Below are 57,671 nucleotides of genomic sequence, written 5' to 3' on the forward strand. Positions count from 1 at the left end.
GATCAGACGTCCGCACTGGCCCTGCTCGGTCTGACGCTCCCCAACGCCTTTTCCAGCGCCGTGGAGAAGGTCTCCGGTTCGCCCTGGATCTCGACCACCACCCTCAACTTCGACACGATGATGTACGGCACGACCTATATCGGCGTGCACTTCGGCAACATTCCCAATCCGTCGGGCAAGGGTCAGCCGCTCGCCAACAACATCACCGCATTCTATAAGTTCGATGCTGGCACCGACGGCATCGACCTGCTGAATCTCCAGTTCGCCAGCGGCTCGAACGCGACCATCTACAAGACGGGCGCAGCGCCGGTCCCGGCTCCCGTGCCGGAGCCCGCCACCTGGGCACTGATGGTCGCCGGTCTCGGCCTGGCAGGCATGCTGATGCGCCGCCGCGCCGCGAAGGTTCAGTTCGCCTGATCAACCTGACCGCCAGAATTGCATAAGGACAGGGCGTCGGGTTTCCGGCGCCCTTTCTTTTACCTCAAGGCGCAGGGCGTCCGCAGCGCACCAGACCACTCCCGACCTGGCGCACGGTACAGGCAGGGCGCCCCTCCACCACCGCGCTGCCGGTTCCCACCAGCATCACTTTGGCGGTTCGCTCGGCAAAGGTCTCGGCCGTCGCGGCGCCATCCACCGCAAGATCGAGGTCCACGACCCGCAGGTCGCTCGCATCGAGCGTGCCGCTGCCGGAGAGGCCGATCTGCACCTTGCGCGCTCGCCCGGACAGGAGCGTGCTGCCCGCCCCGCCTTGCACGAGCTTGAGATCGTCGATCTCGATTCCCCTCACCTCGATGCGACCGCTGCCGACGAGATTCACATCGGCAGTCGCCTTGTTGAGGCCCTTCACGCGCAGCAGACCGGAGCCCACAAGTTGCACCCGGCGCAAGCTCGGCACTGTGAGAGCGAGGCGCGCCGTGCCCCGCGCGCCCTGCGCCCCGGCAGCGCCGGCCACGGGCGCGCGGAGGCGCACCGTCAGCGTGCGCGCAGACACCGTCAGTTGCAGAGCATCCAGCGTGGCACGATCTCCCTCGCCCCGCGCGGACGCCCCGCGCCCGGTTTCAAGGGAGACTTCCAATGGTCCCTCGACACGGATGCTATCAAAGTCGGTCACGATATAGGTGCGGTTCGCTGCATGGGCCGCTGACAGTCCGCCAGCGGCAGCCACGAGCATCAGCAGCCGGATCGTCCGGCGCGCGGCACCTGATGTCATGACGGTCATCCCCCGAAGCAGTTCATGAGCGCGAGCATAGCAGATGTGTCGCCCCAAGTCGCCAACACGAGCCCCCATCGTGACGAGGTGACTATGGACGATGCCCCTGGCGTGGACGCGCCCCAACAAAAAACGGCGCCCGTAAGGGGCGCCGTCTCTTGGTCTCTAAGGAAGAAGCCTCGATTACTCGACGCGTTCCTTGGCATATTTCGGGGCAGCCTCGTTGAGGATCTGGAGGATCTTCTTGAGAGCCGTCGCCTCGTCCACCTCTTCCATCGCCGCGAGTTCACGCGCCAGACGGCTGGAGGCGGCTTCGAAGATCTGACGCTCGGAATAGCTCTGCTCGGGCTGATCGTCCGCCCGGAACAGGTCACGGGTCACTTCCGCGATCGACACCAGATCGCCGGAATTGATCTTGGCTTCATATTCCTGCGCGCGGCGCGACCACATCGTCCGCTTCACCTTCGGCTTGCCCTTGAGGGTTTCGAGTGCCTCGCCCAGTGTCTTGTCCGAGGAGAGCTTGCGCATCCCCACGCTTTCGGCCTTGTTCGTCGGGACGCGGAGGGTCATCCGCTCCTTCTCGAAACGCAGCACATAAAGCTCGAGGTCGATCCCGGCGATCTTCTGGCTTTGCAGCTCGATCACCCGGCCGACGCCGTGCTTCGGATAGACAACATAGTCGCCGACATCAAAAGACAGCGCTTTTGCAGCCATTCTTGCGAACCTTTCTTCTATCTGTTTGTATTCTTGGCTGAGTTACGCGGCACGTTGAGAATGCAGATGTGCGAGAATGCAGATGTGCAGGTGCCAGCCACAGGCCATGCGCGAATACTCCTGAGTGACGAGGGGTGTCACTTCCCGGCGGGTTTAACAGATTCGCAACAAAATTACCAGCCTAACCGGAGGTGATCTGATATTTTGCGGCATATCGCACGCCGACACACTATGGATGGCGTGTCGCGCTGGTCTGGAGAGTTCATCTGGCCCAACCGTAGCGGGCTCGTTCCGAACCCGCCCTTAGTCCTTCGCGAGCCACTAGGTCGGCATCGCGAGGGACCGCATCCGCCCGCAATTGCAGGCGAATACAGTCAGTTGTGCGTAAGGCTCAGCCGCCTTCGCCCGGCTCAGGCGAGAAATATTTGTCGAACTTGCCGTCCTCACCCTTATGCTCTTCAGCATCCGCGGGGGGTTCGCGCTTGGTCGTGATATTCGGCCACTCGGCGGAATATTTGGTGTTCACCTCAAGCCACTGCTCGAGACCGCTCTCGGTATCGGGCAGGATCGCCTCAGCCGGGCATTCCGGCTCGCACACGCCGCAGTCGATGCACTCGTTGGGATTGATCACGAGCATGTTCTCGCCCTCGTAGAAGCAATCCACCGGGCATACTTCCACGCAGTCCATATATTTGCAGCGAATGCACGCGTCGGTCACGACATAGGTCATGGCTGGCTTTCCTAGCTTGGTTTTCGCTGATCGCGATATGCGCGCGCCGCCACAGGGTCAACAGGCAAGGGCAAGGATTGCGCGTAGCTTAACTTTATCGGGGCATCACCGTCGTATCCGGGTCGGCGCCGGGCGTGATCGCACTGTAGCAAAGCTGGGCCTCGGGGGCCGGGCCACGCCGCTCCGGCAGATGTTCCACGCGGATCACGCGAATGACATTGCCCTGCGGCAAGGTGAGCAGGTCACCCACACGCACCGGCGCGTGCGCCCGCTCGATCCGGCGGCCATTGATGCGCACGATGCCGCGCTCTGCCAGCGCCTGCGCATTGGAACGACTGGGAGACAGGCGCACAAACCAGAGGAATTTGTCGAGGCGCAGGCTCGGTCCGTGCCCGGTCGATGCACCCTCATCCCGCTGCCTCGCCAGAAAGTCAGTCCTCTCGGCCAAACAGGGCGCCAAGACCCGCCAACGCCTTGCCCGTGGCGACAATCGGCCGCTCGCGACCTCCGCCATCACGGTCCGGTCGCGGACCACGATCCGGCCGTTGGCCGCGATCGGAACGATTGTCGCGATCCGGGCGCTTGTCCCGTTCACGACGCGGGCCACCCTCGGCCGCCTTACCGCGCCGATCCGGGCGGTTGCGCGGGCCATCGCCGGCCGCTTGAGCCTGGCCATCCTGATCCTGCCGCCCCTGCTGGGCCGGACGACGATTGCCGCCGCGATTGCGCGGCCCCTCGAATTTCGGACGCGGCTTGGGCCGGCCACGGAACTGCCAGTTGGGCGCGCCTTCCGCCGCATCGGGCACCGGGCGGAAACCCGCCTGCCGCATCAGTTCCAGGAAGCTCGCTTCATTCAGGCCAATGGAGACGATCGTTGGATCATCAGCGCCATAAGGCTTACCGGCTGCAATCGCCTCATGCGCCCCGCGCGCCAGCCGTTCGGCCATATCGATGCGCAGCCAGGCCTCGCCCAGCTTGCGGAACCCGGCAATGCGCGCGCCAATCTCGTCGATCGGCACGACAGGCTTGGCGACCTTGGCAGGTGCGGGCGCCTCAGCAACTGCCGGCGTTTCGGATGCCGGAGCCTCAACCGGCGCCGGAGCCTCCGCGGATGCTTCGGTTTCGGCCTCAGCCGGCGCTGCAACGTCGCTGGATTCCACCGGCTCGCTCGGCGCACTCGCCTTGCGCTCTTCGCCGCCACCGCTCTGCAGCAGCACCGCGCCCGGCGCGGGCAGTGCCACCAGCGGCTTGCCGGATTTCAGCGAGAGCAGCACCATGCGCCATTGCGCCGCCGCCGGCTTCATCAGGCCCGGATGATACAAATCCATGACGCCGATCACCACGCCGGCCTTGCGCAAATGGGTGCGGTCTTCCTTGGCGACCTGCCCGAGCGCCTCATCCAGCGTGTTGCGCGGCACGATACCGCCGGCATCCGCCAGTTGCGCGAGCACCGCGCGCACGGTCGCCGGCAGTTCGGCGTCCGTGGAGCCGGCCTCCATCTTCAGCAGCGCCGGAATGTGGCGCTCGAATTGATTCTTGAGCCAGAGCGCGAGCCGATCGCGCACGCCCTGCTGAATTTCCGGGACGAGGCTGGAGAGCCCCGCATCCAGCGTCATTTCAGGCGCGAGCAGACGCTGCCCTGCCTTCAACGTCGCGACCGGGTGCCCGTTCCAGATGATCTGCGCATCACCGCCGGGAGGGCTGGCGAGAGTGAACGCTTTATCGTCCACCGCCAGCAATGCCTGAGCCATCTCGTTCAAATGCGCACCCAGTCTCCGTTCGGCAGCGGCCAGCAGCAGCCGCTTCTCATTCGCTCTCGCCAAGGGATCGACGATGAAGCGGAAGCCCCGCATCGTGCCGATCCTGTGACCATCGACTGTTACATTGCCTGCGCCATCGACGTCCACTGACAAAAACGCCTTGGCATCACCGCCGCGCCGAAGCAAGGCGGAGGCGCGCCGATCGACGAAACGCTGCTTCAATGCGCCGTGCAAGGCGTCGGAAAGCCGCTCTTCCAGCGCCCGCGCGCGCGCCGCCATCTCGACAGGCTGGGCCAGCCAATCGTCGCGCTGCGCGACATAAGCCCAGATTCGCACGGCACCGATCCGCCCGGCCAGCGCATCGACATCGCCCTGCACATTGTCCAGCCGGGCGAGTTGGGCTGCGAACCAGTCTTGCGGAATATGGCCGCTGCCCTGGCTCAGCCACGTCCACAGGCGGTGGACGGTGCGCGCATGATGCTCGATGCCGAGCTTCTGGAAATCCGGCACGGAACAGGCCGCCCAGAGCCGCGCGACCTGCCCCCGGCCCCGCGCCCGTGCGCGCACGTCCGGCAGGTCGGCGAGATATTGCAGCACCGCCAGGTCAATCGCTTCGGGCGCCGCGCGCAACCCCGCACGCTCCGGCCGATCCAGCAGCGCCTCGATCAGCGTGTCGATGTCGTCCATCGGCAGGTCCGCTTCCCGCCAGAAAATCTGCTCGATGGGGTCGAAGCGATGCTCCTCGATCCGCTCCACCTCCTCGGCAGAAAAGGCCGGCTCGCCATCCGCCGCGCCGACATCGCCGAATGTCCCGTCCCGCTGGTGGCGCCCGGCGCGCCCGGCAATCTGCGCCATTTCGGAGACGGTCAGGCGGCGTGTCCGCCGCCCATCGAACTTGCGGAGCGACGCGAAGGCGACGTGATCGACGTTAAGATTAAGCCCCATGCCGATGGCATCGGTGGCCACCAGATAATCGACCTCTCCGGCCTCGAACATCGCGACCTGCGCATTGCGCGTCGCGGGGCTGAGCGCGCCCATGACGATCGCCGCGCCCCCGCGATGCCGGCGCAACATTTCGGCGACGCGGTACACCTCCTCGACGGAGAAGGCGACGACAGCGCAGCGGCGCGGCAGGCGTGAGAGCTTCTGCGGGCCGCTGTAGCGCAGGGTCGAGAAGCGCGGCCGCGTCACGATTTCCGCCTTGGGCAGCAGCGTGCGCACCAACGGCGCCATGCTCGCCGAGCCGAGCAGCATTGTCTCCTCGCGCCCACGGGCATTCAGCATCCGGTCGGTGAAGATGTGGCCGCGCTCAGGGTCGGCGGCGAGCTGGATCTCATCCACCGCCACGAACGCGAAGTCTGAGAAGGCGCCGAAGCCGCCGCGAACCGGCATTGCCTCGGCAGTCGCCAGCACATAACGGGCGCCGGGCGGCGCGATTCGTTCCTCGCCGGTCAGCAGCGCGACCTGATCGGCGCCCTTGATTCGCACCACGCGCTCGTAAACCTCACGCGCCAGCAAGCGGAGCGGAAACCCCATGAGCCCGCTCGAATGGCCGCACATCCGCTCAATCGCCAGATGGGTCTTGCCCGTGTTGGTCGGTCCCAGGACCGCCTTGAGAGCTGCAGGCTCGTAGCTCGACATGATTGTCTGACACATGGAGCGCGGCGTGCCTCACGGCAAGGCTCAATCCAGACGGCACAAGAATTAGGGATGGTTCCGCAACCAGCCGACGATTGCGCACAACTCGCCGCAAGCCGCAGGTCGATATTGTGTCTTTATTTGACTTTAACCCCCTGCCTTTACAAACAAAGCGCGACGTTTGGCAGTCGCGACAGCGTGGCAGAAGCCGTCAGGGGCGCATCAATTCGTGTTTCAGAAGATCGAGCTTAGCCCCACGCAGGGCGCCGGCACCGGTACGCTTTGGCTCAACAGCCCGGCGAAGGTGCTCGCACCGCTCCGTTCTGGCGACTGGCGCGAGCGAGTGCAGGACTGGGCGCATCGTGTCGATCTCGCGCCCGATCTTGGCCAGAACATCGGCAGCCGGACCTGGTGGCGCGGTCTCATCACCTGCTTTTCGCTCTGCGGTATCATGGTCATGTCCGCGCCCGGCGTTCTGACCGTCCCCGGCGCACAACCCGCGCCGCTCTCGACCGAGCAGCTGGACCAGTATCGCTCGCAGATGATCAGCGCCTCGGCGCTCGGGGCCGATACAGGCAAGCGCATGGGGCCGACCGATCTGGTCGCGCCGCTGCGCGAGACGCCCGAGCGCCCGCAGATCGAGCTGGATGCCGCCGTCGGCACTGGCGACAGCTTTGCTCACACCCTCGCGCGCGCTGGCATCAGCAGCAATGACGCCAGCGCGGCGATGGCGCTGATCCGGCAGGCTGTCGATCCTGCCACGATCGCGCCCGGCACCCGCGTGCGCATCGTGCTCGGGCGGCGCGCCAATCGCAATGTCGCACGCCCGCTGGATCATCTGTCCCTCCGCGCGAAGCTCGAGCTGGCTCTGGAAATCACCCGGCAGGATGGCGCGCTGACGCTGCGCCGCATTCCCATCATTGTGGACAACACGCCAATGCGCATTCGCGGCCAGGTGGGTGACAGCCTCTACCGCTCTGCCCGCGCAGCCGGCGCCGATCCGTCGACGATCCAGGCCTATCTCAAGGTGCTGTCGGCGCAGGTCAATGTCGGCAACGGCCTGCGGGCTGGCGATACGTTCGATATCATCGTCGCCCATCGCCGCGCCGCGACCGGTGAAAGCGAGACCGGAGAGCTGCTGTTTGCAGGGCTGCAGCGGCAGCGCGGCAAGGACATCAATCTGCTGCGCTGGACGCAGGCCGGCCGCGCGCAGTGGTTCGAAGCATCCGGCGTCGGTGAGCGGCGCGGTGTTCTCGCCCGTCCGGTAAGCGGGCGGCAGAGTTCCGGCTATGGCATGCGCAGGCACCCGATCCTCGGCTATAGCCGGATGCACGCCGGCCTCGACTTCGCCGCCAGCACCGGCACACCCATTTATGCGGTGAGCGACGGCCGGGTGACCTATTCCGGTTGGCACGGCGGCCATGGCAAGTACGTCAAGATTGAGCATGGTGGCAGCCTTGGTTCTGGCTACGGCCATATGAGCCGCATCGCCGTCGCCGCTGGTCAGCGCGTCAAGCGCGGGCAGGTCATCGGTTATGTCGGCTCGACCGGCCTCTCCACCGGGCCGCACCTGCACTACGAACTCTATCGCAATGGCCGCACCATCAATCCGGCGAGCGTGAAGTTCACCGAGACAGCGCAACTGGCCGGCGCCGAACTGCGCGCCTTCAAGGGCCGCCTTGCCGAACTCAAGCGCCTGCGCGCCGGCCTTCCTGAGCCTGCGAAGACGGAGCCGACGGAAATGGCAGCGAGCAATGCCTCAAGCGTTGCTGCGTCCGCTCAGTCGGCAGGCGGCGGGTCCAGCCGCACGCGGTAAGAGCGATCCGCTCGGTCACGAGCGACGTCGTTCCTCTCGGATGCCACGCCTTCGGCGCGCCTGACGCGCGCCGCCCCGCTGCCGCGTCAAAATTCGCACGAAGCGACGCCGAACGATATTTCGCTTGCGCAGCATTTTTCCACTCGTTACGTTATATCATATGAAAAGCAATTTCCGTCCGCGCCTCGCGCATACCGCCGCCCTCTCCGCCCTTCTCTCCAGCGCCGCGCTGTTCGCAGCCCCTGCTCTGGCGCAGCGTCAGCCGCCGCCGGATACCGGCGAAGCGCATGGCCATGACGATCGGCCGGAAAACATCGTCGTCACCGCGATCATCCCGCGCTCGCATATCGATGTGCTTGGTGGCACATCCGTCCTCACCGGCGAGGAACTGGCCCGCGACATCCGCCCGAGCCTGGGCGAGACGCTGGCCCGGCAGCCGGGCGTTTCTTCCACGTCCTTCGGCCCCGGCGCCTCCCGCCCGATCCTGCGCGGCTTCTCGGGCGACCGCATCCGTTTGCTCACTGATGGGATCGGCAGCTTCGACGCGTCCGCCACCTCGGCGGATCATGCCGTCGCAATCAATCCGCTGCTCGCCGACCGGATCGAGGTGCTGCACGGCCCTGCGGCGTTGCTCTATGGTTCGTCCGCGGTCGGCGGCGTCGTCAACGTCATCGACACGCGCATTCCTACGCATCTGCCCGAGGGCGGCTTCGATCTGGCCGCCACCGGTACCTTCGGCAGCGCCGCCCGCGAGAAATCGCTCGCCGGCAAGACCGACATTGCACTGGGGGGTGGCTTTGTGTTCCATGCCGATGGCAGCTGGATCGAAACCGACGATCTGCGCAGCGGCGGCTATGTGCTTGGCGCCGAGCCGCGCGCCGAAGCGCTGGAAAGCGACGAAGCCGAGATCCGCGACCTCGCCGGGCTGCGCGGGCGCATCCCCAATTCCGCCATCGAAGGCTGGAGCTACACCGGCGGCCTCAACTACATCGATTCCGGCGGGTCCATCGGCTTCTCGGTCGGCCGCTCGCAATTCACCTATGGTCTGCCGATCCGCTACGTGACCCACGAGGACCATGAGGACGAAGGCGCGATCGAGGGCGAAGAAGGCGAGCACGAGCACGGCGCCGAGGAAGTCAAAATCCAGATGAAACAGACCCGTGCCGATCTGCGCGCGCAAGTGAATGTGGGCGGCGGATTGCTCGACCAGATCCGCCTGCGCGCCGGCTGGGCCGATTACGAGCACGCCGAGATGTCGCTCGACGGGCAGGACATTCACACCCGCTTCTTCACGCAAGGCCTCGAAACCCGGCTCGATCTCGTACAGGCGCGGCGCGGCGGATGGGAAGGCGCGATCGGCGGCCAGATGCTGCTGCGCAAGAGCCACATCGAAGGCGAGGAGAAGTTCCTGCCGGCTATCGACAGCGAGACCTGGGGCCTGTTCACCCTGCAGGCGCTCGATCTCGGCAAGGTGCGGCTGGAGGCCGGCGCGCGGTTCGAGCACAACCGCATCGAGGCGGCGCAGGACAGCGACCTCGGCTCGCCGGACTATCGCCGCAACTTCGACACGGTGTCGGGATCGCTCGGCGCGAGCTATGCCATCGCGACAGACTGGCGGGTCGGCGTCAACCTCTCGCGGGTCGAGCGCGCACCCACGGCAGACGAACTCTTCGCGCGCGGCAACCATGCCGGCACGCAGGCTTTTGAGCTGGGCAACCCCAACTTCGGCACCGAACGCGGCTGGGGCGTCGAGGGCACACTGCACGGGCGGGGCCAGGACTTCCACTTCACCATCTCGGGCTTCTACAACAAGTTCGATCGGTTCATTTATGATTCCATCGTCGATGACAGCGTCTGTCTGGCGGCCAGCGGCGCGACCTCGCTGGAATTCCCCTGCTTTGCCTATCTGCAATCCGGCGCGGAATATTATGGCGCGGAGATTCAGGCGGACTGGACCGCGGCGCGCTTCGGGCGCACCGAACTGCGCCTGGATGGTCTCGCCGACTTCACGCGCGCGACTCTTAACAGCGGGGAGCCCGTCCCGCGCATCCCGCCGCTGCGGCTGCTTGGCGGTGCCACGCTCGATGCGGGCGAATGGTCTGCGCGCGGCGAGATTGAGCATGCCTTCAACCAGGATCGGGTAAGCGCGCGCGAGACTGTCACGCCGGCCTACACCTTCGTCAACGCCGGGCTGACCTGGAAACCCGCCATCGCGAACCAGCAGGTTTCCTTCTCCCTGCAAGCCAACAACATCTTCGATGTCGAGGCGCGGCGCCATGCCAGCCTGCTCAAGGATTACGCCCCGCTCGCCGGGCGCGACATACGCCTCACGGTCTCCCTCGCCCTGTGAGTGCGGGGCGGGGCGCCCCTCTCCGCGCCCCGCCCTTTTTTCTCAGTCACTTGACAGCTCAGCCGCATCCGGTGTCTGGTCGCCCGCGCAATAGCCGGGGGACCATTGCCAATGAACGACCAGACCGACCGTGCATTCGGTTTTGAAGGAAGCTGGCGGGAATACGCCCCGATTGCCTTCACCAATCTGCTGCTGACCATCGTGACACTGGGCGTGTATCGCTTCTGGGCAACGACGCGGACGCGCCGTTATCTATGGAGCCGCACCCGCTTCATCGACGAGCGGCTGGAATGGACCGGCACCGGCGTTGAGCTGCTCATCGGCTTCCTCATCGTGCTGGTGCTTTTCGGCATCCCCTTTCTGTTTCTCAACTTCGGCATGCAGGCGATGGTGTTGCGCGGACAGGCACCGCTCGCCGGCGTGCTGGGCCTCGCGTCGTTCATGGTGATCTTCTATCTCGCCGGCGTCGCGCGCATGCGGATGCTGCGCTATCGCCTCAGCCGCACCTGGTGGCACGGCATTCGCGGTGGCAGCAATGATAAGGGTTGGGCCTATGGCTGGTCCTATGTCTGGCGCAACATCGTCGCGTGGATGGTGATCGGCCTGCTCATTCCCTGGTCGATGACCTCGCTGTGGAACGATCGCTGGAACGCGATGAGCTTTGGCCCCCATCCCTTCCGCGCGGCGGCAATGCCCGGACAAATCTTCCGCCGGTTCCTGCTATTCTACCTGCTGCCGTTCATCATCTTTGCCGTCATGGCCGTACTCATCTTTGCAGGTGGCGGCGCTGCGATGCTTGGCGGTTTCGATCCCGAGACGCAGGCCCAACCCGGCCTCGCCTTCGTGCTGGCGATGATCCTGATGGTGCTGCTGATCTATACGATCATCGGCTTTGTGGCGCTGGCCTATTACGCCAAATTCTTCCGCGTGGCGGTGAGCAGCCTGTCACTTTCGACGCTCGATTTCCACTTTTCGGCCCGCACCAAGGACTGGTTCAAGCTCATCCTCGGCGACATCGCGCTGGTGGTGCTGACGCTCGGCATCGGCCTCGTCTTCCTCTCCTATCGGCACTGGAAGTTCTTCATCGTCCATCTCGATGCCAGCGGCGAGATCAGCCTCTCATCTCTCACCCAGTCGAGCACGAATGCGCCGGGTCAGGGCGAGGGCCTTGCCGATGCGTTCGACATCGGCGCTATCTAGCTCCATAGCGCGCGCATGACCCAGGCCGGCCCGGACGAGACCATCTGGCATTATGATGGCACCAGCGCGACGCGCCATCATCCGGTTCTGGAATGGACAGCGCAGACGTTCACGCTCCGCTGGGGTCTGAACAAAAGCGGCCCGCACCGCTGGGGCGATCTGGTGCCGGTCGATGGCAGCGGCGGGCGCTCCATTTATGGCCTGCGCGGGCAGCATGGCTGGCGGCTCGGCTTCACCGGCGCGCCACCGCAGGACTTCGCGATCCACCTGCCCCTCCCCGCACGTTATGGCCGCTGGATCGACCGTGTCGGCCTGTGGCGGGCACTGGCGCTCTTCGCCGTGATCGCGGCGGGCGTCGTCTACGCCGTCCTCCGCGCGCCCGACTGGATCGCGCCGCATGTTCCGCTCAGCTGGGAGCAACGGCTCGGCGATGCCATGATCGGCGATTTCGGCGGTCGCCTGTGCCAGACGCCCCAAAGCCGCGCCGCGCTCGACAAGCTCCAGCGCAAGCTCGGTGAGGATGTACCAATCCGCCGCATCGGCATCGCCAATGTAAAGATGGTCAATGCGGTCGCCTTGCCCGGCGGCCACATCCTGCTGTTTGACCAGCTCATTCAGGATGCCCAGTCGCCCGATGAAGTGGCTGGCATCCTCGCCCATGAGATCGGCCATGTCCGCAACCGCGACACGATGACCGCGCTGATCCGCCAGTTTGGCCTCAGCATCGTGCTGGGCGGGTTCGGCGGTGACCTCGGCAACACCGCCAACGGCCTGCTGTCCCTGAGCTATGGTCGCGATGCCGAGCGGGCGGCGGACAGCTACTCCATCGGCGCCTTGCAAAAGGCCGACATATCGCCCCTGCCCACCGCCGCCTTCTTTAAACGCCTCGGCGGTGGTGAGGGCGGGGAGCAGATCGAGCGCGCCGCCAATCTCATGGCGTCGCACCCCATTTCGGCCGAACGGCGCAAGGCGTTCGAGGCCTCTGCGCGCAAGGGCCACCGCTATGAGGCCGCACTGACTCCGGCGGAATGGCGCGCCCTCGTGAATGCCTGCAAGGATGACAAGGACGTCGCACCTGCCAGCCGCTTCCCTTTCTGATAAGGGCAGCGTCATGACTGACGACACCACCAGCGCACCGCCCGCCTTCCTGCCCAACGCCGCAGGCCTGCGCCTCGCCTATCGCCACCGGTCCGGCACAGGGCCGACCATCGTCTTCCTCCCCGGCTACATGTCGGACATGATGGGCAGCAAGGCGCTCGCGCTGGACGACTGGGCCGCCGCCCAAGGCCGCGCCATGCTCCGTTTGGACTATGCGGGCTGCGGCGAAAGTGCAGGCCGGTTCGAGGACGGCACACTCGCCAGCTGGCGCGACGATGCCCGCGCCGTGATCGATCATTGCGTCCCCGCCGGGCCGATCATCCTCGTCGGCTCCTCCATGGGCGGCTGGCTGGCCCTGCTACTCGCCCGCGATTTGGGCGCGCGCGTCGCCGGCCTCGTCGGCATCGCCGCCGCGCCGGATTTTACCAATTGGGGCTTTGATGCTGCGCAAAAAGCGATCTTGCAGCGCGAGGGCAAGTTGGTCGAGCCTACGCCTTATGGCGACCAGCCCTATGTCACCACACGCGCCTTCTGGGAATCGGGCGAGGCGCTGCGGCTGCTCGATGGCGAAATCGCGATCGAGTGCCCCATCCGCCTGCTGCAAGGACAGGCCGATGCCGACGTCCCCTGGCAGATCGCCGTGCGGATCGCGCAGCAGGTTCGTTCAGCCGATGTGCAGACGCTGCTCGTCAAGGATGGCGATCATCGCCTCTCGCGCCCGCAGGACATCGCCCTGCTGATCGCGACTGTCGCGCGCCTCGTGGAGTCCTGACCCTGCCTATGCTCGTTGCCGCCGCGCTTTCCCTCGCCCAGCTCGCTCAGGCGAGCGTGCCCCAGCATGATCCCGAAATCGAGGCCCTGCTGCGGCGACGAGACGAGATGCGCCGCGCCGAGGCCGAGCAGAGAGAGCAGCGCCCCTGGATCGAGCAGGTTCCGGGGGAACGCGCCGGCAATGACAGCACGGAACTGGCCGCCGTCGTCCCGCCCGCCATTGCGCCCCGCCTCGCCACCTGTCTGGAGCGCGCCAACGCAAACCCCTCCGAGGGCATTGCCGATGCGGAGACCTGGGCAAAGACCGATGGCGGCGCTTATGCCGCGCAATGCCGGGGCTATGCGCTCGGCCAGGCCGGGCGCTGGAGTGATGCGGCAAAGGCTTTCGAGGATGGCGCGGCCTTCAAGGGCCTCGACGCGGTAACGCAGGCGCGATTGTGGTCGCAGGCCGGCAACGCGGCACTGATCGCGGGGGAAACGCCACGCGCACTGCGAGCGCTGGACGCGGCGCTCTCCCGGCCCCTGCCCAAGACGCTCGCGACCGGAGAAATCTATCTGGATCGCGCCCGCGCCCGCGTGGCTGCCAAGGATCTGCCCGGCGCCCGGGCCGATCTCGATCAGGCGATCGTGCTGGCCGCCGCCGATCCGCTCGCATGGCTGCTCTCGGCCACGCTGGCCCGGCGCATGGACGACCTGCCCTTGGCTCGCCTGCATATCGAGGAAGCCGCCAGCCGCGCCCGCAACGATGCCGCCATTGCGCTGGAACAGGGCATCATTCTGGCGCTCTCAGGCAATGATGCCGGCGCCCGCGCTGCCTTCAGCCGCAGCAAGGAACTGGCTGCGCGCGATAGCGATATTGCCCGGCAGGCCACCGATTATCTCGCCCAGCTGAACGGCGATCCGGCCCCCGCCGCTGCTCCGACAGGGACCGAAACCGGGCGGTGAAGCATCACGCGGCCGGCTGAGTCCGGCCGACCTCAATCGAGGTAGAAGTCCACCGTCGTCACGACCCGCACCTTCTTGAACGGCGTGTCAGCCGCGCCATAACCGCCGGACGTCTCGCCATCACGCGGCTCGATGGAGAAATAGCCCTGTGTCGCGCTCTTGATGCCACCCACGCCAGTGCCGCTATCCTTGGCGAACTGTTCTGCGGAGGAGCGCGCATCCTTGGTCGCGGCGGCGACCATCTCCGGCTTGATATCGTTGAGCCTGGTGAAGCTGTAGCTCATCGCCGAGCCTTCCTGCAGCGTGACGCCGCGCCGGACGAGATCGAACTGGTTGGCCACTGCCTTTTGCGCCCGCTCGATATCGGTCGTGCGCAACTGCATCCGCTGGGTGATCGTGATGTTAGGCACGCCATTGTTGATGAACTGATTGACCCCGGCACCGGTCGCGGTCAGCGCAGTGTCCGGGAAGCCGAGGCTCTTGAAGTAGCCGCGCAGTTCAGCCGTATTGCCCTCGATATCGGCCCGCACGCTGGCAAGGTCGGTGCCGGTCGCGGAATAGGCGATGGTCCAGGTCGCAAGATCGGCGGTCACATTCCGCTCGGCAAGGCCCCGCACCGTGACAGACCGGTCGGCCGCGTGAGCACGCCGCAGGCCATCCCCAAGCAGGTAGCCACCGGTGATCATGCCGCCCGCGAGTACCACCGCACCTGCCAAAGCGACCTTGTTCATGTCCTGCAGCCAAACCATTGTGCGCATTCCTCTCTTTTCCCGCGACCGCGAGACGCCTATTTGAGAGGTGACCAATCTCACTCTTGTGCTGAACCGTTGCTGACGCGGGACCAAAGGAAAGAGCTGCACCATGCCCAAATATCTCCACACCATGATCCGCGTGACCGACATCGACGCAACCTTGCGCTTTTTCGAATTGCTCGGCCTTAAGGAAGTCCGTCGCTTCGATAATGAGAAGGGTCGTTTCACGCTCGTTTTCGTCGCCGCGCCGGGCGATGAGGATGCGCAGGTGGAACTGACCTACAACTGGCCGCCGGAAGACGGCAGCGCCGGCGAAAGCTATGGCGGCGGGCGCAATTTCGGCCACCTCGCCTATCGGGTCGAGAATATCTACGAGACCTGCCAGCGCCTCATGGACAATGGCGTGACCATCAACCGCCCGCCCCGGGACGGCCATATGGCATTTGTCCGCACGCCCGATGGCATTTCCATTGAGCTGCTGCAGGATGGCCACCTCGACCCGGCCGAACCCTGGGCGTCGATGCCGAACACGGGTGAATGGTGAGCACGCTCGAAATCCTGCGTGTTCCGGTTCTGTCGGACAATTACATCTGGCTGGTCCATGACAAGCCGAGCGGGGAGACGCTGGTCGTCGACCCCTCGGTGGCCGAGCCGGTGCTGGCCGCCGCGCAGGCGCGCGGCTGGTCCATCACCCAGATCTGGAATACGCACTGGCATGGCGATCATATCGGCGGGAATGCGGGCATCGTGGTCGCGACCGGCGCCACCGTCACGGCGCCCGCCGCCGAACTGGCGAGAATCCCCCATGTCGACAGCCCGGCCCGCGAAGGCGACCGGGTACGGCTGGGCGACCATGAAGCGGTGGTGATGGAAGTGCCGGCCCACACCGCCGGCCACATCGCTTATCACTTTGCTGACGATGTCATGATCTTCGTGGGGGATACGATGTTCGCCATGGGCTGCGGCCGGCTGTTCGAGGGTACGCCCGCGCAGATGTACGCCAATATGCGTCGCTTCGAGGCTTTGCCCGACGACACACAGGTCTATTGCGCGCACGAATATACGCTCTCCAACGGCAAGTTCGCCCTTCAGGCCGAACCGCAGAATGCGGCCATCGCGGATCGCCTCGCGCAGGTCGAAGCTGCGCGCGCGCGCGACGAGGCCACCGTTCCCACAACGATCGCGCTGGAACGCGCCACCAACCCCTTCATGCGCGCCCAAAGCGTGGAGGAACTGGCCAGCCGGCGCGCGGCCAAGGACAGGGGGTAGGCAATAGAGGCCACGGCGCTCTGTCCTGGCCTGCGCAACCAAGGGCCCGCACATTCGTATCCGTCATACAAGATGCGAGACAGCCGGAAATCTGCTAGTTTCGCGAGACAGACGGACGCGAGAGGAGCGGAGATGATGAACAGATTGTGTCTCTCATTGGCGGTCCTGCCGCTAGCCGCCTGCGCGACGGCGGGTCCCGCCCCCGAACCAAGGCTCAGCGAACGCGAAACGCAGGAGCTGGAGCGCCTGCTGGAGGGCAAGACGGCGGGCGAGCCCGTCTCCTGCGTGACCTCGTTCGATAGCAGCCGCCTGCGGTCCATCGGCGATAACACGCTGGTCTATGTGGTCAGCAAGGATCAGGTCTATCTCAACCGCCTGCAGGGGAGTTGCAACGGCATCTCGCGCGGCGACACGCTGGTGATGAACCGCATGAGTTCATCGCAATATTGCCGGGGCGACATCGCCCGCGTGGTGAACCTGCCCTCGGGCGCGATGACGGGCAGCTGCGCGCTGGGCGATTTCATTCCCTACCGCACGCCCGGCAAGTAACACGCCGGCCAGCCGTCACGCCTTGTAAAGCGCGTCCAGCCGCGCCTGATAGCGTGCGCGGATCACGTGGCGGCGGATCGACTGCTTGGGCGTCAGCATCTCATTGTCGATCGTGAACGGCTCGTCCGCCAACGCAAAGCGCCGCACCTTCTCGATCACGGACAGGTCGATATTGACGCGATCGACCGCGGCCCTGATCGCCCCGTGCAACGCAGGGTCCTCACGCAAGGCCTCAAGATCGGCCGGCTTGCCCTGCGTCTGCGCCCATGCCTTGAGCCAGTCCGGATCGGGCACGATCAGCGCCACGATGTGCGGGCGCCGGTCGCCATGCACCATCACCTGCCCTATTTCCGGCTGCAGGGTCAGCATTCCCTCCAGCTTGGCCGGTGCGACATTGTCGCCCTTGTCATTGACGATCAGGTCCTTCTTGCGGTCCGTGATCATCAACCGCCCGACATCGTCGAACCGGCCGATATCACCGGTGTGCAGCCAGCCATCCTGGATGGCCCGCGCGGTTTCCGCCGGGTTGTTCCAATAGCCCTTCATCACCAGCTCGCCGCGCACGAGGATTTCGCCATCCTCGGCAATGCGCACCTCCACATGCTTGAGCGGCGGCCCCACCGTGTCCATCCGCAGCCCGACCGAGGGACGATTGCAGCTCACGACCGGTCCTGACTCCGTCTGGCCATAGCCTTGCAGCAAGGTGAGGCCGAACGACTGGAAAAAGGTCCCCACCTCCGGATTGAGCGGCGCACCGCCGGAGACCAGTGCCTTCATGCGGCCGCCGAACCGGGCCTGGATTTTGGGATTGATCGTCCGGTTGAGCACGGCCTCGAGCGGCTTGTCCCACAAGGCCAGCGTGCCGCCCCTTTCCGCCCGCTTGGCGCCCAGCCGCAGCGTCTGCTCCAGCAGCATGGAAGGAAATTTGCCCTGTTTCTCCACCGCCTTGGTGACGCGGGTTTTCAGCAGCTCGAACAAGCGCGGCACGACCACCATGATGGTCGGTCGGGTTTCGGCAATATTGCTGGCCAGCTTTTCCAGGCTCTCGGCATAATAGATCTGCCCGCCCAGCCCGATCGGCAGGAACTGCCCGCCCGAATGCTCATAGGCATGGCTGATCGGCAGGAAGGAGAGGAACACCTCGTCGTCCCAGCCGAAATCACCGGCAATGATGTCGACACAGCCCTCCACATTGCAAAGGATCGCGCCGTGATGCTGGATCACCCCGCGCGGTGCCCCGCCGGTTCCGCTGGTGTAGATCAGGCAGGCAATGTCATCGCGCGTGGCCGTCTGCTCGGCGGCGCAGGCGACAGGGTCGGCCGGATGCTCGGCGATGAGCGTCGCCCAGTCGCAGATCTGCACAGCCGAGTTCTGCATCGACTTGATCGGCTCGATGCTGATCGCGAACTCGATCCGCGAGCGCACGACGGCGGGCAGCAGGGCAGAGCCGATCTTCGCGGTCGAGAAGATCACCGCCCGCGCGCCGCTATTGCCGATGATATGCTCATGATCGCGCGTGGTGTTGGTGGTGTAGGTCGGCACGGTGATGGCGCCCGCCGCCATGATCGCCAAATCGGCAATGCAGAATTCCGGCCGGTTCTCACAGACCAGCATCACCCGGTCGCCCGGCGCGACGCCCAGCGCCTTGAGCGCCTTTGCCATTGAGGCGACCCGGCGGGCGGTCTCCATCCAGCTGATTGGCTGCCATTGCTCGCCCTGCTTGGCCCACAGGAACGGCCGCTCGCCGCGCTCCATGGCGCGGGTGAAAAACATGGCGGTCAGGCTTGGAAAATATTCGAGGGCCTGCAAGCAACGCTCTCCTTGAACCGGCTGCTCCGACAGCGAGCGCCTTTACATCCCATATAGCGCGCCGTTCCGCGAGGGCCACCCTGCCCGCGCGCCCGATCGGGCATGGGCGGCAGCGCCGGCAAGATACGCACATCATCCCCTTGCTTCGGGATCGTGCGCGCCCCACTGTGCCGCGACTGCAGCGCAGCGTCGTCGATCACAACCAAGCGGGCTTGCCATATGTTCCATTTCCGTGTCGCCATCGGCTTCCTTTCCGCGCTGGCCCTGGCAGCCTGCGCGACAACCACGCCGCCGCGCTGGAGCACAGCGCCGCGTTCTGCATCGCCGGTAGCCCAGAATTTCGTCGTGGCCTCCAACCCGCTGGCAGCGGAAGCCGGCATGAAGATCCTGCGCCAGGGCGGCAGCGCAGTCGATGCGGCCATTGCCGTGCAGGCGATGCTCTCGCTTGTCGAACCCCAGAGCTCGGGCATGGGCGGCGGCGCATTCATGACCTTCTTCGATGGCGGCACGGGCAAGGTGGTCGTCTATGACGGTCGGGAAACCGCACCCGCCGGTGCCGCGCCGGACATGTTCCTCGGCGCCGACGGCAAGCCCATCCCCTTTCGCGACGCGCTGGTGAGCGGCCGGGCCACCGGCGTGCCGGGTGCGGTGCGGATGCTGGCCCTGGCTCATGACGAGCATGGCAGCCTGCCCTGGAAATCTCTCTTCGGCGACGCGGAGCGGACGGCACGCACCGGCTTCACTATCACGCCGCGCCTGGCCAAGTTCCTGGAAGGGAATTTTCCCCAGATGCAGGTCGCCGACGCGCGGCGTTATTTTTCTGCCCCGGACGGATCGATCAAGAAGGCCGGCGATCAGCTCGCCAATCCCGCTTATGCCGATTTTCTGCAGCGTCTCGCGGCGCAGGGGCCATCCGCGCTCTATGCCGGCGATACCGCGCAACGGATCGTGACGCGCGTCGCCGCCGGGCCGCTGGGCAGCAGCATGACGCTGGCTGATCTGGCGGCCTACCGCCCGCTCAAGCGCGAAGCCGTGTGCAATCCGTACCGGGTCTACGTCGTGTGCGTACCGCCGCCGCCGTCAAGCGGTGTCGCCTTCCTGCAATTGCTCTCCCTGTTGGAACGGACCGACATCGACAAGCGCGGACCGGCGGACCCGCAGGCATGGTTCCTGTTCGCCGAGGCGAGCCGGCTGATGTACGCCGATCGCGACCGTTATGTCGGCGATCCGGCGTTCACTGCCGTTCCCGTCGCCGGGCTCCTCGATAGCGCCTATGTCGACAGCCGGGCAAAGCTGATCGGCGCTACCGCGGGGCCGCCGCCCTCGGCCGGCGTGCCGCCCGGCGCGCAGATCGCTGGCATCGACGATACCCATGAGCCCGGCGGCACCTCTCATTTCATCGTGGGCGATGCGCGCGGCAATGTCGTCTCGATCACGACCACCGTCGAATCCATCTTCGGCACGGGCCGCATGGTCGATGGCTTCTTTCTCAATAATCAGCTGACCGATTTTTCCTTCACGCCGCAGGATGCGGGCGGAAGGCCGGCAGCCAACGCCGTCGCACCCGGCAAGCGCCCGCGCTCCTCGATGATCCCGCTGGTGATGGTTGATCGCGCGGGCCACTTCGCAGGCGCCATCGGTTCAGCTGGCGGCAACGCCATTCTCGCTTATGTCGGCAAGTCGCTGGTCGCTGCAGTGGATTGGGGTCTCCCCATGCAGGAAGCCCTCGCCCTCCCCAACCTCATCGCGCGCGGCTCTGCCTTTCAGGGTGAAGTGAGCAAGTTCTCTCCGGAGACGCTGGCAGGCCTGAAGGCCCGCGGCATCGACCTGCGACCCGGACAAGGCGAAGACAGCGGTGTTCACGCCGTCATCATCCGCAATGGCGTGGTGGACGGCGGTTATGACCCACGCAGAGAGGGGCGGGTTCTCGTTGAGGCCGCGACTCCGCAAGTTGACCGATAAAGTTATCCGTCAGACAAAAGAACGGGCCGCGCTCAGCGCGACCCGTCCCATCCAATCTATCCTGATCAGCGTGTGATGTAGGACTGGCGGAACAGCTCTACGGCTCTTTCCTTATTCGCCTCACTCAAAGGCTGACCCACATAATCCCGCTGGCCCCAGCTCCCCCATTGGCTGCCGCCTCCATAATCCGCGAACATCACCATGAGGTCTCCGACCTCGTCACGCCATTTGGTGAGATAGGTCGTGTAGAGCTTGGTCATCCGCGCGTCCCGTTGCAGGGCGATCATTTTGTCCAGCGGCGCCGATCCCAGCACGTGCTGGCCCGCCTCATAAGTGATCGTTCGCAAACCGAATTTGGTCGCGACATCCTTGACCTTCTTGGATTCGGCGATGCGGTCGTTCACGTCATTGGACAGACCGGCAAAGGCAGCATCGACACCTGCCGAGGTATCAAGCGCATTCGCAGATAGGTTCGCTGCAAAATAAGGCGCGATGGCAACAGCATCCACCTTCTTTGCAGTGTCGCCAAAACTTAGAACAAAGTCCGCATTCCAGGCGCCCGTCTGAACTGCCGCAACACGAACGATCCGTTGCATCTGGCCGGCAAAAACGGAGGACCAGATGTCCATCACTTGTCCAGTCTTCTGCGAATAACGAGACAGCATTGCCATATGGTCGTTCGAGGAGAGACCGGCCGCCTTACCTTCTTTCAAAGCCTGCGTCGTCACGGGATAAACGTAATTCCAAACCTCGTTAGATACCTCAACATAGGCTTTGAGAGACGGGTCCAGCCGTGTGCGCACGAGCTCCGCGAACTTGCGCACATACTCGTCGTCGGCATTCCAGGGAACGCAGAACCACGGATCGGCCTTTAATTCATTGGCCAACTGGATCATATATTCCAGCGCCACGCCGTCCGAACCGGCCACGATTTCGTCGCCCAGCTTTGTTCGGGCCTCCCAACGCACGGGAAGATTACCCTCGACGCCCCCGTAAGACCATTTCATGAACCGCAAGACGCCGTAGCGCTTCACCTCGGCAAGATAAGTCGGGTCGAACGTCGCATTCGGATCGGCGTCAACTTCACGACAGTCTGCGTTCCGAACAGGATCCGACGGGCTTGTACTTGCGATCCGAAGCCAGGGTGAAGCCCCCCCCTGAGGGACAAATGTGAATGTCAAGGTTTTCCCGGATACACGGACATTCTTTGCAGGCGTACCACCGACGCTGACGCTTCCCGTACCTTGCCACCGACAGATGATATCGACACTCTCACCCCGCAGGGTGCGCGTAGGCAGAGCCATTTGGCGAATACCCGATTCACCCGATCGCAGATCGACAAGCCGTTTGTTGGCGTCCAGACGGTCCTCGGGCATGTCAGACCATCCGCCCTGTGCATTGCTGAGGCGCCAGCCGCTCAGGAGGTTCAGGAAAGACCTGTTTCCAATCCACGTGGCGGGAGCAGTCAAGTTCAATCCGAGCTTCATGGCCGGTACGCCGGTCGCTGCCGACCCGCTTCCCACAGTGGTCGCAGAACCCGGTGTAGAAATCGTCGTCGTGGAAGAGCCCGACGGCTTTGTGCCCGATGACGTCGACGGGAGTGACGCAAGGGTCAGAACCGAGAGAACATCGGCCCATTTCACCAGATTGAGGCCTTTCAGCTTGATTGACGCCGTATAGAGAAGAAACGCGCTGGCCGTGCTGGCAGCCACTGCCGCCGTGCCCATCATCACTGTCGAACTCAGTGCCATCGCACCGATCAACCTGAGTTTCGTTTTACGCACCCGGTTCATACGCTTCAACTTCCTGCCAACCCCGTAGGGATTCATTGCGTCCCGAAGCGAACCTAGGAGAGAGCCAAAAAGCTTCGATTGCCAAGTGTGGTTAAATTCCTGCTTACCACCCCACTGAACGCATCGCGTTACCGATCCGCTCTATTGCTCTGTAGATTATCTGCAGCCCGCCGTTCTAAGCCGGTTGACCGATCTTTCGGTTTTGCCAAGAGCAAAGCTACCAACAGGTTTCCATCTGCGGCGATCAGCGGCTCGCCATGCTGCTAGGCGCGCGCCAACGCCTTTGATAGCGGGTGGATGTCACGGGACGGCCCATCCACCGGCTGGGCATCGCGCTGGCCTCTCCGGAGCCTCGTGTCCAGGCGCAGTCCGGCAATCGCTCCCGCGACGAGCCATGTAATCGGCTGGATGGACGAATTTGGGATCAAGTCGAGCACATTATACATGTGGACCGCCACCAGTGCGAGGCTGGCTGTCGGTACCGCGCTGCGGCGCAACCGGAAAGCGCGCCAGAAGGGATAGGACAGCAAACCGAAGAATACCACATAGCCGACCCAGCCCAGCATACCGATGACGATGATCCATGTGCCATCGGTTACCGCGACATCGAGTGTGCCGCCCCAATTCGCGACCACAATCACGCGATTCCGGCCAAATGTTCCCCAGCCGAACAAGGGCCGTTGCTCCGCTCTGTCGAGCAGCAATTCCTCATTCCTCAGCCGGAAATCGAAGGATTCCGCCCGCTCAGCGCTCAACGAGGCAGTGGCCTGCGCGATCCCCTGCAACGGCAGCAGATTGGCGCCGCGCAGGGCAGGATATGTGACGACCATCATGGCCAAGCCGGCGATTGCGATCAGGAACATGCGCCGCTTGAGCAGCAACAACATCGGCGCCAGCAGCGCGACCAGGACAACTGCGCCGACGGATTTGTTCAGGATCAGGATGCCCGCCAGATAAGCCGCGATGAGAGCCATCGGGAGTCCGAACAACTTCATTCGCATCTTCATCAGGCCGAGCGCGGCCAGAAGTGCCATACCGAGCAGCGTAGATACCAGCAGCCCATGGCCGAGGAACACCATCGAACGGAAGCCGCCGAACCGCATCTGTTGCAGGAAATACTCGCCGTCGGAAATACCGTAGACCCACTGCTGAAAAAACGGGCTGAGCCTGACTTCGAGCATGATTGGGATGGAATAGGCTAGCGCGCCGATCACCAGCGCGAGCAGGATCTGCCGATGGCCGCGCTCATTGCCCAGCAGACCGGCGCCGAGCACGAACGGCGCCAGCGTGATCATATGGCCGACCGACATGGACAGCCCTTCTCTGAAACCAAGCGCCGGGAAGGCCATGCTCCCGATCATGTAAAAATCGCGGTTGGTCAAAGCCGTGGCAAAGGGCGTGAGGACGAAGCCCAGCATCAGCAGGTTCAGCGCCTTGCTGCGCGGCCATTTGAACTCACCCCGCCGCGAGGTGGCCAGCGCAAGCACGAACGCTGCGAGGCTTGGGACGGTGGACTTGTCGAAGGCCGGGATGCCCGGAAGGTCGAACGCAACCCCGCGCGGCAGCAGCAGATAGCCTGCGAGCAACGTCCAGATCGTCGCCCGTCCGGCCGACATGGTCATGTAAAGGACCAGAGCCACCAGCGGCCAGAGGATGAGAACGCCCTGAGCGATCAACGCCTGCATCGCTTCATCCCCTCCGCGCGATGCAGTTGAGCGCGCTCATCAACGCGCCGGCCATGGCAGCCCGCTCGCACGACCCTTCACGCTGGCGGACAGCCTCAGTAGGCATGCTTGTCCCAGATCAGGCGCACGACAGTCTCGAGGATGATCCGCAGATCAAGCAAGGGCGACCAGTTCTCGATATAATAGATGTCATATTCGACACGTTTCTTGGCTCTCTCGATCGTATCGATCTCCCCGCGCAAGCCCCTCACCTGCGCCAGGCCCGTGATCCCGGGCTTCACGCGATGCCGCGCAGCATATCCCCGAACCGCGTCGTGATAATAGGCATCGCCGACGCGCATCGCCAAGGCGTGGGGCCGAGGCCCGACCAGAGACATCTCACCCCGGAGCACATTCCACAGCTGCGGCAGTTCGTCGATGCTGGTGCGACGAATGATGCGGCCCACCCGGGTGATCCGCGGGTCGCCCTTGCGGGTCCGTTCGCCACCACTGACATCCTGACGATCGGTATACATCGACCGGAACTTGAGAACCTCGATTTCCAGATTGTTGAAGCCGAGGCGCTTCTGGCGGAACAGGATCGGCCCCTTGCTCTCCAGCCGGATGGCGAGCGCGGTGAGGATGAGCAGCGGCGCCAGCACGATCACGCCGATGAGCGCAAGAAGGCGATCCTGGATCTCCTTCAGAACACCGTCGAAGTCTCGCATCGGCAGTTGCCACACGCTGAGCACCGGCAGGGAGCCGATATAATTGACGCTGTACCGGTCGCGCAGCACCAGGAACTCGCGCGGCATGATGCAAATGTCGATCGCGCCGGCACTGAGCTGCTCGATGATCTGGTTGAGGCGCTCCTGTCGCACCAGAGGCAGCGCCACGATCACCTGGTCCAGCATCCCCTGCTGCGCGAGGCCCAGCATCTCGTCGAACCCGCCGAGATACGGAAATCGCCCGATCATGCCCGTCTCGACCCGAGAGCGCCGGTCGTCTGCAAAACCCACGATGTTGATATGGGGCAGCCGCTCGATTTCCAGCAGTTCCAGCAGCCGGCTCGTTACCTCCCGGTCCGCGCCATAGATCGCCACGCGCTGTCCGATAATCTTGTGCTTCATCGCCACGCGAACGAGTTGCCGGAACAGCAGGCGCGAAAACACCAGAAAGATCAGGCAGACCAGCGAGAAGACGAGCGCGAAGCGGAGCGACAGATCGCCGCCTTTGCCAAACTGGACGAGGATGAATCCGGTCAGCGTCAAAGCCACGAGGAAGTCGAGGAATGTGCTGCCGCCAAGATCATCGCCCTGCCCCCGGAAGCCGGAATAGGCGTCCCGGGAAATCCGGATCAGGAAAAAGTTGATCGCCATGACGACCACGACGGTCGAATGCAGGCGCGCGTCCAGATAATAGCCCAGGAAACTGCGGTAAAAGGCGACCGTGATCAGATAGGACAGCAGGAAGCACAGGCTGTCATTGATGATACCGCCCGAGCGCAACACGTTGGACGTGAAGCGGACATATTTGTTACGCGCAGGACGCTGAAAGCTGATCATGGTTCGCCGAATTACAAAACGGTGTCAAAAGCGACCAAACAGGCCGCGATCGGCCGGTTTGCCTGGGGGATCATCCACGAGATAGGCTGTCCGGGCATTGTCCAATCCATTCTGAGCCACGCTCGCGCAGGTCCCATCTTGTATGGCCGCGCATTGCGCCACGAGCAGGCTCCACGCCTTTTCCGACGACGGCAAAGCCCGGGCAAAATTGCGCGCGACCGACATACTCCGCGCCCTATCCCCCGAGTCATGAAGATATTGCATATAAGATTGCACCAGAGGAAAATTCTGGGGAATCTGCTTCAATCCCTCTTCGTAGATCTGGCGGGCACGCCAGTTCTCGCCGCGCGCCCGATAAAGCTGCGCCACGGCCTGATAGGCGTCGGGATTGCGCGGATCGTTCGCCAGCGCCAGCTGCGCCGCTTCCAGCGCAGCGCGTGCGTCGCCCCTTTTCGCCGCATAGTGCGCGCGCAACAGCAGCGCGTCGACATTCTCGGGATCCTGCTTGAGCAGCGATTCGACCTGGCCCTCGACTCCTTGATCCTTGCCGGTTTCCATGAGCAGCCGCAGCTTGAGCGGCGCGATCAAATCCTTGGCCCGCCCGTCTGGCACGGAATTCAAAAGCAGACTGGCCGTCTCGCGATTTCCGCGCGCGAGCAGATAGCGCGAAACCGTCAGGACGGCGAGCGGGTCGCGCCAATCCGTCGGCCCGCGCGCGACCTCGGGCGACAGCGGCGTGGGGTCGAACTCCCACCAGATGCGGGTGAGCACCTCATAATCCGACGGCTCTCGCAGACCCTCGCGGAGCAGCGCCAGACTGGCCTCGCGGGCCTGCGGCAGCCGGCCCATCTTGTAGAGCAGGTTGATGCGGTCCAGCTTCATGGCCGTCCCGGCATTGCCGGTCGCGACCAGCCGGCCCAGCGCCTCCGCCATCGGCTCGGGCTTGCCCAGATAGCGGTAGAGATTGACCTTATTGGTCAGCAGCGCCGAGGAATCGCCGGAGACACGCAACGCGTTGTCGATCAGGGCGATGGCCTCTTCCGCCTGCCCGCGCCGCGCCAGCACTCGCGCCTTCACGATAACACCGGCTTCGTCCGTCGACGAGCGCGCCAGAATCCGGTCCGCATAGGACATCGCATCGTCCAGCTGCTCGCGGGCCAGGGCGATCATGCCTTTCGTCTGCAGCGCGGGCATGGCATCGGGTTCCAGTGTCAACAATCGGTCCGCTGCCGCTTCGGCATCCGCAATCTGCCCCAGCTGAACACCGAGATTCGCCACATAAGCGAGGGCCAGGCGGTTCGTGGCATCGAACTCCAGCGCTCTCTGGAACGCCCGATAGGCCCCCGCAGGATCGCCCGACTGCAAGGCAATCATGCCCGCCAATTGCTGGAAATTGGGTCCATCTTCCCGCAGACGGATCGCCTCGCCAATCGCCCGCTGGGCGCCGGCGAGGTCACCCGCCTGCAGCATCGCTTCCGCCGCCTGCGCCCGCTCGGCGGCCTGCTCACTCGGGCTCTTGCAGCCGCCCAAGGCCGCGAGGATCAGCAAAGCTGCCAAAGCGTTCGATGATGGGCCTCGGCCCGAGGCCTTCGGCATTCTACTGCCGAAACGGGCAGCGCTGCCATGAGCGAAAGTCAGCCTGCCAAACCCGGTCATATCGCCCTGTCGTGAATATCGCCCAACCCGCGTCGCGTTACAGGGCTTAACCCCAGCAAGCAACGAAAGTAACCATTGCCCCCACATCATTAACCCAGCTTTTACGTAGTGACGGCATAGGGTTTTGGTATATGAAGCCTGCATTCCCGGCCAAGTAGAAGGATCCTCAACCGTGCGGTTTCCCGTAATTTCATGGTCCATGGCGGGCCTTCTTGCCGCCGTCGCAACGCTGCCAGCGATGGCGCAGCAGAACGCCGCTGCGGCAGGCGGTGCATCCAATCAGGTCGCCCGGCCCTATACAATTAACCCCGGCGACCAGATCGAGGTTTATGTGTGGGGCGAGGAGCGTCTGCAGCGCTCGATCCGCGTGCTGCCGGATGGCAGCTTCTCCTTCCCGCTGGTCGGCCGCATCGTCGCGCAGGGCATGCTGCCGGAGCAGGTCCAGACTGCGATCTCGAACGGACTGGCCAGCCAGTATCGCGGCGAGCCCCCGCAGGTGACCGTCTCGGTCGAAACGCCCTCGGGCTTCACCTTCTCGGTGGTGGGCCGGGTCCGCGGCCCCAGCTCGTTCACCCCGGGTCGCTATGTGAACCTGGTCGAGGCCATCGCCATGGCCGGTGGACCGGACGAGTTCGCCAATCTCGATAACGTCACCATCATCCGCAAGAACGGCAATGAGCTGTCGGCGCTGCGCTTCCGGCTCGGCGGCGCGATGAAGGGCAATCTTTCCGAAGAGGCCGCCCGCGCCATTCCCCAGATCCAGACCGGCGACACGGTGATCGTTCCATGAATAAGACGAAGCTGATCGGCTCGGCAGCCATGGCAGCTCTCATGCTCGGCAGCGCCGCGCAGGCTGACACCCGCATTGGCGCGGATCTCGGCGTCACCGGCGGTGTCGCCAGCAATCCCTACGGCACGGTGGGCGGCGATAGCGCGGCTGCCACGCTGGCCGGCAGCTTCGCCCCCACCGTCACGATCAATTCGCCGACGGGCACGACCCAGTTGCGCGGATCGGTGACGCATACGGAATATTCGCGGCTCTACGACGGCACCACCGACTACGGTCTTTCCGGCAACATCAGCCGCCAGATCAGTCCGCTAACCTCGCTGACTGCAGGTCTCTCCTACAGCAGCTACGTGCGCAACGGCCTGTATCCGGTCTACGATCCGATCGTGGGCGGCCCGGTCGATCCTGGCTCCCCGATCATCGTCGATCCGAGCGGCAGCGTGAACTATCGCCAGCGGTCCGACGTGTTCTCCGGCCAGCTTGGCCTTGGCTTCACCCTCTCGCCCCGCGACACGCTCAACGTGTCAGCCAACGGCACGCGCGTGCGGTTCCCGGACAATATGGGCCTCTCCAAGGAATATGACACCTACGGCGGCGGCCTGACCTATATGCGCGCAATCGGTGCAAACACCTCGGTGGGTGTCGGCTTCAATGCGGCTCGCAGCGACTATCTAGATCCCGCCTTCGGCAAGACCACCCAATATACGCCGACCGCACAGCTCAATACGCGGCTGGCGCCCCGGTTGAGCCTGAAACTCGCGGCGGGCTTGACCTTCAGCGAAACGCAATTCCCCGCCGTGTCGATCAACAATACGTCCTTCTACGCCTCGGCAGATCTCTGCCGTGAAGGGGATCGCACGAGCTTCTGCCTCACGGGCTCGCATGGGGTTTCCCCCTCGTCGATCGCCGGCTCCTCGCGAGTCACGGCCATCGGCGCGCTGTACAATTACAAGATCGATCAGCGTAGCAGCTTCAACGCCAGCGCCTCTTATTCCCGGTCGAGCAGCCTTGTGGGAACCGGCGGCAATGACAGCGATTATGCGCGGGCGAGCGTCGGTTACGAGCGTTTGCTACGTCCTCGGCTGTCTGCTGTCATTTCGGTAACCTATAGTGACACATATAGCTCGCTCGTCTCACGCAACGCAAACATCCACGGACTCGTTGGATTGCGGTACAGGCTCGGTCAGAACTGATGAACAACGTCCACGCCAATTACGACACGGCTGAGGAGTCCGGCGGGGCATCGTTCCTGCCGCATATCCCGACGATCCTCATGCAGCGCAAATGGCTGGTCATCGTGCCCGCCCTTCTGCTGCTCCTGGCCGGCATCGCTACGGCGTTCCTTCTGCCGGTGCAGTACCAGTCCAAGGCGGTTCTGCTGGTCGAGGCCTCGCTTCTTCCCGAGGATGTGGCGGGCGATCCCCGCAGCGCAGACGGCACGAGCGTCGTCGACCAGCGCATGGCGCGCATTCGCCAGCAGGTCCTCAGCCGTCCGCAGCTGGTGGAACTCATCCAGAGGAACGGGCTGTACCAGACCGAATTGCGGACCCAGTCGCTCTCCGAAGTCATCACCACGATGCGCGAAGCGATTGCCATCGAGCCTGTCACAGCGGACATCCAGGCCGCCAATGGCGGGCGGCGCAGCACCATCGCCTTCTCGATGAGCTTCAACTATTCCGACCCGGTGAAGGCCCAGGCCGTCGCCCAGGCGCTGACCGACCAGGTGCTGCAGCTGGACGCCAGCACCTCGGCCGCGCAGTCGGTGAACACCATTCAGTTCCTCACCGACCAGCAGGCCGATCTGCAGACGCAGATCGCAGCGCTGGACAAGCAGATCGCCGACATCCAGCTGAAGAACGGCCTCACGCTGGCCAGCAGCACCATGGCGACGACCGGCGGCGGCACCATCGGCATCGACAGCCGCATCGCCGCGCTCCAGTCCGCCAATGCGCAGTTGCAGGCGCAGCGTGAACTGACGCAAAGCGCGGCCGACCGCGATCCGGTGATCGCCGAAGCGGAAGCCGCTGTGGCCACCGCCCGGGCGCGTTACACCGAGCAGCATCCGGACGTGGTTCTGGCCAAGCAGCGGCTCGCCGAGGCGCGGGAGCTGGCGAAATCCAATCAGTCGCGCATCCCGACGTCCGCTATTTCCGCGCAGATCGCCGCCAATAATCGCGAGATTTCCCGCCTTGAATCGGCGCGTGCCGCCGAAGAAGGCCGCAGCGCCTCCATTCTGAGCGCCCAGATCCGCGCGCCGGTGGTGCAGCAGGAACTGGCGCAGCTGCAGCAGCGCATGACGGGCCTCAACGAGCAATATCAGAAGGTGTCCAACCAGCTGATGAACGCCAAGGCGGGCAAGCGTGCCGAGGACGAGCAGCAGGGCGAGCGTCTTTCCGTGATCGACCCGCCGGTGGTGCCGGACGACCCCTATTCGCCCAATCGCCCGAAGATCATCCTGCTCGGCGCCTTCGCAGGCCTGGGTCTCGGCTTTGGCCTGATCTTCCTGATCGAGATGCTCACGCGGCCGATCCGTGGCGCTGACGCCGTACTGCAAGCGACCGGTGCGTTGCCGCTGGTGGTCATTCCCACGATCATGTCGCGGGCCGAGCAGCAGCAGCGCGGTTTGAAGCGCCTGTGGCCCTTTGGCGGGCGCAAGGGCCGCACGAAGCCCGATGACGATGATGACGACGACTGATCCGCGCGCACTGTATCCAAGGAGTTTGAGCATTGTCTGATCAGCTTGCGCCATCGGCCCTGCAGGGCGCGCCTTTCCGCATTCCCGCGCCCAATGAAACGGCGCTGTTCACACCCGACCCGAAGCTTCTCGAAGCCCAGCATGTCGTGGCGTTCAGCAACCGGCACCTTGCCTCCCGCCCGTTCAGCCTGCTGCGTTCGCAGGTGGTCAAGCGGATGGTAGCGGGCGGGCACCGGATCATCGGGGTCACCTCCCCGGCTCCCGGTGCCGGCAAGTCGTTCCTGACCGCCAATCTTGCCGCCACGCTGAGCCGCCTGCCCGGCAAGCAGGTCCTCGTGTTCGACCTCGACATTCGCCGGGCCTCGCTCGCGCAGAATTTCGGCTTGGTGGGCGAAGTCGGCCTGGAGCGCTTTCTCGCGGGTGAAACCGACGATCTGCGCAAGATTGGCCGCCATGTCGAAGGCACCAACCTCACGCTCTACCCCTGCTATTCGAACGATCTCGACAGTATGCCGCTACTCGCCGGCGACCGCTTCGACCGGTTCGTCAAAGCCCTGCGCACGCTGGATGACGATACGATCATCCTCTTCGACATGCCGCCCGTGTTCGCCAATGACGACGCCATGGTGATCGCTGGCCATGTCGATGCCTATCTGATGGTGATCGAACAGGGCCGGACCAACCAGAAGCAGGTCACCGATTCGATCCGCCTGCTCGACCCCGCCGAATGCCTCGGTTCCGTCCTCAACCGCTACGATGGCGGCGTGACCGACCCCTATGGCTATTCCTACGGCGGTTACGGCAAATATACGGACTACTTCAGCAAGGAAGACTGAGCGACGGGGCAAGTTCACGCGTCCCGCGCCGCCTGAGTGGTCGCACCGCAAGGACTGTCCTCGCTAAAGGGGCTAGAGTGCCCCAGTTCCCCACCGTCACCCCGGGCTTGACCCGGGGTCCAGCTTCCTAATGCTCAATTACATTCCGGCGCTCGAATGCACGGTTTGGTTGCAACTCCCTCGTTTGCAAGAAGGCTGGCGGAACCCCGGGGTGACGAGGGTTGTGGGCCGGCTCGTCGGACGTCAGACCGATGTCATGAGTTCAATCTAGGCCGCGATGGCTTAGCATTCCAAACCCTCTCCCCTTGAGGGAGAGGGATGCGCAGACTTGGCAGCCTGCTGCCTAGTCGAAGTGGGAGAGGGGTCAGCGACCCGAAGGATAGCGCGGATCAGAGATCCGCCTCCCCCCATCACCGGCCAGTGGCGGCCTTCTCAAGCAACGGCAGCCACCACTGCTCATTCTTCAGATACCAGTCCAGCGTCTGCGCGAAGCCTTCGCTAAAGGTGCGGCGTGGCGCATAGCCAAGTTCCGAGCGCGCCTTGGTTTCGTCGATCGCGTAGCGCCGGTCGTGCCCGGCGCGATCGGTGACGAAGGTCTTCAGCGTGTCCGATGCCTGCCCCCGTGCGGCAGGCGCGTCGGGGAAGCGCTGGGCAAGCTTCGGATCGGCGGCGAAGGCGCGATCGACCGTCGCGCAAATCTCCTCGATAACGGTGAGATTGGGCAATTCCTGGCCGCCGCCGATATTGTAGGTCTCGCCCGGTCGCCCGACCTGAAGAACCTTCTCGATGCCGTGGCAATGGTCCTCGACATGCAACCAGTCGCGCACATTCATGCCGTCGCCGTAGATCGGAAGATTACGGCCATAGAGGCAGTTGAGCAGGAACAGCGGGATCAGTTTCTCGGGAAACTGATAAGGGCCGTAATTATTCGAGCAATTGCTCGTCGTGACCTCAAGGCCATAAGTGTGGTGATACGCGCGCACCAGATGATCCGAACCCGCCTTGCTGGCCGAATAGGGCGAGTTGGGCGCATAAGCGGTGGTCTCGCTGAACGCCGGATCGTTCGGCCCCAGCGAGCCATACACCTCATCGGTCGAGACATGATGGAAGCGGTGCGGACGGCCCGTGCCGGTGTCGAGCCACAGCTTGCGCGCGGCCTTGAGCAGGCTGTGCGTGCCGATGACATTGGTCGTCACGAAGGCGTCCGGCCCGGTGATCGAGCGATCGACATGGCTCTCAGCGGCGAAGTGGACGATGGTGTCGATCTGCTTGCGGGCCAGCAGATCCTCGACGAGCGGCGTATCACAGATATCGCCCACCACCAGTTCGACATCGCTCAGGCCATCGAGATTGGCTGGATTGCCCGCATAAGTGAGCGCATCCAGAACCGTGACAACGTCGCTGGCATGATGGGTGCGCCAATAATGCACGAAGTTCGCGCCGATGAAGCCGGCACCGCCGGTGACGAGCAGATTAGCCATTCGCCTTGATCACTCCGAGCATGTCACGAAGATGGACGCGCCAGTGCGGCGCGGGTGCGCCGATGTGCGCAACGGTGCTGCTCTTGTCCAGAACCGAATAAGAGGGTCTTTGCGCCGGCGTAGGATAATCGCGGGTGCTGATCGGCACGATCGGAACGGCCCGGTTCAGCAGGCCAAGCGCAACGGCCTCCTCCTGAATCGCCACGGCAAAATCATACCAACTCGCCGCGCCACTGTCGGTCCAGTGATGGAGGCCGCTTGCCCCTGCGGTTTGCAACCGCCAGAGGACGTCGGCCAGCCCGGCGGCATAAGTCGGCGTGCCGATCTGGTCGGCGACCACCCGGACCTCGTCCCGCTCCGCCATCAGGCGCAGCATCGTCCGCACGAAATTATGGCCGGTGTCGCCATAGACCCAGGCCGTCCGCACGATGAGGGCTTGCGGAGACGCCGCAAGCACCGCCTCCTCCCCTGCCCGTTTGCTGGCGCCATAGACACCCAGCGGTGCAACGGGGCTGTCCGGCCGATAGGGCGTGCCAGACGTGCCATCGAACACGAAATCGGTCGAGACATGCACAAGGGCCGCGCCGTTTGACGCTGCCGCACGGGCCAGATTCCCCGACCCGTCGGCGTTAATGCGCCAGGCAAGATCGCGTTCGCTCTCTGCCTTGTCCACGGCGGTATAAGCGGCCGCGTTGAGAATAAGCGCGGGTTGGACCTCGGCAACGCACGCCGCAACAGCCGCCGCGTCCCCGATATCGAGCGCGGCCCGGTCCAGCGCGACAATGTCCGCATCCTCAGGCGCGCATCGTTGCAGCGCCTGGCCAAGCTGACCGCCTGCCCCTGTGATGATGACCTTCACGGGAAGGTCACCGCATCCGCCAGCGGCTTGCCAGCCATGTCCTTGGCGGAAAGCTGCGGCACGATGTCGCCGAGCGGCCAGTCGATGCCGAGCGCAGGGTCGTTCCAGAGCAGGCTGTGCTCATGGCCCGGATCATAAAAGCCGCGGCATTTGTAGAGAAAGTCCGTGCCATCCTCCAGGCAGAGGAACCCGTGCGCCATGCCCTCGGGCACCCAGAGCATCCGCTTGTTGGCCGCGCTCAATTCGACGCCCACCGATTTGCCGAAGGTCGGCGAGGACCGGCGCATATCCACAGCGACATCGAACACCGCGCCGGCCGTAACCCGCACCAGCTTCCCTTGCGGGCCAGGCTGCTGATAGTGCAGCCCGCGCAGTACCCCGCGCGAGGAGCGGCTGTGATTGTCCTGCACGAAGTCGATATCGAGCCCGGCATCCTTGAACGCCCGCGCGTTCCAACTTTCCAGAAAGAAGCCGCGCTCGTCGCCGAAAACCTTCGGCTCGATGATGAAGACGCCATTAATGGCCGTTTCTATGAGGTTCATCAGGCTTTGCCGTCCAGCAGCTTGAGGAGATACTCGCCATAGCCGGACTTGCGCAGCGGCTCGGCGATCTCAAGCAGTTGCGCATCATCGATAAAGCCCATGCGCCAGCACAGTTCTTCCGGGCAGCAGATTTTAAGGCCCTGACGCTCCTCGGTAATCCGCACATAATTGGCCGCGTCGATCAGCGAGCCATGCGTGCCGGTGTCGAGCCAGGCATAGCCGCGCCCCATCAGCTCGACATTCAGCTCGCCGGCTTCCAGATAGACGCGATTGAGATCGGTGATCTCCAGCTCGCCCCGAGCGGACGGCGCCAGCCCGGACGCGCGCTCCACCGCCTGCCCGTCGTAGAAATAAAGGCCGGTGACGGCATAATTGGATTTGGGCTGCGCGGGCTTTTCCTCGATCGTCTGCGCCTTCCCGTCGGCATCGAAGGAGACGACGCCATAGGCTGTGGGGTCGCTGACATTATAGCCGAACACCGTCGCGCCCTGATCGCGCGCATTGGCGGCCTGCAATAGCTCGGTGAGCCCGTGGCCATAGAAGATGTTGTCGCCGAGGATCAGCGCGGAGGGGTCCGTGCCGACGAAATCCGCACCGATATGATAAGCCTGCGCCAGACCACGGGGCTCCGGCTGCACGGCATAATGCAGGTCGAGACCCAGCGCCCTTCCATCGCCCAGCAAGGCCTGGAACGCCGCCTGATCATGCGGCGTGGTGATGATCATGATCTCCCGAATGCCCGCCATGATCAGCACCGAGAGCGGATAATAGATCATCGGCTTGTCGTAGACCGGCATGAGCTGCTTGGAGACGGCCTTGGTCAGCGGATAGAGCCTCGTCCCCGATCCGCCTGCCAGAATGATTCCCTTACGCAATAGCAACACTCCATGCCTGTGCCCGGACGGGCGCTCCGAGGTAACGCATCATCTTCACAATGCAAGGCGACCATTTTCAGCCGGTCCCGAGCCTGAACCATTTTGGCATGGGGGGATTATGCAGCGATACGACGAAAAGATCGTGAATCGCTTTGCGTTTTCATTTCAGAAAAATTAGCGGTTTCGAACCGATCGATCCTGCGATCAAAATTGTGCCGCCTGACGGGAGAAGACTGCATGGAAACAGTTTATGACTGGCTCTCTCTGGCGATATTTGCTGGCATCATCGTGCTGTTCCTCCAGCGCTCGTCGATGGAAAATCCGCCGGACCGGATGATCGACTATCTGCCGCCGGCGCTTGGCTGCGCCATTGCTAACCAGGCCGGCAATTATGCGATCGAGCATGACAGCATGGTCATGCATGCCGCCGGGATTTTGCTGCTGGTCGGCGTGGTGGCCTATGTTTGGCTGGTGTTGAAGCCCAGTTTTAAATAGGCCTTGCGCCTGTTGGCGGCGTCGGGCTGCCGGCGCATCCACCGTGATTACGGCAAAAAGGGCGTGTTCCTGTGAGAATTACAATGATCGGCTCGGGGTATGTGGGCCTCGTCTCTGGCGCGTGCTTCGCGGATTTCGGCCATGACGTCATCTGTTTCGACAAGGACGAGGCGAAGATCACCGCCCTTCAGGAAGGTCGCATCCCCATCTTCGAACCCGGCCTCGATCATCTCGTCGCCAGCAATGTCGCGGCCGGCCGGCTGTCCTTCACGACGCAAGCGGCAGACGCCCTCGCCGACCCCGATGCGATCTTCATCGCCGTCGGCACGCCCTCGCGGCGCGGCGATGGCCATGCGGACCTGAGCTATGTGTACGGCGCGGCCGCGGAAATCGCGCCGTTCCTCAAGCGCTTCACCGTGGTGGTCGATAAGTCCACCGTGCCTGTCGGCACCGGCGACGAGGTCGAGCGGATCATTCGGGAGACCAACCCCGACGCCGATTTTGCCGTAATCTCCAACCCGGAATTCCTGCGCGAAGGCGCGGCAATCGATGACTTCAAGCGCCCCGACCGCGTCGTGATCGGCGGCGATGATCGCCGGGCGCTGGACGTGATGCGGCAGATCTATCGCCCGCTCGTCATCGGCCGCTCGCCGGTGATCGAAATGAGCCGGCGCGGTGCCGAGCTGACCAAATATGCCGGCAACGCGTTTCTTGCGACCAAGATCACCTTCATCAACGAGATCGCCGATCTGTGTGAGAAGGTGGGCGCGGACGTGCATGAAGTCGCGCGGGGCATTGGCCTGGATAATCGCATCGGTGCCAAGTTCCTGCACCCCGGCCCCGGCTTTGGCGGCTCCTGCTTCCCCAAGGACACGCTCGCCTTGTTGAAGACCGCACAGGATTATGAGGCGCCGCAGCGGATCGTCGAAACGGTCGTCGCCGTGAATGATTCGCGCAAGCGCGCCATGGGGCGAAAGGTCATTCAAGCGATGGGCGGGGAAGTGCGTGGCAAGACCATCGCCGTGCTCGGCCTCACCTTCAAGCAGAATACGGACGACATGCGCGATTCGCCCGCCATCGCGATCATCGAGACGCTGCAGGACGCGGGCGCCGAGATCCACGCCCATGATCCCGAGGGCATGGAGCAGGCCAAGCTGGTGCTGCGCGACGTCACCTATTTCGGCAATGCCTATGACACGATGGCCGGCGCCGATGCGCTGGTGTTCATCACTGAGTGGGACGCCTTCCGCGCGCTCGATCTCGCACGCATCAAGTCGCTGCTGAAGACGCCGGTGATGATCGATTTGCGCAACCTCTACCCGCGCGATCTGGTCGAAGACGCCGGCTTCTCCTACACGGCCGTCGGTCGGTAATTCGGCGGAACCGAGTTTCGCACCGACCGTTCTGACCTCGGCCTGGATGGATGCCACCACAAAGCGGGGCTCTTCATCCGGCCTTTGGGGCGGCCAATCGAACAATATGCGGTATCTTTACCTTAATGCTCGATAGGCACGTCCACGACTGACAGAGCAATCAGGGGGTTCATTTGACGATACGCAAAGCTGTCTTCCCGGTCGCCGGGCTTGGCACCCGCTTCCTGCCCGCCACCAAGGCGGTGCCGAAGGAAATGCTTCCCGTCGTCGATCGCCCGCTGATCCAATATGCCGTCGATGAAGCGCTGCAAGCCGGCATCGAGACGATGATATTCGTCACCGGGCGCGGCAAGGGCGCCATCGAGGACCATTTCGATATCGCCTTCGAGCTGGAGCGGACGCAAGCCGACCGCGGCAAGAGCGTCGCGGCGCTGGAAGGCACGCGCCTGACGCCCGGCAATGCAATCTTCGTGAGGCAGCAGGAACCCCGTGGCCTTGGCCATGCGATCTGGTGCGCGCGTGATATTGTCGGCGATGAGCCCTTTGCCATCATCCTGCCGGACGAGCTTCTCGTCGGCCGTGAGAAGGGATGTCTGGCCCAAATGATCGAGCAATATGAGAAAGTCGGCGGCAATCTGGTCTGCGCGCTTGAAGTGCCGATGGACGAAACGCCCAGCTATGGCGTTATCGATCCGGGCGCCCGCGACGGCGTGCTGACAGAGGTCCGGGGCCTGGTCGAGAAGCCGGCGCTGGGCACGGCGCCTTCCAACCTGATGCTGCCCGGCCGCTATATTCTGCAGCCCGAGGTCATGGCCCTGCTGGCGACGCAAGAGGCTGGGGCTGGCGGCGAAGTGCAGCTCACCGATTCCATGGCGAAGCTGATCGGCCAGCAGCCCTTCCACGGCGTGACCTTCGATGGCGAGCGCTTCGACTGCGGCTCGAAGCTTGGCTTTGCTCAGGCCAATTTCGCGCTCGCCTGTCGCGACGATGCCATGGGCGGCGATCTCAAGCGCTGGGCTCGCGATTTCCTCGCCTGAGAGGCGCCAACTCCGACGCAACGACTCTGGTCTTGCGCAGCAGCGCCTGGCGCAAGCACAATCTTCAGACCAATCGGCACATAAAAAAGGGCGGATCCTGCGATCCGCCCTTCTTCTTATCTCGTTGGGTCTCCTGACCCGGGCAGGAACCCTCAGTGCTTCTTGTTCGCCCAGATGTTCTGGTACGACATGTAAGCCAGCACCGTCGCGAACAGCAGGAAGATCACCACGGCGATGCCGGTGCTCTTGCGCGCTTCCATCTTCGGCTCGGCCGTCCACATCAGGAAGGCAGCGACGTCCGTGGCCATCTGGTCGACGGTCGGCTTGGGCTGACCCTCGCCATAGGTCACCTGACCTTCGGCCGTCAGCGGCGGCGCCATCGCGAGGTTGAGATTCGCGAAGTACGGGTTGTAGTGCAGCCCCTCCGGCGTCTTCGCGTCGGGGAACTTGCGCAGCAGTTCGGCCGGCTGCTCACGATAACCGGTCAGCAGCGCATGAACATAGTTCGCACCGTCATGACGGGCCTTCGCGATCAGCGAAAGATCCGGCGGAATGGCGTTGTTGTTGGCGGCAGCGGCAGCCACGCTGTTCGGATAGACCAGCGGGAACTTGTCCGCCGGCACGCCCGGACGCGTGCTGGGTTCACCCGTGCTGGGGTCGATCGACGGCACCTGACGGGCCGCGGCGATCGCCTTGATCTCGGCTTCATTATAGCCAAGGTCGGCGAGGCTGCGGAACGCCACCTGATGGATCGAGTGACAGGCCGAGCAGACTTCCGTGTAGACCTGGAAGCCGCGCTGCAACTGCGCGCGATCGAATTTGCCGAACGGCCCTTCAAAGCTGAAGCCAGCCTTTTCGGGGTGGAGGTGGAACTCCTTCTCAGCCGTGGGCTGCGGCGGCTCGCTCACATAAGCGACCCCACCCCAGATGAAGCTGAGCAGCAGCATGCCGGAGAAAAACAGGCCGACAAGGAAGGCCAGGACACGAACCATTGACGGACCCCTTAATTAAGCTGCGCCGGTGGGCTGGGTATCGCTGCCCATGCCCGGAGGTGCAGACTGTTCTCCCTCGAACTTGCCCTTGGCCAGCACCGCTTCGGTAATCGAACCGGGGAGCGGCAGCGGCCGCTCGATGGACGCAATGATCGGCAAGATGATCAGGAAGTGCGCGAAATAATAAGCCGAAGCGATCTGGCTGATCATGACATAGGGCTCTTCCGCCGGTGCGCCGCCGCAATAGCCGAGCACGAGCACGTCCAGAATGAGCAGCCACCAGAACTTCTTGAACAGCGGGCGGTAGTTGCCCGAGCGGACCGGCGAGGTGTCGATCCACGGCAGGAAGAACAGCAGCAGAATGGACGAGAACATCGCCATCACGCCGAGGAGCTTCGCGGGAACCAGCACGATACCGGTGAACGGGATCACCAGATCCATCGTGAAGGCCCGCAGAATGGCGTAGAACGGCCAGAAGTACCATTCAGGCACGATGTGCGCCGGCGTCGAAAGCGGGTTGGCCTGGATATAGTTATCCGGGTGGCCCATCGAATTCGGCGCGAAGAACAGCACCAGCGCGAAGAGGATGAGGAACACGCCGAGGCCGAAACCGTCCTTCGCCGTATAATAGGGATGGAACGGCACCGTATCCTGCGGCCCCTTCACTTCCACGCCCGTCGGGTTGGACGAGCCGGGAATGTGCAGCGCCCAGATGTGCAGGATGATGACACCCGCAATCACGAAGGGCAGCAGATAGTGGAGCGAGAAGAAGCGGTTGAGCGCGGCATTGCCAGGCGCGAAGCCACCGAGCAGCCAGGTCTGGATCGGCTCACCCACCACCGGAATGGCGGCGAAGAGGCCGGTAATCACCTGCGCGCCCCAGAAGCTCATCTGCCCCCAGGGGAGCACATAGCCCATGAACGCCGTCGCCATCATCAGCAGGAAGATGACCACACCGAGCAGCCACACCATTTCGCGCGGCGCCTTGTACGATCCGTAATAGAGGCCGCGGAAAATGTGGAGATAAACGACGATGAAGAAGAAGCTCGCGCCGTTGGCGTGCGCATAACGCAGCAGCCAGCCCGAGTTCACATCGCGCATGATGTGCTCGACGCTATCGAACGCCACGCCGGCATTCGCTGCATAGTGCATGGCGAGGATGATGCCGGTGATCAGCTGGATCGTCAGCGCGACGCCCGCGAGGACACCGAAGTTCCAGAAATAGTTGAGGTTGCGCGGCACTTCGTAGCCGCCGCCAACGGCGTTGTAGACGAAGCGCGGGAGCGGCAAGCGCTCATCCACCCACTTCATCACGGGATGCTTCGGCGTGTAATGCTCAGCCCAGGGAAAGCTCATTATCTTTATCCTCAGCCTACGAGAATGGCGGTGTCGGAGGTGTACTTATACTGCGGAACCACGAGGTTCTTCGGCGCAGGCCCCTTGCGGATGCGCGCGGCAGTATCATAGCTCGAACCGTGGCACGGGCAGAAATAACCGCCGAACTCGCCCCGGTTCTCACCCTCGCCGGCACCGAGCGGCACGCAACCCAGATGGGTGCACACGCCCATGGTGATCAGCCACTGCTTCTTGCCGTCGACCGTGCGCTCTTCCAGCGTCTGGGGATCGCGCAGGGTGGAGACGTTGACGGCGTCCGCCTCGGCAATTTCCTTGTCCGTCAGATGCCGCACGAACAGCGGCTGCGAGCGGAACACCGTCTTGATCGCCTGGCCGGCCTGGATTGCCGACAGATCGACTTCCGTCGTCGCCTGCGCCAGCACGTCCGCACTCGGACTCATCTGGGTAATCAGCGGATACAGAACGGCGAGACCGCCAACACCAGCGAAACTCACGGCTGCGATGTTGATGAAGTCGCGACGACGCACGCCTTCGCCATCGTCCATGACAGCTTCCGTCCCTTGCACTTCAGTGGCCATGCTTTGTCATTGCCTCCCTTTGTCCACGATCGCCCGAGAGCGTCGTGCACGCCGAAATCTCGATTCGGGCGCCAGTCGATCGCGCGGTCGAACCGAAAGGCTTCCTTATTAGCCGGAAGTCCGCTCGTCCGCCGAATGATACGACACACCGCACGCCAGGATGGTCCCGGCGCGTTCGGGCGCCTGATAGCGCCGTTGATTGCGATTTGCCAACCTTCAATTTCGTGGCCCGCCCGCCTTTTTCCAGCCGGGCGCAAGAGGGGTGGGATTGCGCAGGGGCCGTGGCTAGGAGGTGAGGATGCGCATCGCCCTCTATCAGCCCGATATCGCCGGCAACGTCGGCACCATCCTGCGGCTGGCCGCCTGCTGGCAGATCCCGGTCGACATCATCCTTCCCTGCGGCTTTCCGGTGTCCGACGCGCAACTGCGCCGGGCGTCGATGGATTATGGCGCGCAGGCCGATGTGACGCGGCATGTCGACTTTGAGAGCTTCCTCGCCGAGCGGCTGAAGGATGGCGCGCGCTTGGTGGCGCTGACCAGCGTGGGCAGCGTGCCCCTGCCCCATGCCAGCTTCCAGCGCGACGACATCCTCTTACTCGGCCGCGAGAGCGCCGGTCTGCCCGAGGCGATCCACGCACAAGCGGCTTTGCGCGTGCGGATTCCCATGGCGCCCGGCTTTCGCTCCTTGAACGTCGCGGTAGCAACTGGCATCGCGCTTGGCGAAGCTCTCAGACAGACCGGACTTTTCCCCGCATGACTTCCACCGCACCCAACAGCCTCGACGATCAACAGCTGGCCGCCCGCGCCTGGTTCGAAAGCCTGCGGGACCGGATCTGCGCGGCGTTCGAAGCCATCGAGCGGGAAGCGGGCAGCGATGCGGCGTTCGATTATCTGTCCTGGTGGCGCGAGAGCGACGGCCAGCCCTCCGGCCCCATTGAACAGGGCGGTGGTGGCGGCGGCGTGCGCGGCGTCATGAAGGGCAAGGTGTTCGAGAAGGTCGGGGTGAATGTCTCGACGGTCGGCGGCGCCTTCTCGCCCGAATTCGCCCGGACGATCCACGGCGCGGGCGAAGAGCAGCCGGGCTTTTTCGCCACCGGCATCAGCCTCGTGGCGCACATGGCCAATCCGCATGTGCCGGCCGTGCACATGAACACGCGCATGCTGGTCACCACCAAGCGCTGGTTCGGCGGCGGCGCGGACCTCAATCCGCCGATCGTCTATGAGGAAGACACGGCGGACTTCCATGACACGCTGCGCCGCGCCTGCGATGCGCATGATGAAAGCTACTATCCGCGCTTCAGCCAGTGGGCGGACGAGTATTTCTACATTCCTCACCGGCAGGTTCACCGCGGCGTGGGTGGGATTTTCTACGACCATCTCGAAGGGCCGTTCGAGGAGAGCTTCGCCTTTACCCAAGCGGTGGGCGAGGCGTTTCTAGAGGCCTTTCCGCGAATCGTGCGCCGCCGCATGGGGTTGCCATGGACGGCGGAGCAGGAAGCGCAGTTGCTCGAATGGCGCGGCCGCTATGTCGAGTTCAACCTCGTGCATGATCGCGGCACGCTGTTCGGCCTCAAGACCGGCGGCAATATCGACGCAATCCTGATGAGCCTGCCGCCGCGCGTCACCTGGAGCTGAACGGCGCTCCGGCTGCCGGCGCACCCGCCGTCGCCCGGTAAAGCGCGGCGCAGATCAGCACGACGAGCACCGTGCGGGCGGTTTCCACCAGCGCCGAGACCATCGCGATCAGCAGGTCGGCGATGTCGGCCGGCAGCAGCAGTTCGGCGACCACCCCCACAACGGAGGTGAGCACGACCCCCAGCACGATCATCATGATGAAAATGAGGCCGAGCACGCCAAAGACCCGCCAGCCATTTCCCCGCGTCAACGCGGCACTGCGCCGGAGGATAGTGAGCGGGTTGCGCTGCGACTCCGCTGCGGCGACCGGTGCGATCAAGGCCAGCCGGCCAATCAGATAGCAGCCGGGCAGAATGAAGAGCATGAAGCCGCCCATGGCGCCCAGTCCCTGCAGAAGATTCGCAAGGAAGAAACCGGGCAGGACCGGAAGAGCCATGACCAGAGCCTCCCGCACCGTCGGTCGCTCGCCGCGCAGCAGCAGCGCGTGCATCGCCAGAACGGCGAAGGACGAGATGGCGGCGAAGGCCAGCAGCACCGGCCAGTTCAGCTCGGCATATTGGGTCAGCCGCGCCAGCATCATGTCGTTGGTGGCATTCTCGGCGAGCGGCTCGGGCTGCTTGACGAGCTGCTCGGCCACCAGAGCGGGCAGGAACATGAACATGCCGGCCACGGCGCCCAGAAGGTCACGGTTTGCCGCGCCCATGTGCTTGGCGTCGTCCCATATCGCTGCCAGATCGATCCTGCTCAACCGCTTGTGCTCCCGTTTGCGCGCTCGATAGGCAATATCTGCCCCGCGCGCCATAGGCGAGCCATGCCTTGCCAAATTTGGTCGCAGATCGCATCTCGGGCGAGATGACCGCACCTGCCCTCCCCGAACAGGATTTCCCGGCCAGCCCTGAGTGGCGGATCGAGCCGGGATTGCTCGATTATGAAAGCGCGCTGGCCGATATGGATGCGCGCGTCGCGGCGATTGCCGCTGGCGAGGCGCGCGAACGCATCTGGCTGGTGGAACATCCCCCGCTCTACACCGCCGGCACCAGCGCGCTCTCGACCGATCTTCTGGCACCAGTCTTTCCCGTCCATGTCACGGGGCGCGGCGGGCAATATACCTATCACGGCCCCGGCCAGCGCGTCGTCTACCTCAATCTCGATTTGGGCCGACGCGGGCGCGATGTGCGGCGCTTCGTCCGCGCGCTCGAGCAGTGGATGGTCGCCGCGCTGGCCGATCTCGGCGTCGAGGCCTGGACCGTGGATGGCCGCGTCGGCGTCTGGACGCAGGGGCCGCACGGGGCGGAGGCCAAGATCGGCGCCATCGGCGTGCGGGTCCGCAAATGGGTGACCCTGCACGGCCTCTCCATCAATGTCGCGCCGGACCTTGGCCATTATAGCGGCATCGTGCCCTGCGGAATCAGCGATCTGGGCGTCACCAGCCTGGCTGATCTGGGACGCCCGGCCGACATGCACCACCTCGATGCCATTCTCCAATCGCATCTGCTGGCCATGCTGGCAGCGCTTGACTCCGACGGCGGGTGAACGGCCGCAGCCATGGGGTGGTCGGGTTCCACGGCCCTTGAGCCCTGCGGCATCCCTCTTTAAGACCGGCTCTTCGTGCTGCCGAGGGGGCCTCGACCGATCGGGAAATCGGCCACGACCAAGAAGACCAGAAAGGATGCCGCTGATGCGCAAGACCCATGTTCCCCTTCTTCTGCTCGCGGCGATGGGCGGTCTCGCGCTCGCGGGCTGCGACGGCGCGCAGGATGCGCCGGGCAACACGGTCGAAATGCGGGACATGAACGTGCTGGAAGGCACGGTGAACGATTCGATGACCGACCTTGACGCCGTGAAGGCCGATGGCCTCGGCGCGGTCGGCAATGCCGGCAGCGTCAGCCGCAAGCAGACGAGCGAGCCCGCCGCCAATGCCAGTTCCGAAGACACCGAGACGGTCGCCTCGGAATAACTCTACTTCAGCCCGAGCAGCTTGTGGGTCTGGAGGGACAGTCGCCAGCGGCTGTCTGAGAGGACCAGCGCGATGGCGGCCTCCCGGTTTGCGGCATTCGCCTCCGGGGTGCCGCTGTCCATCGGCTGTACCAGAAACTGGCCGAAGTCCCAGCCGAGCAGCTCGGCCGGGTCGATTCCAGGCTGCGGCCAGACCAGCTTGAGTTCATCGCCCCGACGCTGCGTCACGCTACTGCCCGCCTTGGGACTGATGCAGAGCCAGTCGACGCCCGGCGTCGCCGCCAGCGTGCCATTGCTCTCCACCGCGATTTCAAAGCCGGCGGCATGGAGCGCGTCGATCAGCGCCGCATCGAGCTGCAACATCGGCTCGCCGCCGGTGATGACGACGAACCGCTGGCCGGTCTCATCACCCCATAGATCGGCCACCGCCTGCGCGAGCGCCGGTGCCGCGCCGAAGCGACCGCCATTCTCCCCGTCCGTCCCCACGAAATCGGTGTCGCAAAACCGGCAGATCGCACTCGCCCGATCCTGCTCCCGCCCGGACCAGAGGTTGCAGCCGGCAAAGCGCAGGAACACCGCCCGGCGGCCGGCCTGCATCCCTTCCCCCTGCAAGGTGAGGAACATTTCCTTGACGGCGTAGCTCATCGGCGCGGCTCAGGGATGCGTCGCGTAACGCGTCGGGTCGGGCAAGCCGGCTTCCTGATAGCCCTTCGCGCGCAGGCGACAGCTATCGCACAGGCCGCAATGCAGGCCTTCGGGCGTCGGATCGTAGCAGGACCAGCTCATGCCGGCATCCAGCCCCAACCGCGCGGCCTCGGCGGCGATCTGCGCCTTGCTCATATATTGGAGCGGCGTGGCAATCTGCACCGGCGCGCCTTCCACGCCCTGCTTGGTCGCCAGCGATGCCATATGCTGAAACGCGGCGATGAACTCCGGCCGGCAATCGGGATAGCCGGAATAATCCAGCGCATTCACCCCGATGTAGATGCGCTCTGCCCCCACCACCTCGGCCAGACCCAGGGTGAGCGAGAGGAAGATCGTGTTGCGCGCCGGCACATAAGTGATCGGAATGCCCTCGCCCACGCCCTCCTTGGGCACGTCGATGTCAGCGGTAAGGGCCGATCCACCGAACAGCGAGAGGTCGAGCGGCAGCACGACATGGCGCTCCACCTCCAGCGCGGCCGCCACGCGCTTGGCGGCCTCCAGCTCGACACGGTGGCGCTGCTGATAATCGATGGTGAGCGCGGCGAGGCGATAACCCGCCTCGCGCGCCAGTCCGCCGGCGACCATCGAGTCGAGTCCGCCGGAAAGGAGGACAACCGCCATGGGGGCGTGCGATGCAGACGATATCGGTGACATGATGCCCCGCGCTAGCGCAAATCCCCTGCCCCTGTCACGGGATGAGATGATTTCGTTTCGCGAGCGGGCGCTCGGGCGGGAGAGCGCCGTTGCGGCAGTGCTAGCCCCTCCTCTTCAGAGGAGGGGTTGGGGTGGTGCTGCAACTTCGAAGTCACTCTCTGGCTAAGCGATGCTGGCGCATCGCCGCCACCCCCTGCCCCTCCTCTGAGCAGGGGAGATATGTCTTCAGCTTCAGCGCCTCGCAGCACCGGGGCGGCAGGCGCCTACCCGTCGGGCTTCCATCTCATGCGCAAAAGGCAATCCATCCGACACCCCTTGCGACGAAATCTGCACGAGCCGCGAGGTTTCGATACGCAGATCGGTGCGACCACGGCCGCCCTCCCCACAGTCATAGGATGCCGCGACGGCACGCGGCGACTGGCGAATCAGGTAACGCTCGCACTGCCGATAGGGGTGCTTGGGCTGGAGCAACTGACTGCCATCGCTGATGCAAATCCGGCGCGCAGCCTGATTGCTCCCGCGCTCCAGCAGCTCCCACTCGCCCGATTCGACCGCGTCCAGCCCGCCGGCTTGCGGCGCCTGCGCCATGGACATGGGCGCCAGCAAGCTGCCCAGCGCGAGCCCTATCGCCAGCATCGCTGCCTTGAATGCCATGTTGCTTCAGCCACTTCTTCGTTCGCAGGCGGCAAAGACCGACGGGGTCGGCTACCGCAATATTTCAACGATGGAAATGCACGGCTTGTCGCAGATTGTCAAATTTGCCGGCGGGCGTGCGCCTCAGTGCGGGGCCTGCAACTCGGCCAAGGTGATATCGAAAATCCGCGAACAGAACGTGCAGTCGACCGCGATCACCCCGCGCTCATCGGCCATGGAGGTGCGCTCGGCGGGGTCGAACCGGCCCAGCACGCCGCGAATCCGCTCCGGGTCGCACCGGCAGCCCTTGCGCAAATCAGCGCTGGAGAGCGCGCGAATCTCGTCTTCCTCATGGAACAGGCGCCAGGCGATATCCTCCAGCCCCAGTGCGGGATCGGTCAGTTCTTCCTCGGACAGGGTATTGCCGAGGATCATGACATGCTCCCAATCGGGATGATCGTGCCGCACATGCAGCCGCTCCCGCCCCACCTCGCCTTCGGGCAGATGCTGCAGGAGCATGCCACCGCCAATGCAGCCCTCCTCCGCATCGTGCCGAACCGCGATTTTCACGATGCTCGGGATCTGCTCGGACTGGGCGAAATAATGCTCCGCCGCCGCGCCGAGGCCAGTGCCTTCGAGCGGGACGATGCCCTGATAGCGCTCGCCCGTGACCGCCTGATCGAAGGTGATCGCCAGATAACCCTTGCCGAACAGACCGAAGAGCGTCGGATTCTCGCCCAACTCGGCGAGGCGCTGCTCATCGAACTGCGCATATCCGCGCACCGCGCCGCCCATATAATCGGCGACCAGCAGCGACACCGCACCCTGCTCGGTCTGCGCCTGCAGGGTGAGTTGGCCTTCATCATCCTTGAGCATAGCGCCGAGCAGAGCGGCCAACACGAGGGCCTCGGCCACCAGCTTCTCGATGACGGGCGGATAACGATGGGCGGCGAGCACCGCGTTGAGCGCAGGGCCAAGGCGCACGAGCCGACCACGGACATTGCGGGCAGGCAGGGCGAAACCGAGGACGCGGTCCTCTGTGCGGGTAGGATCGAATTCTGACATGGCACCTAGATAGGCACTCCCCTCACGAAAGTCTAAGGGGCGAGAGTCTAAGGCGCCGCCTGCGAGGAAGCTGACGGATGAGGCCGCGCCTCCAGCCGGGCCCGCAACCAGCGCCGCGATGGTGTCTCGAACAGGCGGAAGGAGAGCACCGCGATGATGACCACGCTGGTCATAAAGATCAGAAAGAAGGCCGGCTCGCGCGCCAGCTGATGGTCAGTCGCCAGACCTGGCACAGCGAGCAGCAGCACCAGCTGGACGGGAAAGTGCCACAGGTAAATGCCGTAGCTGGCATCCCCCAGCCAGCGCGTCCGCTGTAACAGGCTCGCCCGCAGGCAGGGCTCCAGCAGGGCGGCCAGAAGCACGATCGCCATGCTGAACAGCGGAACAGAGAGATAGCGCCGGATGTCGAGACTTTCGTCCCAGCTCGTCCATCCCCCTGCCCCCAGCAGCAGAACGACCAGCACGGAGAGCCAGATGGTGCGATTGGCGTGAACTGCAAACAGCGCCGTGCCGCCGAAGAAACCTGCCGCGCACATGAGGAGGATGTAGCCCTCGAACATGAAACAACCGGCGATGGCCGCTGCGGCCAGCAGGGCGGGTCCAAGCACGCCCGCGCGAAACAGCACAGGCAGGCTCAGCCAGAACAGCGCGTAAACAAGAATCTCGATGGACACCGACCAGATCGGCGCGTTGAAACTGTAGACCACCGTCGGCCACCAGTTGGAGGCAAGACCAAGATGCAGCAGAAAATTGCCCAGCGTATTGTGCTGGTAAACGAGGAATGCGCCGAATTTCGCCTGCGCGATTCCCTGCAAGCCCGCCACGATCAGCAGCGTCAGCACGTGAAGCGGATAGAGGCGCGCGAGCCGGTTCACGACAAAGTCGCGCGTGCTGCTTTTCCGGCCATGATAGACATGGGCGAAGACGAAGCCGGATATCACCCAGAAGAGCTGCACGGCATATTTGCCATGCTCATAGAGCCAGCTGGCCTGCTCGAAAAAAGGCTGCTGCGGGCGGAAGCCGGCCATCGCCCGCTCGGCGCCCGGCGGGTAGAAGAAATGCTGATAGTGCCAGAAGATGATGACCAGCGCGGCCACGCCCCGCATCGCATCGATCAGCAGAAAATGCCCCGACGTCCGCTCGGGCGGCGTGAACAGCGTGGCTATCCGCCGTGCCCCGGCGCCGATCATGTGCGGGTTGTGCCGGAGCGCGCGTTGGGCGCCCCGGCATATCCTGTGGGACTCCGGCACGGCGCCGGATGTCCTGCGTCTGGTTTAGCACCGACCAACATTCAGATGATGGCCGCCAGCGCTGAATGTCGGTTGGCCCTAGCCAATCAGGCCCGCCGCCCAGAGCAGCACCGACTTCTGGGCGTGGAGGCGGTTCTCGGCCTCATCCCAGATCAGCGACTGCGGACCATCGATCACCTCTTCCAGCACCTCTTCCCCGCGATGGGCGGGAAGGCAGTGCAGGAACTTGGCATCGGGCTTGGCGCGGGCCATCAGCGCGGGCGTCACCTGATAGGGCATCATCGCGCGCAACTTGGCGTCGCCGCCGGCCTGACCCATGGAAATCCACGTGTCGGTCACGACGACGTCCGCGCCGCTGGCCGCCTCCACCGCATCGCGGGTGAGCGTGATGGTCGCGCCCCCAGCCCGCGCCGCCGCGGCAAAGCGCGGATCGGGATCGAACCCTTCCGGCACGCCGATGCGCACGTCGAACTTGAACAGCCCGGCCGCCTCGATGATCGAGTGCAGCACATTATTGCCATCCCCCAGCCAGGCCCACTGGCTGCCCGGCAAGGCAAGGCCATGCTCGATGACAGTCAGCAGATCGGCCATGATCTGGCACGGATGCGAGAGGTCGGTCAGGCCGTTGATCACCGGAACGGTCGCATGATGCGCCATTTCCTCGATCTTGGCGTGATCGTCGGTGCGGATCATGATGAGATCGACCATGCGGCTCAGCACGCGCGCCGTATCCGCCACCGTCTCGCCACGACCGAGTTGAGTCGTGCCGCTGTCCAGGATCAGCGACGAGCCGCCCAACTGGCGGATCGCCATGTCGAAGCTCACGCGGGTGCGCGTGGAGTTCTTCTCGAAGATCATGGCGAGCGTGTGGCCCGCCAGCGGCGCGTCCTTGTCGACAGCGCCCTTGGGCATGCCCGCGCGGGCCGCCTTGCGGTCCATCGCATCGTTGAGAATGGCCGCGAGCGCATCGCCGCCGGCGTCCGTGAGATTGCGGAAATGCCGGATCATGATGCGTTCGCCTCTGCCTTGATGCTGGCAGCCCCAGCGGAGAGCTTGGCGATCGCTTCGTCGATGTGAGACTGCTCGATCACCAGCGGCGGCAGGATGCGCACGACATTCTCGCCAGCCGACACGGTCAGCAGGCCATGATTGTCGCGCAGATGCGCCACGAAGTTGCGTGCCTCCACCTGCGGCTTGAGCTTCACGCCAAGCATGAGGCCGAGGCCCCGCACTTCCTCGAAGACGTCGTCATGATTGGGGATGAGCTGCTCCAGCGCGCCGCGCAGCCGCTCGCCGGTTGCCGCGACCTGCTCCAGAAAGCCCGGCTCGAGCAGCACGTCCAGCACCGCCATGCCCGCCGCCATCGCCAGCGGATTGCCGCCATAGGTGCTGCCATGGGTGCCGAACACCATGCCCTTGGCGGCTTCTTCCGTCGCAAGGCAGGCGCCGAGCGGAAAGCCGCCGCCAATGCCCTTGGCCACGGCCATCACATCGGGCTTCACGCCATAATGCTCATGCGCAAAGAACTTGCCGGTCCGGCCATAGCCACATTGCACTTCATCGAGCACCAGCAGCAGCCCGTGCTTGTCCGCCGCCTCGCGCAGGCCCTTGATGAACTCGGGCTTCCCGGCGGTCAGCCCGCCCTCGCCCTGCACCGTCTCCACGAGGAAGCCGGCGGTCTCATCGTCGATCTTGGAGAGCGCCGTCTCCAAATCGTTGAACGCGACATAATCGAAGCCCGGCAGAAGCGGCTCGAACCCGTCGCGCATCTTGGGCTGGTCGGTGGCGCTGATCGTGCCCAAAGTCCGCCCGTGAAAGGCGTTTTTGAACGTGATCAGCTTGTGCCGCTGCGGGTTGCCATTGGCGAAGTGATAGCGCCGCGCGGTCTTGATCGCGCATTCCACCGCTTCCGCGCCGCTGTTGGTGAAGAACACCGTATCGGCAAAGCTGTTCTCGACAATGCGCTGCGCAAACGCCTCGCCCTGCGGCGAGCCGTAGAGGTTGGAGACGTGCATGAGCGTGGCGGCCTGCTCGGCAATTGCCTTCACCAGATGCGGATGGCCATGGCCCAGCGCGTTGACCGCGATGCCGCTCGCAAAATCCAGATAACGCTCGCCGCGCTCGCCGATCAGATAGCAGCCCTCGCCTCGCACCGGACGCACATCGCACCGGGGATAAACGGGCATGAGCGGGGTGATAGACATAAGACTACTCTTCCTTCCTCGCACGGCTTTTCAAACAGAAAAAGGCGGCCCGTGCGAGGCCGCCATCGTCAGGGGGTGGCTATAGCTGTGCGCGGACTGGTTGGCAAGAAAAGCGCCTAGCGCACCTTCACCACCGCCGGGACACCGACCGCGAGGGCACCGGGGGGCACATCCGTCATCACCACCGCGTTCGCGCCAATGGCGGCCCCATCCCCGATCGTCACGCGGCCCATGATCACGGCACCAGCGCCGATATTCACATTCCGCCCGATAATCGGCGCTTCATCCAGCCGCTGCAGGGACCGCAAGCCCAGCGTGCAGTTCTGCCGAATGATCGATCCGTCGCCAATGATGCTGGCCCCATGCACCACGATACCACCCTGATGCTCGACGATCACGCCCCGGCCAATCGTCGCGGTGTAGGGAATCTCGATGCCATAGACATTGCGGCAATGCCGATAGCCCCAGCGATAGATCATGCTGAGCGGCGCCCGCATCAGCTTGGAGCGTACCGTCATCCGCCAGTTGCCGAACCGGTGCCAGAACAAGGTGCGGAAACCCGGCCGGGTCCATTCGCGCCCATGCGCGGCATAATCCTCGCGCACGAGCTGACACATGTCTTTGAAGCTCATGGCCGCGCACTCCCTTCTGCGCCCTTATATTCGATAAGCCGGGCAGGCCCTCCCCCCCGCGCGCGCAGATGATAGCGCGCCAAACCGCCGAATTGCGCGAACTTGCCGAGCATCATCCACAGACCATAGCCCATGGCGAAGCGCAGGGGCGACCCCGCCGCGCGCTTGCGGGCCGCGATCCGCACGACCTGCGCGGGATACATCAGCAGCATCACAAGCGCAGCCCAGATCAGCGGCGCAGTGCCCGATATCAGCCCGAGCAGGATCGCACCCAGGATGAGGAGCGGGATGACACCGCCCCACAGCAGGATGCTATTGCGCTGGCGGCGCCAGCTCGGAAATGCCGCATCGCCATGGCGCGCGACATGCTCTGCAAAGGCATAGCCGGCCCGGCGCGCGCGCAGCCATTGTTGGCGCGCATGGTGAATGTCGGCATCGTGCAGCGTCATTTCCGCGTCGATCCGCCGCACCTGCCAGCCCATCCGGCCCAGACGCAGGCAAAGGTCAGGCTCTTCGCCGGCAATCAGGCTGCCGTCATAGCCATCGGCTTGCGACAGAGCCGCCACGCGGAACAGCACATCGCCACCACAGGCCTCGACCAGCCCAATAGGGACATTCCATTCATCGTCGCACAGCGCGTTGTAGAAGCTGGCGGCGGGGAAGCGCTCGCGACGCCGCCCGAAGACTGCGCACAGGCTCGGCTCGGCATCCAGCGCCTTTTCGGCCCGACCGATCCAGTCCGGCGCAAGTTCGCAATCGCCATCGACGAACTGAACGAAATCGAGCGTGGGATGATCCGCCAGCAGGCGCCGCCATCCGGCATTGCGCGCACGCGCCGCAGTGAAAGGCGTCGCGACATCCAGCTCCACCACGCCGATGCCGAGGCTCTGCGCGAAGGCGATGCTGCCGTCGGTCGAACCCGAGTCGACATAGATCACTGGACAATCGGCCGGCGCGCTTCTGAGGCAGCGTTTCAAGCGCTCGCCTTCGTTCCGGCCAATCGCCACGATGCCCGTGCGCGGCACCACAACGCTCATGGCGCGGTCCAGCCCGGCGCGCGGCCTGCAGGCTCATCCCACCGGGGGATGGAGGCGCGCCCATCCGCCCGCTTGGGCCAGAAGCCATGCCGCAACGTCATCGACACCTCCTGCGGAACGGCGTCGGTCCTCGGCCCACGCAGCGGGCGCAGCGCCAGCGCGAGCGCCCGCCCGGCAAGCCAAGCGAGGTTGGCACAGAACAGCCGCGCAACGCCGCCGGTGCGCACAAAATAACGCCGCCGCGCCTCGAAACGATAAGCCGGATAGGGCCGCACCGCGACCTGCGCCCCGCTCGCGACGCCCGTGGCGGCTCCGGCAATATGGATCACGCGGCTGCCCGGCACGAACCACATCTCCCAGCCCGCGCGGCCCATGCGGTGCATCAGTTCGACTTCCTCGAAATACAGGAAAAAGCCGTCGTCGAACAATCCGGTCTCCCAAAGCGCGGCACTGCGGAACAGGACGCTGGCGCCGGTGAGCCAGTCTGCCGTGACAGGCGCGTCACCCTCGACCAAAGTCGGTGCAATGCCGAGCATCGTCCCGAGCTTGGCCATGCCACATCCCCGGACGAACTCCCGGCCCGGCGTCGGGAAGCGAAAGGCGGAGCCCGCCAGCGCGCCATCCGGCTCCAGCAGCCGGCTGCAGACGGCCCCGGCGCGCGGGCGCGCGTGCATGGCCTCCAGCAAGGCCGTGATCGCGCCGGGCTGGACCAGCGTGTCTGGATTCAGCACATGAATGAAGGCCGGCGGCGCCGGGCGCTGGAGCAGCCGCAACATCGCCTGATTATTGGCCCAGCCAAAGCCGCCGTTGCGCTCCAGCGGCAGCACCGTCACCCAATCCTGCCACTCAGGTTGAGCGAAATGCTCGGTGAGTTTTTCTGCCGACCCGTCAGCCGAGCCACCGTCAACCACGATGACCTCGAACGGCCCTGCCTGTGCTCGTTCCGAAACGAGCGAGTCCACGCAGCGGATGACATAATCCGCCGTCCGGTAATTGACGATGACGATCGCGAGATCGGAAGGAGAAGTGGCAGGCATGTCGGTTCCGATAAGGCATCATGGCCGGCGCGGTCGACGCCGCCCCGCCCCGCTCTTAGCGGCATTTCCTAAACGAAAGCTATGGTCAGCGCGCGGCGCTGTAGCGGGCGCCGCCCTGATGCAGCGTGCCGACCGCACGGGAGACCGCCTGCATCAGCTCCCAACGCTGTGGAATGCCCACCGTGGTCTCGCCGATCATCACCGCAATCGCATAGCTCGAGCCATCCGGCGCGGTCATGATGCCGACATCATTATAGCCGGTCGAACGCGGCGCCAGATCCTGCCCGGTGCCGGTCTTGTGGAGATAGGTCCAGCCCGCCGGAACCCCGGCCTTGATCCGTTGCGGACCGGTCTTGGCGCGCTCCATCGTCGCCAGCAGAATCTGCGTCGAAGATGGCGAGAGCATCTCGCCCTTCTGGAGCCGCGCAAGCGCGCCCACGATGGCCAGCGGCGCCGCGCCATCAGGCGGATCGGCCAGATAGCTGTCGAGCGCCCGCTCGCGCACGGAGCGCGGCAGGTTGGACCGCGCGGCATAGAAATTGCGCCCGGCGGACATGTTCTGCGACCAGGTCAGCCCGGCCGTCTGGCTCTGCAACAGCCGCTCGCCGGGGCCGAACCTGATGCTGTCCGTTCCGATAAACCGCCGCGCCAGATAGCTGCGCACGGCGTCCGGCCCGCCAACGGTGCGCAAAACCGAATCGTTCGCGGTATTGTCACTCTGCGTCATCGCCCGCTCGAACAGGCTGCGCAGCGAGGTGGTATAACCCTGCTCGCTGTTCACCAGCGCCGCGATGGGCTGATGGAAGAGCGTCAGGTCGGACGGACGGATGGTGACATCCCGGTCCAGCGTCAGCTTGCCGCGGTCGACGGCATCGAGCATGGTCATCGCCACCCACAGCTTGGAGACGCTCTGCTGCGGGAAGAGCAGATCGCCATTGTGCGAGACGGTCCACCTCGCATCCACGCTCTGCACCGCGATGCCGACCTTGCCATTGAACTGGCGCCCCAGCGCCTGAATGCTGGCGACCAGCGCGGGCGGCGCCGCCGTGACCGGCACGCGCGGCGTGGGAACGGCATTGCGATTGGGCAGCCAGGGCGCGCTCACCGTGCCGCCGCGCTGCACCCGCTGAACGGCGGCCTGCTGCGGGACCGGCTGCACGACTTCACGCGGCGGCGCGTAGCGGACGGCGGGCTGCGCCGGCGCCGCGATCCGCGCGCTTGGATGTGTCGATGACGGAATGGCGGTGCACGAACTCGCCAATGCAAGCACCGCGAGCCCCGCCCACAATGGCCCCAGACCCTGCCTCACGCGCTGAAATCTTCCTTGCCGAACATAGGGATATACTGACCGAGCCCTGCGCATAATTCCAGAACGAAGCGATCAGTTGCGGTGTACCGAATCCCTTTTGCGACAAAGTGAGGATGTCGCGGGAACAAGCGCTGCCCTAATTATTGCAAATCGCAACGGTTTGATCTCTGTCAAAGCGCGCACTGCCGGCATCGCACATAAACATTGTGACGCGACGATCCGCAGTCGAAGCGTTGAAGGCAGCTCTGCTGTTTTCCCTCCTAGTCAGAACCTCAGGGCGCGACGGCCTGGCCATCGCGCCCTTTTTTTGCTCATTCTGACGTCAGGGCACCAGCACCGTGTCGACCGCCTCCGGCAGCATGTCGGGATGATCGAGCGTGTAATGCAGGCCGCGGCTCTCCTTGCGCTTGAGCGCGCTGCGAATGATCAGCCGGGCGACTTCGAGCAGGTTGCGCAGCTCGATGAGGTCGGACGTCACGCGGAAATTGCCGTAATAGTCATCCACTTCGCGCGCGAGCAGGTCGGCGCGGTGCTGCGCCCGCTCCAGCCGCTTGGTCGAACGGACGATGCCGACATAATCCCACATGAACCGGCGGATTTCCTTCCAGTTATGGGTCACGACGACTTCCTCGTCGCTGTCCGTCACACGGCTTTCGTCCCACGCCCGGATCGGCGGCGGGGCGGGCAGATCTGCCCATGTCGCGCGGATGTGATTGGCGGCGGCCTCGCCGAAGACGAAGCATTCGAGCAGCGAGTTGGAGGCAAGGCGATTGGCGCCATGCAGGCCGCTTTCCGTCACCTCACCCGCTGCATACAGGCCTGGCAGGTCGGTGCGGCCATCAAGATCGATCACCACGCCGCCGCAGGTGTAATGCTGCGCCGGCACCACCGGGATCGGCTCCTTGGTGATGTCGATGCCCAGGCTCAGCAGCCGCGCATAAATGGTCGGGAAATGCTCCTTGATGAACTCGGGCGGCTGGTGGCTGATGTCGAGATGGACATAATCCAGCCCCAGCCGCTTGATTTCATGGTCGATGGCGCGGGCCACGACATCGCGCGGCGCGAGTTCACCGCGCGGATCGAACCGGTCCATGAACCGCTCGCCGCCACCGGGCACGCCCGCGGGCAGCTTGAGCTTGCCGCCTTCACCCCGCATCGCCTCGGTAATCAGGAAGTTCTTGACCTCCAGATTGTAAAGGCAAGTGGGATGGAACTGCATCATTTCCATATTGGAGACGCGGCAGCCGGCCCGCCAGGCCATGGCGATCCCGTCCCCGGTCGCGCCACGTGGCGCGGTGGAAAACAGATAGGTGCGGCCTGCCCCGCCCGTCGCGAGGATCGTCGCCCGACCCACAAAGGCTTCCACGCGCCCGGCCTTGCTGTCGAGCGCATAGACACCCCACACCCGGCCATCGCCGGAATAGCGCTCGCCATGACGGGAGGTGATGAGGTCGATCGCGACCATATTCTCCATCAGGGTGATGTTCGGATTGGCACGCGCGGCCGCCATCAGCGCGACCTGCACCGCATGGCCGGTCGCATCATCGACATGCACAATGCGGCGGTGCGAATGCCCGCCCTCGCGCGTGAGATGCCAGCGCTCGCCAAAGGCCTCGCCCGCGTTGAACGGCACGCCCAGCGCCGCCAGCCTCTCGATCGCGGCAGGCGCTTCGGATACGACGAACTCCACCGTCGCCCGGTCGTTCAGCCCCGCGCCGGCGACCATGGTATCCTCGACATGCGCCGCAAAGCTGTCCCCGCCATCGAGCACCGCAGCAATGCCGCCTTGCGCCCAGTTGGTCGATCCGGAATCGAGCGCGCCCTTGGCAAGCACCAGCACCTTGTGCGTCTGCGCCAGGTTAATGGCGGCGGTCAGGCCGGCCGCGCCCGATCCGATGATGATGATGTCATGCGTGGAAATGGTCATGCACAAAGTCCCGAGCGGCCGCGTGGTGGAATGGCGCGCAATGCCGTGTCCTAGCCTGCGCGCGGCGCTTTGCAATGCGGCAGCTCGTAATAGACTGATCGAGAACGATCTTTCCGATTATTCGGCGGAAACTCAAGGGAAGATAGTTAACGAAGAGGAAATATATCGCGAAATGGAGTACAAAGCGTCGTGTGACGCCTTGTGCGTTTGCGTGTGGGAGAAAAGATCATGAAATCACTTTATTTTCTGGGGACGGCTGTCGCGCTCGCCCTGACTGGCCCCGCCATGGCGGCCAATCTCGTAACCAATGGTGGCTTCGAGTCGGGCAGCTTCAGCGGCTGGTCGTTGAGCAATGTCGGCGGCGGCACGGCTCCGGTCGTGATCGCTTATGGTCAGGGCTCGGGTTACCCGACAGGTGCCTATGGCGAATCCATTCCCGCCCCGGCTGGCGGCGGCACCTACGGCGCCTA

54 protein-coding genes (2 of these 54 cut by a window edge) are annotated in these 57,671 nt (G+C 64.4%); 23 read left to right on the top strand and 31 right to left on the bottom strand.

What is annotated here, in order from left to right; translation table 11 throughout:
- Positions 1–417, top strand: the 3' portion of a protein-coding gene (locus M2332_RS06525) for a PEPxxWA-CTERM sorting domain-containing protein (protein WP_264573413.1). It extends 183 nt beyond the left edge of the window; the window shows 417 of its 600 coding nt (coding positions 184–600); its start codon lies off the left edge, out of view; its stop codon occupies positions 415–417.
- Positions 418–481: 64 nt separating this feature from the next.
- Here M2332_RS06525 and M2332_RS06530 read toward each other — a convergent pair whose 3' ends face one another.
- From M2332_RS06530 to M2332_RS06550, 5 genes are all read right to left on the bottom strand, one after another.
- Positions 482–1,219 (bottom strand): DUF2807 domain-containing protein, encoded by a 738-nt coding sequence (locus M2332_RS06530; protein WP_264573414.1) that lies wholly within the window; start codon positions 1,217–1,219, stop codon positions 482–484.
- A gap of 174 nt (positions 1,220–1,393) precedes the next feature.
- Positions 1,394–1,924: a CarD family transcriptional regulator gene (locus M2332_RS06535; RefSeq protein WP_181560400.1), complete on the bottom strand. Its 531-nt coding sequence runs from the start codon at positions 1,922–1,924 to the stop codon at positions 1,394–1,396.
- Between the two features lie 391 nt (positions 1,925–2,315).
- On the bottom strand, positions 2,316–2,654 hold the full coding sequence (gene fdxA / locus M2332_RS06540) for a ferredoxin FdxA (protein WP_181560401.1): 339 nt from the start codon (positions 2,652–2,654) through the stop codon (positions 2,316–2,318).
- A 94-nt stretch (positions 2,655–2,748) separates the two neighbouring features.
- Positions 2,749–3,102 (bottom strand): RNA-binding S4 domain-containing protein, encoded by a 354-nt coding sequence (locus M2332_RS06545; RefSeq protein WP_264573415.1) that lies wholly within the window; start codon positions 3,100–3,102, stop codon positions 2,749–2,751.
- Positions 3,086–6,055 carry a helicase-related protein gene (locus M2332_RS06550; protein ID WP_413715981.1) on the bottom strand — a complete coding sequence of 990 codons (2,970 nt, stop codon included), beginning with the start codon at positions 6,053–6,055 and terminating at the stop codon, positions 3,086–3,088. Before M2332_RS06550 ends, M2332_RS06545 begins: the two co-directional genes overlap by 17 nt.
- Before the next feature lie 226 nt (positions 6,056–6,281).
- Here M2332_RS06550 and M2332_RS06555 point away from each other — a divergent pair, with 226 nt between their 5' ends.
- The 6 genes from M2332_RS06555 to M2332_RS06580 all read left to right on the top strand — a co-directional run bounded on the left by M2332_RS06555 (position 6,282) and on the right by M2332_RS06580 (position 14,232).
- Positions 6,282–7,868, top strand: a complete 1,587-nt coding sequence (locus M2332_RS06555) for a M23 family metallopeptidase (RefSeq protein ID WP_264573417.1) — start codon at positions 6,282–6,284, stop codon at positions 7,866–7,868.
- A gap of 160 nt (positions 7,869–8,028) precedes the next feature.
- Complete coding sequence (locus M2332_RS06560) at positions 8,029–10,218, top strand: TonB-dependent receptor (RefSeq protein ID WP_264573418.1); 2,190 nt, start codon at positions 8,029–8,031, stop codon at positions 10,216–10,218.
- A gap of 111 nt (positions 10,219–10,329) precedes the next feature.
- The gene (locus M2332_RS06565; protein WP_264573419.1) at positions 10,330–11,418 is read left to right on the top strand and encodes a YjgN family protein; all 1,089 of its coding nucleotides are present in this window, start codon (positions 10,330–10,332) and stop codon (positions 11,416–11,418) included.
- A 15-nt stretch (positions 11,419–11,433) separates the two neighbouring features.
- Positions 11,434–12,516, top strand: coding sequence for a M48 family metallopeptidase (locus M2332_RS06570; protein WP_264573420.1), 1,083 nt, complete (start codon positions 11,434–11,436; stop codon positions 12,514–12,516).
- A 13-nt stretch (positions 12,517–12,529) separates the two neighbouring features.
- Positions 12,530–13,288: an alpha/beta fold hydrolase gene (locus M2332_RS06575; protein WP_264573421.1), complete on the top strand. Its 759-nt coding sequence runs from the start codon at positions 12,530–12,532 to the stop codon at positions 13,286–13,288.
- An 8-nt stretch (positions 13,289–13,296) separates the two neighbouring features.
- Positions 13,297–14,232, top strand: coding sequence for a hypothetical protein (locus tag M2332_RS06580; RefSeq protein ID WP_264573422.1), 936 nt, complete (start codon positions 13,297–13,299; stop codon positions 14,230–14,232).
- Between the two features lie 32 nt (positions 14,233–14,264).
- Here the strand turns inward: M2332_RS06580 and M2332_RS06585 are convergent, their stop codons facing one another.
- Positions 14,265–14,981 (bottom strand): SIMPL domain-containing protein, encoded by a 717-nt coding sequence (locus M2332_RS06585; RefSeq protein WP_264574915.1) that lies wholly within the window; start codon positions 14,979–14,981, stop codon positions 14,265–14,267.
- Positions 14,982–15,093: 112 nt separating this feature from the next.
- Here M2332_RS06585 and M2332_RS06590 point away from each other — a divergent pair, with 112 nt between their 5' ends.
- The 3 genes from M2332_RS06590 (at position 15,094) to M2332_RS06600 (ending at position 16,802) form a co-directional block, all read left to right on the top strand.
- Complete coding sequence (locus M2332_RS06590; protein WP_264573423.1) at positions 15,094–15,528, top strand: VOC family protein; 435 nt, start codon at positions 15,094–15,096, stop codon at positions 15,526–15,528.
- A complete protein-coding gene (gloB, locus tag M2332_RS06595; protein ID WP_264573424.1) occupies positions 15,522–16,253 on the top strand; it encodes a hydroxyacylglutathione hydrolase in 732 nt (243 codons plus the stop codon). Before M2332_RS06590 ends, gloB begins: the two co-directional genes overlap by 7 nt.
- A gap of 132 nt (positions 16,254–16,385) precedes the next feature.
- The gene (locus M2332_RS06600; RefSeq protein WP_264573425.1) at positions 16,386–16,802 is read left to right on the top strand and encodes a DUF6491 family protein; all 417 of its coding nucleotides are present in this window, start codon (positions 16,386–16,388) and stop codon (positions 16,800–16,802) included.
- A 15-nt stretch (positions 16,803–16,817) separates the two neighbouring features.
- Here the strand turns inward: M2332_RS06600 and M2332_RS06605 are convergent, their stop codons facing one another.
- Complete coding sequence (locus tag M2332_RS06605) at positions 16,818–18,611, bottom strand: AMP-dependent synthetase/ligase (protein ID WP_264573426.1); 1,794 nt, start codon at positions 18,609–18,611, stop codon at positions 16,818–16,820.
- Positions 18,612–18,830: 219 nt separating this feature from the next.
- Here M2332_RS06605 and ggt point away from each other — a divergent pair, with 219 nt between their 5' ends.
- Positions 18,831–20,573: a gamma-glutamyltransferase gene (gene ggt / locus M2332_RS06610; RefSeq protein ID WP_264573427.1), complete on the top strand. Its 1,743-nt coding sequence runs from the start codon at positions 18,831–18,833 to the stop codon at positions 20,571–20,573.
- A gap of 65 nt (positions 20,574–20,638) precedes the next feature.
- On the opposite strand, the gene M2332_RS06615 is transcribed toward ggt, so the two are convergent.
- The 4 genes from M2332_RS06615 to M2332_RS06630 form a co-directional block, all read right to left on the bottom strand.
- Positions 20,639–22,366, bottom strand: a complete 1,728-nt coding sequence (locus tag M2332_RS06615; RefSeq protein ID WP_264573428.1) for a hypothetical protein — start codon at positions 22,364–22,366, stop codon at positions 20,639–20,641.
- A 263-nt stretch (positions 22,367–22,629) separates the two neighbouring features.
- Positions 22,630–24,051, bottom strand: coding sequence for a hypothetical protein (locus M2332_RS06620; RefSeq protein WP_264573429.1), 1,422 nt, complete (start codon positions 24,049–24,051; stop codon positions 22,630–22,632).
- A 95-nt stretch (positions 24,052–24,146) separates the two neighbouring features.
- Entirely contained in the window at positions 24,147–25,595 is a 1,449-nt protein-coding gene (locus M2332_RS06625; RefSeq protein WP_181560414.1) for an undecaprenyl-phosphate glucose phosphotransferase, read from the bottom strand.
- Between the two features lie 24 nt (positions 25,596–25,619).
- Positions 25,620–27,152 (bottom strand): tetratricopeptide repeat protein, encoded by a 1,533-nt coding sequence (locus tag M2332_RS06630; protein WP_264573430.1) that lies wholly within the window; start codon positions 27,150–27,152, stop codon positions 25,620–25,622.
- Positions 27,153–27,423: 271 nt separating this feature from the next.
- On the opposite strand from M2332_RS06630, the gene M2332_RS06635 reads away from it, so the two are divergent.
- From M2332_RS06635 to M2332_RS06650, 4 genes are read left to right on the top strand one after another with little or no spacing between them, the layout of a single operon-like run.
- On the top strand, positions 27,424–28,041 hold the full coding sequence (locus tag M2332_RS06635; RefSeq protein ID WP_264571104.1) for a polysaccharide biosynthesis/export family protein: 618 nt from the start codon (positions 27,424–27,426) through the stop codon (positions 28,039–28,041).
- A complete protein-coding gene (locus M2332_RS06640) occupies positions 28,038–29,231 on the top strand; it encodes a hypothetical protein (RefSeq protein WP_264573431.1) in 1,194 nt (397 codons plus the stop codon). Before M2332_RS06635 ends, M2332_RS06640 begins: the two co-directional genes overlap by 4 nt.
- Positions 29,231–30,733 (top strand): GumC family protein, encoded by a 1,503-nt coding sequence (locus M2332_RS06645; protein ID WP_264571106.1) that lies wholly within the window; start codon positions 29,231–29,233, stop codon positions 30,731–30,733. The genes M2332_RS06640 and M2332_RS06645 overlap by 1 nt, the downstream gene beginning before the upstream one ends.
- A gap of 32 nt (positions 30,734–30,765) precedes the next feature.
- Entirely contained in the window at positions 30,766–31,569 is an 804-nt protein-coding gene (locus tag M2332_RS06650; protein ID WP_264573432.1) for a CpsD/CapB family tyrosine-protein kinase, read from the top strand.
- A gap of 410 nt (positions 31,570–31,979) precedes the next feature.
- Here the strand turns inward: M2332_RS06650 and rfbB are convergent, their stop codons facing one another.
- From rfbB to rfbA, 4 genes are read right to left on the bottom strand one after another with little or no spacing between them, the layout of a single operon-like run.
- Entirely contained in the window at positions 31,980–33,050 is a 1,071-nt protein-coding gene (gene rfbB, locus M2332_RS06655) for a dTDP-glucose 4,6-dehydratase (protein WP_264573433.1), read from the bottom strand.
- Positions 33,043–33,909: a dTDP-4-dehydrorhamnose reductase gene (gene rfbD, locus M2332_RS06660; protein WP_264573434.1), complete on the bottom strand. Its 867-nt coding sequence runs from the start codon at positions 33,907–33,909 to the stop codon at positions 33,043–33,045. The genes rfbB and rfbD overlap by 8 nt, the downstream gene beginning before the upstream one ends.
- Positions 33,906–34,451, bottom strand: a complete 546-nt coding sequence (rfbC, locus tag M2332_RS06665; RefSeq protein WP_264573435.1) for a dTDP-4-dehydrorhamnose 3,5-epimerase — start codon at positions 34,449–34,451, stop codon at positions 33,906–33,908. The genes rfbD and rfbC overlap by 4 nt, the downstream gene beginning before the upstream one ends.
- A complete protein-coding gene (gene rfbA, locus M2332_RS06670; protein WP_264573436.1) occupies positions 34,451–35,326 on the bottom strand; it encodes a glucose-1-phosphate thymidylyltransferase RfbA in 876 nt (291 codons plus the stop codon). The genes rfbC and rfbA overlap by 1 nt, the downstream gene beginning before the upstream one ends.
- Before the next feature lie 237 nt (positions 35,327–35,563).
- Here rfbA and M2332_RS06675 point away from each other — a divergent pair, with 237 nt between their 5' ends.
- The 3 genes from M2332_RS06675 to M2332_RS06685 all read left to right on the top strand — a co-directional run bounded on the left by M2332_RS06675 (position 35,564) and on the right by M2332_RS06685 (position 38,231).
- Positions 35,564–35,821 (top strand): XrtV sorting system accessory protein, encoded by a 258-nt coding sequence (locus tag M2332_RS06675; RefSeq protein ID WP_181560423.1) that lies wholly within the window; start codon positions 35,564–35,566, stop codon positions 35,819–35,821.
- 71 nt (positions 35,822–35,892) lie between these two features.
- Entirely contained in the window at positions 35,893–37,194 is a 1,302-nt protein-coding gene (locus tag M2332_RS06680; protein ID WP_264571112.1) for a UDP-glucose dehydrogenase family protein, read from the top strand.
- Positions 37,195–37,367: 173 nt separating this feature from the next.
- Positions 37,368–38,231 carry a UTP--glucose-1-phosphate uridylyltransferase gene (locus M2332_RS06685; RefSeq protein ID WP_264573437.1) on the top strand — a complete coding sequence of 288 codons (864 nt, stop codon included), beginning with the start codon at positions 37,368–37,370 and terminating at the stop codon, positions 38,229–38,231.
- A gap of 152 nt (positions 38,232–38,383) precedes the next feature.
- Here M2332_RS06685 and M2332_RS06690 read toward each other — a convergent pair whose 3' ends face one another.
- From M2332_RS06690 to petA, 3 genes are read right to left on the bottom strand one after another with little or no spacing between them, the layout of a single operon-like run.
- The gene (locus M2332_RS06690) at positions 38,384–39,223 is read right to left on the bottom strand and encodes a cytochrome c1 (RefSeq protein WP_181560426.1); all 840 of its coding nucleotides are present in this window, start codon (positions 39,221–39,223) and stop codon (positions 38,384–38,386) included.
- A 15-nt stretch (positions 39,224–39,238) separates the two neighbouring features.
- Positions 39,239–40,579 carry a cytochrome b gene (locus M2332_RS06695; protein WP_181560427.1) on the bottom strand — a complete coding sequence of 447 codons (1,341 nt, stop codon included), beginning with the start codon at positions 40,577–40,579 and terminating at the stop codon, positions 39,239–39,241.
- A gap of 11 nt (positions 40,580–40,590) precedes the next feature.
- Positions 40,591–41,157: a ubiquinol-cytochrome c reductase iron-sulfur subunit gene (petA, locus tag M2332_RS06700; protein WP_181560428.1), complete on the bottom strand. Its 567-nt coding sequence runs from the start codon at positions 41,155–41,157 to the stop codon at positions 40,591–40,593.
- Between the two features lie 298 nt (positions 41,158–41,455).
- Here petA and M2332_RS06705 point away from each other — a divergent pair, with 298 nt between their 5' ends.
- Positions 41,456–41,914, top strand: a complete 459-nt coding sequence (locus M2332_RS06705; RefSeq protein ID WP_264573438.1) for a tRNA (cytidine(34)-2'-O)-methyltransferase — start codon at positions 41,456–41,458, stop codon at positions 41,912–41,914.
- The gene (gene hemF / locus M2332_RS06710) at positions 41,911–42,792 is read left to right on the top strand and encodes an oxygen-dependent coproporphyrinogen oxidase (protein WP_264571115.1); all 882 of its coding nucleotides are present in this window, start codon (positions 41,911–41,913) and stop codon (positions 42,790–42,792) included. Before M2332_RS06705 ends, hemF begins: the two co-directional genes overlap by 4 nt.
- Here the strand turns inward: hemF and M2332_RS06715 are convergent.
- Positions 42,779–43,540: a hypothetical protein gene (locus M2332_RS06715; protein WP_264573439.1), complete on the bottom strand. Its 762-nt coding sequence runs from the start codon at positions 43,538–43,540 to the stop codon at positions 42,779–42,781. The two genes, hemF and M2332_RS06715, sit on opposite strands and share 14 nt — an antisense overlap.
- A 104-nt stretch (positions 43,541–43,644) precedes the next feature.
- Between M2332_RS06715 and lipB the strand changes: the two genes are divergently transcribed.
- A complete protein-coding gene (lipB, locus tag M2332_RS06720) occupies positions 43,645–44,325 on the top strand; it encodes a lipoyl(octanoyl) transferase LipB (RefSeq protein WP_264573440.1) in 681 nt (226 codons plus the stop codon).
- Positions 44,326–44,470: 145 nt separating this feature from the next.
- Positions 44,471–44,749, top strand: coding sequence for a hypothetical protein (locus M2332_RS06725; protein ID WP_181560433.1), 279 nt, complete (start codon positions 44,471–44,473; stop codon positions 44,747–44,749).
- Positions 44,750–44,751: 2 nt separating this feature from the next.
- Here M2332_RS06725 and queE read toward each other — a convergent pair whose 3' ends face one another.
- The 12 genes from queE to nadB all read right to left on the bottom strand — a co-directional run bounded on the left by queE (position 44,752) and on the right by nadB (position 57,201).
- Positions 44,752–45,393 (bottom strand): 7-carboxy-7-deazaguanine synthase, encoded by a 642-nt coding sequence (gene queE, locus M2332_RS06730; protein ID WP_264573441.1) that lies wholly within the window; start codon positions 45,391–45,393, stop codon positions 44,752–44,754.
- Positions 45,394–45,402: 9 nt separating this feature from the next.
- Complete coding sequence (queC, locus tag M2332_RS06735) at positions 45,403–46,074, bottom strand: 7-cyano-7-deazaguanine synthase QueC (protein ID WP_264573442.1); 672 nt, start codon at positions 46,072–46,074, stop codon at positions 45,403–45,405.
- Between the two features lie 264 nt (positions 46,075–46,338).
- Complete coding sequence (locus tag M2332_RS06740; RefSeq protein WP_264573443.1) at positions 46,339–46,761, bottom strand: DUF3617 domain-containing protein; 423 nt, start codon at positions 46,759–46,761, stop codon at positions 46,339–46,341.
- A 123-nt stretch (positions 46,762–46,884) separates the two neighbouring features.
- Positions 46,885–47,805, bottom strand: a complete 921-nt coding sequence (locus M2332_RS06745) for an Hsp33 family molecular chaperone HslO (protein ID WP_264573444.1) — start codon at positions 47,803–47,805, stop codon at positions 46,885–46,887.
- Positions 47,806–47,852: 47 nt separating this feature from the next.
- Positions 47,853–48,995, bottom strand: coding sequence for an acyltransferase family protein (locus M2332_RS06750; protein ID WP_264573445.1), 1,143 nt, complete (start codon positions 48,993–48,995; stop codon positions 47,853–47,855).
- Positions 48,996–49,133: 138 nt separating this feature from the next.
- Positions 49,134–50,063 carry an ornithine carbamoyltransferase gene (gene argF / locus M2332_RS06755; RefSeq protein ID WP_264573446.1) on the bottom strand — a complete coding sequence of 310 codons (930 nt, stop codon included), beginning with the start codon at positions 50,061–50,063 and terminating at the stop codon, positions 49,134–49,136.
- Entirely contained in the window at positions 50,060–51,259 is a 1,200-nt protein-coding gene (locus M2332_RS06760) for an aspartate aminotransferase family protein (protein WP_181560440.1), read from the bottom strand. Before M2332_RS06760 ends, argF begins: the two co-directional genes overlap by 4 nt.
- 116 nt (positions 51,260–51,375) lie before the next feature.
- A complete protein-coding gene (locus M2332_RS06765; RefSeq protein ID WP_264573447.1) occupies positions 51,376–51,891 on the bottom strand; it encodes a serine O-acetyltransferase in 516 nt (171 codons plus the stop codon).
- Positions 51,888–52,928: a glycosyltransferase family 2 protein gene (locus M2332_RS06770; protein ID WP_264573448.1), complete on the bottom strand. Its 1,041-nt coding sequence runs from the start codon at positions 52,926–52,928 to the stop codon at positions 51,888–51,890. The genes M2332_RS06765 and M2332_RS06770 overlap by 4 nt, the downstream gene beginning before the upstream one ends.
- Positions 52,925–53,965, bottom strand: coding sequence for a glycosyltransferase family 2 protein (locus M2332_RS06775; protein ID WP_264573449.1), 1,041 nt, complete (start codon positions 53,963–53,965; stop codon positions 52,925–52,927). The genes M2332_RS06770 and M2332_RS06775 overlap by 4 nt, the downstream gene beginning before the upstream one ends.
- 85 nt (positions 53,966–54,050) lie before the next feature.
- Entirely contained in the window at positions 54,051–55,274 is a 1,224-nt protein-coding gene (locus tag M2332_RS06780; protein ID WP_264573450.1) for a class A beta-lactamase-related serine hydrolase, read from the bottom strand.
- Between the two features lie 322 nt (positions 55,275–55,596).
- On the bottom strand, positions 55,597–57,201 hold the full coding sequence (gene nadB, locus M2332_RS06785) for an L-aspartate oxidase (RefSeq protein ID WP_181560443.1): 1,605 nt from the start codon (positions 57,199–57,201) through the stop codon (positions 55,597–55,599).
- A gap of 228 nt (positions 57,202–57,429) precedes the next feature.
- Here nadB and M2332_RS06790 point away from each other — a divergent pair, with 228 nt between their 5' ends.
- A protein-coding gene (locus M2332_RS06790) for a PEPxxWA-CTERM sorting domain-containing protein (protein WP_264571130.1) crosses the window boundary here: on the top strand, positions 57,430–57,671 show its beginning. 427 nt of this gene lie beyond the right edge of the window; 242 of the gene's 669 nt are visible here — the first part of the coding sequence; it begins with the start codon at positions 57,430–57,432; its stop codon lies off the right edge, out of view.

It is taken from the genome of Sphingobium sp. B11D3A, from assembly GCF_025961695.1.
Taxonomy (GTDB): Bacteria; Pseudomonadota; Alphaproteobacteria; order Sphingomonadales; family Sphingomonadaceae; genus Sphingobium.

Coding starts and splice junctions, on each gene's coding strand:
- rfbC (WP_264573435.1), bottom strand. CDS start 34,451: ATGAACCTCATAGAAACGGCCATTAATGGCGTCTTCATCATCGAGCCG.
- M2332_RS06770 (WP_264573448.1), bottom strand. CDS start 52,928: ATGAGCGTTGTGGTGCCGCGCACGGGCATCGTGGCGATTGGCCGGAAC.
- M2332_RS06765 (WP_264573447.1), bottom strand. CDS start 51,891: ATGAGCTTCAAAGACATGTGTCAGCTCGTGCGCGAGGATTATGCCGCG.
- M2332_RS06645 (WP_264571106.1), top strand. CDS start 29,231: ATGAACAACGTCCACGCCAATTACGACACGGCTGAGGAGTCCGGCGGG.
- M2332_RS06590 (WP_264573423.1), top strand. CDS start 15,094: ATGCCCAAATATCTCCACACCATGATCCGCGTGACCGACATCGACGCA.
- M2332_RS06690 (WP_181560426.1), bottom strand. CDS start 39,223: ATGGTTCGTGTCCTGGCCTTCCTTGTCGGCCTGTTTTTCTCCGGCATG.
- M2332_RS06535 (WP_181560400.1), bottom strand. CDS start 1,924: ATGGCTGCAAAAGCGCTGTCTTTTGATGTCGGCGACTATGTTGTCTAT.
- M2332_RS06600 (WP_264573425.1), top strand. CDS start 16,386: ATGATGAACAGATTGTGTCTCTCATTGGCGGTCCTGCCGCTAGCCGCC.
- M2332_RS06575 (WP_264573421.1), top strand. CDS start 12,530: ATGACTGACGACACCACCAGCGCACCGCCCGCCTTCCTGCCCAACGCC.
- ggt (WP_264573427.1), top strand. CDS start 18,831: ATGTTCCATTTCCGTGTCGCCATCGGCTTCCTTTCCGCGCTGGCCCTG.
- M2332_RS06705 (WP_264573438.1), top strand. CDS start 41,456: ATGCGCATCGCCCTCTATCAGCCCGATATCGCCGGCAACGTCGGCACC.
- M2332_RS06620 (WP_264573429.1), bottom strand. CDS start 24,051: ATGCAGGCGTTGATCGCTCAGGGCGTTCTCATCCTCTGGCCGCTGGTG.
- M2332_RS06740 (WP_264573443.1), bottom strand. CDS start 46,761: ATGGCATTCAAGGCAGCGATGCTGGCGATAGGGCTCGCGCTGGGCAGC.
- M2332_RS06560 (WP_264573418.1), top strand. CDS start 8,029: ATGAAAAGCAATTTCCGTCCGCGCCTCGCGCATACCGCCGCCCTCTCC.
- gloB (WP_264573424.1), top strand. CDS start 15,522: ATGGTGAGCACGCTCGAAATCCTGCGTGTTCCGGTTCTGTCGGACAAT.
- M2332_RS06565 (WP_264573419.1), top strand. CDS start 10,330: ATGAACGACCAGACCGACCGTGCATTCGGTTTTGAAGGAAGCTGGCGG.
- argF (WP_264573446.1), bottom strand. CDS start 50,063: ATGATCCGGCATTTCCGCAATCTCACGGACGCCGGCGGCGATGCGCTC.
- nadB (WP_181560443.1), bottom strand. CDS start 57,201: ATGACCATTTCCACGCATGACATCATCATCATCGGATCGGGCGCGGCC.
- M2332_RS06585 (WP_264574915.1), bottom strand. CDS start 14,981: ATGGTTTGGCTGCAGGACATGAACAAGGTCGCTTTGGCAGGTGCGGTG.
- lipB (WP_264573440.1), top strand. CDS start 43,645: ATGACCGCACCTGCCCTCCCCGAACAGGATTTCCCGGCCAGCCCTGAG.
- petA (WP_181560428.1), bottom strand. CDS start 41,157: ATGGCCACTGAAGTGCAAGGGACGGAAGCTGTCATGGACGATGGCGAA.
- fdxA (WP_181560401.1), bottom strand. CDS start 2,654: ATGACCTATGTCGTGACCGACGCGTGCATTCGCTGCAAATATATGGAC.
- M2332_RS06625 (WP_181560414.1), bottom strand. CDS start 25,595: ATGATCAGCTTTCAGCGTCCTGCGCGTAACAAATATGTCCGCTTCACG.
- M2332_RS06745 (WP_264573444.1), bottom strand. CDS start 47,805: ATGTCAGAATTCGATCCTACCCGCACAGAGGACCGCGTCCTCGGTTTC.
- M2332_RS06760 (WP_181560440.1), bottom strand. CDS start 51,259: ATGTCTATCACCCCGCTCATGCCCGTTTATCCCCGGTGCGATGTGCGT.
- M2332_RS06550 (WP_413715981.1), bottom strand. CDS start 6,055: ATGTCGAGCTACGAGCCTGCAGCTCTCAAGGCGGTCCTGGGACCGACC.
- rfbB (WP_264573433.1), bottom strand. CDS start 33,050: ATGGCTAATCTGCTCGTCACCGGCGGTGCCGGCTTCATCGGCGCGAAC.
- M2332_RS06775 (WP_264573449.1), bottom strand. CDS start 53,965: ATGCCTGCCACTTCTCCTTCCGATCTCGCGATCGTCATCGTCAATTAC.
- M2332_RS06580 (WP_264573422.1), top strand. CDS start 13,297: ATGCTCGTTGCCGCCGCGCTTTCCCTCGCCCAGCTCGCTCAGGCGAGC.
- M2332_RS06675 (WP_181560423.1), top strand. CDS start 35,564: ATGGAAACAGTTTATGACTGGCTCTCTCTGGCGATATTTGCTGGCATC.
- M2332_RS06640 (WP_264573431.1), top strand. CDS start 28,038: ATGAATAAGACGAAGCTGATCGGCTCGGCAGCCATGGCAGCTCTCATG.
- M2332_RS06530 (WP_264573414.1), bottom strand. CDS start 1,219: ATGACCGTCATGACATCAGGTGCCGCGCGCCGGACGATCCGGCTGCTG.
- queE (WP_264573441.1), bottom strand. CDS start 45,393: ATGAGCTACGCCGTCAAGGAAATGTTCCTCACCTTGCAGGGGGAAGGG.
- M2332_RS06695 (WP_181560427.1), bottom strand. CDS start 40,579: ATGAGCTTTCCCTGGGCTGAGCATTACACGCCGAAGCATCCCGTGATG.
- M2332_RS06570 (WP_264573420.1), top strand. CDS start 11,434: ATGACCCAGGCCGGCCCGGACGAGACCATCTGGCATTATGATGGCACC.
- M2332_RS06725 (WP_181560433.1), top strand. CDS start 44,471: ATGCGCAAGACCCATGTTCCCCTTCTTCTGCTCGCGGCGATGGGCGGT.
- M2332_RS06615 (WP_264573428.1), bottom strand. CDS start 22,366: ATGAACCGGGTGCGTAAAACGAAACTCAGGTTGATCGGTGCGATGGCA.
- hemF (WP_264571115.1), top strand. CDS start 41,911: ATGACTTCCACCGCACCCAACAGCCTCGACGATCAACAGCTGGCCGCC.
- M2332_RS06750 (WP_264573445.1), bottom strand. CDS start 48,995: ATGATCGGCGCCGGGGCACGGCGGATAGCCACGCTGTTCACGCCGCCC.
- queC (WP_264573442.1), bottom strand. CDS start 46,074: ATGGCGGTTGTCCTCCTTTCCGGCGGACTCGACTCGATGGTCGCCGGC.